This window comes from Streptomyces solicamelliae, from assembly GCF_045348655.1.
GTDB classification, from domain to species: Bacteria; Actinomycetota; Actinomycetes; order Streptomycetales; family Streptomycetaceae; genus Streptomyces; species Streptomyces solicamelliae.
Genome location: NZ_CP160404.1, coordinates 3,455,472 through 3,511,459, shown reverse-complemented (window position 1 = coordinate 3,511,459; position 55,988 = coordinate 3,455,472). Strand labels below are relative to the sequence as shown.

Genomic DNA, 55,988 nt, shown 5'->3' with positions numbered 1-55,988 from the left:
CGGACGCACACTTGTTGCAGGCCGGCGCTTGGGGGCGCCGCCGGGGCGGTCGCTTCGAGCGCGCGGTGCACACCGCGCGGACCGCCCTTCCGGAGGATTGGCCGAGTGGTAAGGCAGCGGCTTGCTAAGCCGTAGTCGGGGTCAGCCCCGCGCGCGTTCGATCCGCGCATCCTCCGCCGCGTGCCCGCGCTCCTAGAGCAGAGGCTCCAGGAAGACCGCGATGCCGTCGTCCTCGTTCGAGGCCGTGACGTCGTCCGCGACCGCCTTCAGGGCGTCGTGGGCGTTGGCCATCGCCACGCCGCGCGCCGCCCAGCCGAACATCGGGATGTCGTTCGGCATGTCGCCGAAGGCGATCGTCTCCGCCGCCTTCACGCCCAGCCGACGCGCCGCCAGCGACAGACCCGTCGCCTTGCTCAGGCCCAGCGGCAGGATCTCCACTATCCCCGGGCCCGCCACGACGACGTCGACCAGACCGCCTACGGTCCGGCGCGCGGCCGCGGCCAGCTCGTCGTCGGAGAGCGCGGCGTGCTGCACGTACACCTTGTTGAGCGGGGCGGCCCACAGGTCCGCCGCGTCCTTCATCGGCACGTACGGCAGGGGTCCCTCCTGCACCCGGTAGTCCGGGCTGATCAGGACCTCGCCGTCGAGCCCGTCCCGGCTCGCGGCGAGCGCCAGCGGGCCGACCTCGGCCTCCAGCTTCGACAGCGCCAGGCCGGCCAGCTGCCGGTCGAGCGTCAGCGAGGTCAGCAGCCGGTGTTCGCCCGCGTGGTACACCTGCGCGCCCTGCCCGCACACCGCGAGTCCCTCGTAGCCGAGGTCGTCGAGGATGTGCCGGGTCCAGGGCACGGACCGGCCGGTCACCACGATGTGGGCCGCCCCGGCCGCCGTGGCGGCGGTCAGAGCGTCACGCGTACGGTCCGAGACGGACTCGTCGGCGCGCAGCAGCGTGCCGTCGAGGTCCGTCGCGACCAGGCGGTACGGGAAGGCGCCGGCGCTCACTTGGAGATCGGCTCCAGGACCTCACGGCCGCCCAGGTACGGCCGGAGGACCTCCGGCACGCGCACCGAGCCGTCGGCCAGCTGGTGGTTCTCCAGGATCGCGACGATCGTCCGCGGAACGGCGCACAGCGTGCCGTTCAGCGTCGCGAGCGGCTGCACCTTCTTGCCCTCGCGCATGCGGACGGACAGGCGGCGGGCCTGGAAGCCGTCGCAGTTCGAGGCGGAGGTCAGCTCGCGGTACTTGCCCTGGGTCGGGATCCAGGCCTCGCAGTCGAACTTGCGCGAGGCGGAGGCGCCCAGGTCACCGGTGGCGACGTCGATGACCTGGAACGGCAGCTCCAGGCTCGTGAGCCACTGCTTCTCCCAGTCCAGGAGGCGCTTGTGCTCGGCCTCGGCGTCCTCAGGCGCGACGTACGAGAACATCTCGACCTTGTCGAACTGGTGGACGCGGAAGATGCCGCGGGTGTCCTTGCCGTAGGTGCCGGCCTCGCGGCGGAAGCAGGGCGAGAAGCCCGCGTACCGCAGCGGCAGCTTGTCCGCGTCGACGATCTCGTCCATGTGGTACGCCGCGAGCGGGACCTCGGACGTGCCGACGAGGTAGTAGTCGTCCTTCTCCAGGTGGTACACGTTCTCCGCGGCCTGGCCGAGGAAGCCGGTGCCCTCCATAGCGCGCGGGCGGACCAGCGCGGGCGTGAGCATCGGGATGAAGCCGGCCTCGGTGGCCTGCGCGATCGCCGCGTTGACGAGGGCGAGCTCCAGCAGCGCGCCGACGCCGGTCAGGTAGTAGAAGCGCGAGCCGGAGACCTTCGCGCCGCGCTCGACGTCGATGGCGCCGAGCGCCTCGCCGAGCTCCAGGTGGTCCTTGGGCTCGAAGCCCTCGGCGGCGAAGTCGCGGACGGTGCCGTGGGTCTCGAGGACGACGAAGTCCTCCTCGCCGCCGACCGGGACGTCCGGGTGGACGAGGTTGCCCAGCTGGAGCAGCAGACGGCGGGTCTCGTCGTCGGCGTCGTTCTGCTCGGCCTCGGCGGCCTTGACGTCGGTCTTGAGCTGTTCGGCCTTCTGCAGGAGCTCGGCGCGCTCCTCCGGGGTGGCCTTGGGGATCAGCTTGCCGAGCGCCTTCTGCTCGGAACGGAGCTCGTCGAAGCGGACGCCGGACGACCTGCGCCGCTCGTCGGCGGAGAGCAGGGCGTCGACGAGGGCGACGTCCTCTCCACGGGCGCGCTGGGAGGCGCGAACACGGTCGGGGTCCTCACGGAGCAGGCGAAGGTCAATCACCCCACCAGGCTACCGGTGCGCGATCGGCCGACCCCACCCGATATGGCTTTGCGTGTCGCTTTGCCCTAATTGCAACTATTGGGAAACTCTCCGTATTCGCCGATAGCGGAGCGGCGGGGCGGTGATCAATTCACTTCTCCACAGGAAGCGGGGGCGCCGCTTCCTTATCCACAGGCTGTGCGGAACTTCTGTGGATCGTGGCGCAGATCTTGGAGATTCCTCGCCGAGACCCGGTAATTCGTAGATCAAACCCCATTTCGACACTCCTTCGAGTGGGAATTGCTCGCTCTAAAGAGTTGATCGACGGAATGGGGCTGACACGGGTGGAGTGCAGCGCTGTGGGCGGGTGTGGAGTGACTAGGGGGATTTGTCGACGATGACGGCTTCCCGTATCGACTTGTCCCCAGGTCGAGAGGCGAGCCTGTGGATAACTTGGTGTGCAGTGGAAAAGTATGCAGGTAGGACTAGTGGTCCGTACCTGTGGACGAAGGGAGGCGCCACCGCGGCCGGCGGGGCACGATCGGGTCAGGTCGACGCAGCGAGCGTCAGGCCCGCCCGTCCTGGACCCGAGCCAACCAGTCGGAGGCCACCATGAAGTCATCGTCGGACGTCCCGGTCCGCAGCGGTCGCACCTCGTCCACCGACACCCCCGCCCGGGGGTACGAGCCGAGGAAGCGCACCTTCGGGCAGATCCGCTTCAGGCCCATGAGCGCCTCGCCGACCCGCCGGTCCGCGATATGCCCCTCGGCGTCCACCGCGAAGCAGTAGTTGCCGATGCCCGCGCCCGTCGGGCGGGACTGGATCAGCATCAGGTTCACGCCCCGTACCGCGAACTCCTGCAGGAGTTCGAGCAGCGCGCCCGGGTGGTCGTCGCCCAGCCACAGCACCACCGAGGTCTTGTCCGCACCCGTCGGCGCCGCCGGCCGGGCGGGCCGGCCCACCAGGACGAACCGGGTCTCGGCGTTCTCCGCGTCGTGGATCTCGGTGACCAGGGCCTCGAGCCCGTACGTCGCCGCCGCGAACTCGCCCGCGAACGCGGCGTCGAACCGGCCCTCCTGGACCAGCCGCGCCCCGTCCGCGTTGGACGCCGCCGACTCCCACACGGCCTCCGGCAGGTTCGCCCGCAGCCACTTGCGGACCTGCGGCTGCGCCACCGGGTGCCCGGTCACGGTCTTGATCTCGGAGATCTTGGTCCCGGGCCGGACGAGCAGGGCGAAGGCGATCGGCAGCACGACCTCGCGGTAGATCATCAACGGTCGGCCGGAGGCGAGTTCGTCGAGGGTGGCGGTCACCCCGCCCTCCACCGAGTTCTCGATCGGCACGAGAGCCGCGGCGGCCTCCCCGTTGCGCACGGCGTCCAGTGCGGCGGGCACGGAGACCATCGGGACGAGCTCCCGGGTCGCCGCCTCGGGCAGCGTCCGCAGCGCGGCCTCCGTGAAGGTGCCTTCGGGACCGAGATACGTGTACCGGGTGGCTGACATACCGGTCACCCTAATGGGCCCGGGGAGGCGACGGAGGCAGAGGCCGCTACGACTCCAGAAGCCGCTGGCCCACGTACTCGCCCCGGTCCGGCCCGCCGGGGACGGCGAACAGACCGCTGGACTCGTGACGGATGAAAGGAGACAGAGCGTCGCCCCGGTCGAGCTTGCGCTGGACCGGCACGAAACCGCGCAGCGGGTCGGCCTGCCAGCAGATGAACAGGAGCCCGGCATCGGGGGTCCCGTCCGCGGCGATCCCGTCGTGGAAGGAGAACGGACGCCGCAGCATCGCCGCACCGCCGTTCTGTTCGGGGGCGGAGATCCGGGCATGGGCGTTGTCCGGGATCACCAGCTTGCCGTCGGGCCCGAACTTGTCCAGATCGAGGTCGGTGGTCTCGGTGCCGCCGGTGAGCGGGGCGCCGTCCGCCTTGCGGCGGCCGATGACCTGCTCCTGCTTCTTCAGCGGCAGCTGCTCCCAGTCGTCGAGCAGCATCCGGATCCGGCGGACGACCGCGTACGAGCCGCCGGCCATCCAGGGCTGGGCTCCGCCGGCGGGCACGAAGATCCGCCGGTCGAAGTCGGGCTCGGAGGGCTTGGGGTTGTTGGTGCCGTCGACCTGACCCATCAGGTTGCGCGCGGTCATCGGGCCGGCGGTGGCGCCGGGCGAGCGGTTGAAGCCGTTCATCTGCCAGCGGACCCGGGCCGCCGATCCGGCGTCCTTCTGGAGCGCGCGCAGGGCGTGGAAGGCGACGAGGGCGTCGTCGGCGCCGATCTGGACCCACAGATCGCCCTCGGAGCGCTTGGGGTCGAGGGCATCGGACGAGAAAGGGGGGAGCGGGTCGAGTTCGACGGGCCGGCGGGCGGTGAGGCCCGTGCGGTCGAAGAAGGTAGGGCCGAAGCCGAAGGTGACGGTCAGGGAGGAGGGGCCGGCGTCGAGCGCGACACCGGTGTCGGCGGCGGGGGCACGGCCCGCCATCAGCTCGGCGGCGGTGGCGGACCAGCGGCGCAGCAGGGCGGCGGCCTCCTTGCGGCCCGCGCCGGGGGCGAGGTCGAAGGCGATCAGATGACCGCGGGACTGGAGAGGAGTGGTGATGCCCGCCTGATGTTTCCCGTGAAACACGACCTCGGTCGAGCCGACCGTGGAGAGCGCGGGTGAGGAGCCGGAGTCCGGGCCGGCGACGGCCGCGTACACCCCGGTGGCGCCGGCCGCGCCGAGGGCGAGACCGGCCGCTCCGGCGGCGCCGGCGGTGCCGAGCAGCCGGCGGCGGGTGAGCTCGGGCTTGTCGGGGGTGGCCTGGGCCTCGGTGTCGGGTTGTGCAGTCACGGATCAGCCGATCTTCACGGTCTTGTCGATGGTGGTCTGGTCGATGTCGGAGGTGCGGACCGTCACCTGGATCAGCCACTCGCCGGGCATCGGGATCTGGACGTTGCCGGCGCTCCAGTGTCCGGTCTGGATCCGGTCCGGGGCGACGGGCAGGGGGCCGATCTCCTTGTCCTTCAGGGTGAAGGCGACCTTGACCTCGGGGACGTCGAGCGGTCGCCCGTTGGGGCGGTCGACGTAGACATGGAGGGTGTTGGCCCCGGAGCGGCCGGGGTCGAGGGTGAGCCGGACGGTGCCCTTGCCTTCGGCGCCGCCGGTGTCGAACGGCAGCCGGACGTCGAGGGGACGGTCGGGCACGGCGGTGGAGCCCGAGGCGGCCTGGGTGCGGCCGGCCTCCTGTTCGGTGCGGGCCGGCTCGGTGGAGGTGAGCACGGTGGTGACGGCGAGGAGCACGACGGCGACGGCGGCTTCGGTGAGCACGGAGCGGCGCAGCCCGCTGCGTACGGGATCGGCGTCCCGGAGCCGCTTCTTGCGGGCGGTGGCCACGGCCGCCCGCTGCCGGGCGAGCTGCGCGGCCCGCTCGGGGTCGGCGGTCTCGGCGGCGGCTTCGGCGGACTGTTCGGACGGCTCGGGCTCCTCGGACTCGGACTCGCCCTCGGCCGTGGGGTCTTCGGACGGCTCAGACGACTCGGGCTCCTCCGGCCCGTTTGTGTCCGGCTCGTCCGTCGCCTCCGGAGGCGACGACGGCTCGGGGAGTTTGGCGGTCCAGGTGCGGGAGAGCCAGGCGACGGCGACGAGGAGGGCGACCAGGCCGATCTTGAGCAGCAGCAGCCGGCCGTAGGAGGTGCCGGTCAGGGCGGACCAGGAGCCGACCTGGCGCCAGGACTGGTAGAGCCCGGTGGCGGCGAGGACGACGACGGAGCCGAACGCGACGCGGGAGAAGCGCCGGACGGAGGTGGGTTCGATGTCGGGGGAGCGGTACAGGGCGACGAGGAGGGCGGTGAGTCCGCCGAGCCAGGCGGCGACGGCGAGGAGGTGCAGGATGTCGACGGGCATGGCGATGCCCGGCTGGATCCCGGTGGAGGCGTGTTCGGCGAGGGCCCAGGTGCCCGCGATGCCGGCGGCGACGACGGTGCCGCCGAGGGCCAGCCCGAAGGTGAGGTCCTTGCGTTCCTGCTCGTCGGTGCGCTTGGTGTACGCGCCGAACAGCACGGCGACGAAGAGCGCGGCGGCGCCGAGCAGCATCAGCCGGGAGATCAGGGCGGCGCCGGTCTTGGTCTCCAGGACGGCCTTGAGACCGGCGAGGTCGAAGACGTCGGCGAGTTCGCCGGAGCCGGTGTAGGGCCCGCGCAGCAGCAGCATCGCCAGCGTGGCCGCGGTCAGGGTCAGCCAGCCCCGGACGACGAGGCGCTGGACGGGGCGGACGCTCGCGCCGCGGGGCCAGCAGGCCAGGACGAAGGCCGCGCCGCCGGCCAGGACGACGAAGCCGGCGTACGCGAGATAGCGGGCGATGCCGTAGAGGACGCCGACGGGGCCGCCGCCGGCCTCGCGGTCGGGAAGGGAGACGGATGTCTGGGAGGGGGCGCCGATGGAGAAGGTGAACGCGCCGGAGATGGGATGGCTGTCGGCGGAGACGGTCTGCCAGGCGACGGTGTACGTGCCGTCGGGCAGACCGGCGCGCAGGCCGACGCCGTACCGGACGAGGGCGCCGCTGCACAGGTCGCGGATCTCGCCGGTGTCGATCCGCTTGCCCGAGGGGTCGAGGACCCGGATGGAGTCGTCGCCCATGGCGACCTGCTCGGAGAAGGTGAGGTTGACCTCCTTGGGGGCGGTGGCGACCACCGCCCCGTCCTGGGGGTCGCTGCCGGTCAGCGCGGCGTGGGCGCTCGCCGGCGCGGCGCCGGCGAGCAGTGCGCCGATCAGGGCGGCGGCGACGAGGAGCAGCCGGGCGAGGGCGGCTCCGAGGCGCGGGGCGGTGGTCGTCATGGGGTGACCCCTCAGTCAGCTCAGTGCTTCTGCGGGTTGTGGTTGGGCGCTTCGACGGGAAGCTCGACCGTGATCGGCTCGGACTTCTCGAAGTGGAGCTGGATGCTCACCTTGTCGCCCTGCTTCGGCTTCTGCTTGATCTTCATGAACATGATGTGGTTGCCGCCGCGTTCGAGATTCAGCTCGCCGTTCGCAGGGATGTCGAAGGACTCCACCTGCTGCATCTTCTGGTTCTTCGTCTCGTGGATCTGGACGTCGTCGGAGAGCGGGCTGGTGACCGAGGTGAGCTTGTCGGCGGCGCCGCCGGTGTTCTTGACGGTCAGGAAGCCGCCGGCCATGTCCATCACGGGCTGGGGCATGAACGCGCCGCTGACCTCGAGCTTCGGCTTGTCGTCGGTGGACGCGGACGACGAGGTCGAGCAGCCGGTCAGGGCGAGCGCGGCGGCGAGGGCGACGACGGACAGGGCGGTGGTGCGGCGGGTCACGGGTTCTCCCCCTTGATGAGCTTCGGCAGGTCGGCGGCGTACTGGTCCGCCGTGGTGTCCTCGCCGTACAGGACGTAGCCCTGGTCGGTCGTCGGCGAGAAGGCGATGACCTGCGCCCCGTGCATGGAGACGACCGAGCCGTCCTTCTCCTTCTTCGGCGGGTCGATGCCGATGCCGAGCTGGCGGGCGCCGGCCTGGATGGTGGCGAAGTCGCCGGTGAGGCCGGTGAAGGAGGGGTCGCCGGCGGCGGGCAGCCACTTGGCGAGCTCGGCGGAGGTGTCCCGCTCGGGGTCGGTGGTGACGAAGACGACCTGGAGCTTGTCCTGGTCGGCCTGGGGGAGCTTCTTCTTGGCGATGGCGATGTTGCTCATCGTCAGGGGGCAGACGTCGGGGCAGTGCGTGTAGCCGAAGTAGATGAGCGTCGGCTTGCCCTTGGTCACGGCCTTGAGGTCGTACGGCTTGCCCTTGGTGTCGGTGAGGACGAGGTCGGGCTTGGCGAACGGCCGGTCGAGGACGGTGGCCGCCTTGGCGCTGTCCGCGGTGCCGGAGACCTCGGCGACGGAGCTGTGTTCGTGCTTGTCGTCCCCGCCGCCGCAGGCGGTGAGGGTGAGCGCGGCCACCGCCGCGAGGGCGGCGGCGGCCAAGGTGGTGCGACGACGGCGGCCCGGGCGGGCGCCGGCGGCGGTGCGGTGGTGCTGGTTCATGAAAGGGGTTCTCTTTCGGATGGCTCGGCGAGAGGTCCGGTCGTCAGGCGGTCGGGCGGCGGCGGGCCAGGACCCCGAACGCGACACCAGCGACGCCGACGAGGATGCCGACGACGCCGAGCACACGGGCGGTGGTGTCGGTGGAGTCCGCGGCGGCCTCGGCGTGGGCGGTGGCGCCCGCCTTGCCGGTGGTCTCGGTGTGGCCGGCCTTGTCGTCGCCCTTCGCGGCGCCGCCGTGGTGGTCCTCGGCGGGGGCGCTCAGCTTCAGCACCGGCGCCGGGTTCTGCGGCTCGGCGGCGCCCTCCTTGGGCTCCTCGATCCAGCGCACGACCTCGTTGTTGTCGTAGGTCTGCAGGGCCTTGATGACGAGCCGGTCGGTGTTCTCGGGCAGCCGCCCGAGCGACAGCGGGAACTGCTGGAACTGGCCGGGGCCGATCTTCGCGTCGCCGGAGGCGGTCCAGGTGACCTTGGAGACGGCCTCGGTGATCTTCTTGCCGTGCAGGTCCAGCGGCTTGGCGAGCTTGGTCCGGGTGACCTCGGCCTTCCAGCCGGGCACCGGCTGCGGCATCACGGAGGCCAGCGGGTGGTCGGCGGGGAAGTTCACCTCGACCTTGACCGTGGGGGCGTTGTCCCGCTCGTTGGGGACCTTCACGTTGACGGTCGCGTAGCCGCCCTTGGCGGCCTCGCCCTGCGGCTGCACGCCGATGTGCGCGAAGGCGGTGCCGGAGAGCAGCACGCAGGAGGCGACGGCGAGCCCGCCGGCGAGGGCGGCGCGCGAGGCGTACGAGGAGAGCGGGGAACGTGAGGAAAGCGGGGAACGCGAGGAACGCTTCATGGCTGTGACACTCCACAGTTCGACAGTCGGAGAGGAGGTCCGGCGCGCGGCCGTGAGGGCAGCGCGCGGACACCGCGGCCCCCCTCGTGTCGGGTGGACCGCTTCAGGCCGCGAGTACGCAGTCGCCGGCCGGCGGGCCGCGCCGGACGACGGTGTGCTGGAGTGCCTCGGCCGTCGTCGGCGGCGAGGAGTCGTCGGTGGTGCGCGCGAGGCCGCGCGGCCCGGAGGCCGGCAGTGCGGGCAGGCCGGCGAGGAGGGACTGTACGAGGGTCAGCGCGGCCCGCAGGTGACGGACGAGCGCGGCCTCGGCGAGCCCGGTCGCGCCCTCCGCGGAGAGCCGGCCGAGGCGGCCGAGCGCCAGGTCGCCGTGGCGCAGCAGCCAGCCCGTGGCCAGTGCGGCGAGCAGGTGGCCCAGCAGCATCGGCAGGGACGGCACGAGTTCGGCGCCCGTCAGCGCGCCGACGAGTCCGTCCGTACCCGGGGCGCCGGACGCGCCGGTCCCGTGGTGCGGATGTCCCGCGCCGGCCGTGGTCCCGCCGGCCGCCACGCGGGCCGGGTCGAGGCCGGCCGCGGTGACGATACGGGCCGCGTCGGCGGGGCTGAGGGCCGCGGACGCGCCCGCCCCGCAGACCAGCCGCGCCGCCATGCGGATCAGCGCCGCGTCGGACTCCGCCCCGGCGGCCAGCCGCTGCTGCAGCAGCTGGCCGAGCCCGAACAGGGCGTGCAGCGCCAGCTGTCCGGTCGCCAGCGCGCCCGCGACCGCGGGCAGCGAGCGCTCCCGGCCGGCGAACGGCAGGATCAGCACGAAGACGCCGAGCATCCCGCCGGCGACGGTCCACAGCGCGATGCCCGCGCAGGCGGCCAGCGCATGGCCCAGCGCGGACAGCACGACGCAGACCGCGGTGAACACCGCGGCCCTCAGGAGCCGCGGGGCGGCTCCGGTCTGTGCGGCCGGTGGGGAGGCAGACATGGCGGGGCTCATCATTCCACCCCCCTCCCCCGGTTCTCGCAGCAGGTCCGGAAGATCATGTTTTGCCGCCGCCGGCCCGACATACACCCGTGTGCGGGGGACTGGGTATCCGCCGTATGAGCGCTCTCACGGACCGGTGGGGCTTACGAAGCGTGGCGGGGGGCAATACGTAGGGGTACGTCGAGCCGTGGCCGGGAGGGTGGAGCATGAGCATCTGGTGGTCTCTCCATCTGCGGCGCGAGGCTGCGAGCGTGCCGCTGGCCAGGAGACTCCTGCTCGGCACGATGGAGACGGCGGGCGTCGACCCGGACGTGTCGTACGAACTGTCGGTCGCGCTGACCGAGGCGTGCGCCAATGCGGTGGAGCACGGCGGCGCCGAGGGGCGGGGCCGTGCCTCGGAGGCGTACCGCGTCACCGCGTACCTCGACGGGGAGACCTGCCGCATCGAAGTGGCCGATTCCGGTCCCGGTTTCTCCTCGGACGCGCCGCCGGAGCGGCTCGCCCCCGCGGACGCCGAGCACGGCCGGGGGCTCCGGCTGATCGAGGAGCTCGCCGACCACGTCCACTTCGGCCGTACGGGCCGGGGCGGGGCGCTGGTCAGCTTCGACAAGATCGTGAAGTGGCGCTCGGACGCCCCGCTGGCCCTGACGTAAGGCCCCGCGAACGCGCCGGGACGTACGACAGGGCCCCCGCCGAGCGCAGTCGGCAGGGGCCCCGTGACCGGAGGAAGGGTCAGCCCTTCAGCTCCGCCATCCACGCCTCGACCTCGTCCGACCGGCGCGGCAGCGCGGCGGACAGGTTCCGGTTGCCGTCCTCCGTCACGAGGATGTCGTCCTCGATCCGGACGCCGATGCCCCGGTACTCCTCCGGCACCGTCAGGTCGTCGGCCTGGAAGTACAGGCCCGGCTCGACGGTCAGGCACATGCCCGGCTCCAGCGTCGTGTCGACGTACGCCTCGACGCGCGCGGCGGCGCAGTCGTGGACGTCCATGCCGAGCATGTGGCCGGTGCCGTGCAGGGTCCAGCGGCGCTGCAGACCGAGCTCCAGGACGCGCTCGGCCGGGCCCTCGACGAGGCCCCACTCGACGAGCTTCTCGGCGAGCACGCGCTGCGCGGCGTCGTGGAAGTCGCGGTAGGCGGCGCCCGGCTTCACCGCGGCGATGCCGGCCTCCTGCGCCTCGTACACGGCGTCGTAGATCTTGCGCTGGATCTCCGAGTACCGGCCGTTGATCGGCAGGGTGCGGGTGACGTCGGCGGTGTAGAGCTCGGTGGTCTCCACACCGGCGTCGAGCAGCAGCAGCTCGCCGGAGCGGACCGCGCCGTCGTTGCGGACCCAGTGCAGGGTGCAGGCGTGCGGGCCGGCGGCGCAGATGGAGCCGTAGCCGACGTCGTTGCCCTCGACGCGGGCGCGCAGGAAGAACGTGCCCTCGATGTAGCGCTCGCTGGTGGCCTCGGCCTTGTCGAGGACCTTGACGACGTCCTCGAAGCCGCGGGCGGTGGAGTCGCACGCCTTCTGCAGCTCGGCGATCTCGAACGCGTCCTTGACGAGGCGGGCCTCGGACAGGAAGACGCGCAGCTCCTCGTCGCGCTCGGCGGTGACCTTGTCGGTCAGCGCCGCCTCGATGCCGGCGTCGTGGCCGCGCACGGCGCGGACCGGGCCGGTGGCCTCCTTGAGCGCCTCGGGCAGCTCGCGGACGTCCTTCGCCGGGAGGCCGAGCAGCTGCTCGGCCTCGGCGAGGGAGTGCCGGCGGCCGACCCACAGCTCACCCATGCCGTCGAGCCAGAACTCGCCGTTCTCGCGGTCGGAGCGCGGCAGCAGGTAGATCGTCGCCTCGTGGCCGTCGGCCGTGGGCTCCAGGACGAGGACGCCGTCGTGCGTCTGGTCGCCGGTGAGGTAGGCGTACTCGGTGGAGGCGCGGAAGCTGTACTCGGTGTCGTTCGAGCGGGTCTTCAGGTTGCCCGCCGGGACGACCAGGCGCTCGCCGGGGAAGCGCGCGGAGAGCGCGGCGCGGCGGGCGGCGGTGTGCGCGGCCTGCGCGATCGGCTCCAAGCCGTGCAGCTCCGTGTCGGCCCAGCCGGACTTCATGTTCTCGGCCAGCTCGTCGGACACGCCCTGGTACAGACCGTTCTTGCGCTGCTTGATCGGCTTCTCGCCCTCTTCCGGGGTCTCCGGGATGAGCTCTTCGGCCACGGGGGTCCGCCTCCTTTGGTACGACACTGGACCATCCCCATCGTACGGTCGTACGGAAGGGGTCCCAGGGCCGTAGGACCTGTTACCGATGAGTCACCGGTCCCGCCTGGCCGAGAACGGCTCACGCGAAGGGGACCGCGTCGCTCACGCGAGGGGGACCACGGCGCTCACGCGGACGGGCCACGACGCTCACTCGAAGCGGGCCGCCAGGATCACCACGTCCTCGCCCTCCGCCGGCCGGTCGAGCTCCTCCGGCAGCATCGTGCGCAGCACGTGGTCGGCGATCGCCCCGGGGTCCGCGCGGTCGGCCTTCGGCACGCTCGCGGCGGCGGCGTGCAGCCGGGCGAAGGCCCGGTCCATGGGGTCGCCGGTACGGCGCAGCAGCCCGTCGGTGTACAGCAGCACCGTTTCTCCGGGCTCGGGAGAGAACTCCACGCTCGGCGCCTCCCAGCAGGAGAGCATCCCCAGCGGCGCGGACAGCGAGGTCTCGACGTACTCGGTGCGGCGCTCGCCGACGATCAGCGGCGGGGTGTGCCCGGCCCCGGCCAGGACCAGTTTGCGCAGGCCCGGCTCGGCGTACGCGAAGAGCGCGGTGGCGGTGCGGGCCGGCTCGGTGAGCCGGAGCAGCAGCTCCAGGTCGGACAGGACGGCGACCGGGTCCTCGCCCTCCATGACGGCGTACGCCCGGAGGGAGGCACGCAGCCGGCCCATGGCGGCCAGCGCGCTGGGGCCGCCGCCGGAGACGGAGCCGACGGCCAGGCCGAGCGCGCCCTCGGGCAGCGGCAGCGCGTCGTACCAGTCGCCGCCGCCGCGCGGATGGGTGCGGTGCCGGGCGGCCAGCTGGACGCCGGGTACCCGGGGGAGGCGGCTGGGCAGCAGCTCCTCGGCGACGGTGGCGATCTGGGTGCGGGCGCGCTGCAGCTCGACGAGGCGGGCGAGGTGGGCGGCGGCGTAGGTGACGTAGTGGCCGATGAGGTGGCGCTGGCGTTCGTTCGGCTCGGCGGGCTCGTCGTACAGCCAGACGACCGCGCCGAGCCGGTCGGCCGTACCGGACTCCCCCGCCGTACCGAACGCCGTACCGGACTCCCCAGCCGTACCGGAACCCTGCCCGTGCACCTGCCCGTCCAGCGGCAGGGCGTAGCTGGCGGCGTAGCCCAGCCGGGCGGCGACCTCGCGGTGCCGCGGGTCGAGTCCGGCCTCGGCGAGCAGATCGGGGTGGGCGCCGGGGTCCGGCAGTCCGTCGAGGAGGCGCCCGTACGAGGTGGCGCTGCGCGGCACCGTCTCGATGCTGCCGAGATCGGCGTGGGCGAGGCCGAGGCCGACGGTGGTGGCGGGGCCGAGTCCGTCCGCGGGTTCGAGGACGGCCATGCCGCGGCGGGCGCCGACGAGCGCGGAGCCGGCGCGCAGCAGCTCGGCGAGGCCGTCGTCGAGCGTGGCGGTCCTGACCAGGCGTTCGATGAGTTCGTGGAGGGTGGTGAGGTCGGAGACCCAGCCGGCGAGACGGTCCTGGATCAGGGCCCCGGGAGCGGGGGCGACCTCGGCCAGGGGGCCCGCAGTGTGAGCGGGCGCAGGGACTGTGGAGTCGATTCCGGCCACTTTCGGCAGGCGGGGGGCGCTCATGGTCGTCGGCTTTCCGACGGGTGCGTTTCGTGCCTGAGCATCGCAAACCCCCATGTCAATCTGCGCCGCCAGCAATGCATCCACATCTACACGCACCCGAGGAGGGATGTCCAGCATTGTCCGCGCGAGACTTGTGGTGTCCGTGAGTGTTGATCTCGGGCCTAACTTGGCTGAAAATTACCCCCGCTGTGCACCTTTTGCGGTCGACTGGCGTCGTTTGAAAGAGCGTTGAGTCGAAGGCCGTGTCGGGTACGTACACGGTGATGGCCCTTGCCGCCACAGGCGACAGCGGGCGCAGATCCTGCGCCGCCTCGCCACGCGTCAGACGAACGACGAGCCCGACTCGGCCCCGGATTCCAGGGGCGGCGAAGCGCTGATACGCACAGTGAACAGATCCGCACGTGGTGTGATGTGGACCTCGGCGTTCAACGGAAAGGAACGAGCGCTCATGCGCGAGATCCTCGGAATGCGACGCAGGCTCCGGTTCCGGCGCACGGGAAGGACCGAGCAGCTTCGGACGGCGCTGACCTGCGCCGTCGACTGGCAGTGGCCCGTGCTTCCCGGCGTGGGACTCAAGGCGGCCGGAGGCCGCGGTGACCGCGGGCGCGGCTGCGCCTGCCCCGACCCCGAGTGCGTCGTCCCCGGCGCACACCCCTTCGACCCCGGGCTGCTCGCGGCCACCACCGACGAGCGCATGGTGCGCTGGTGGTGGACCAACCGCCCGGACGCCCCGGTGGTGCTCGCCACCGGTGGCCGCGCGCCCTGCGCGGTGAGTCTGCCGGCGGTCGCGGGCGCACGGGCGCTGAGCGTGCTCGACGACTGGGGCATGCGGCTCGGCCCCGTGGTCGCCACGCCGACCCGGCTGGCGCTGCTGGTCGCGCCGTACGGCCTGGAGCAGCTGGGGGAGCTGCTGTACACGAAGGACTCCGTGCCCAGCTCGCTGCGGTTCCACGGCGAGGGCGGCTATCTGATGCTGCCGCCGTCGGTGGTCGGGACCGGGCAGGTGCGCTGGGAGCGGCCGCCGCTGCCGGGCTCGGCCAAGCCGTGGCTGCCGGACGTGGAGGCGGTCGTCGACGCGCTGGTCGACGCCAGCGCGAGCGCGCCGGGCGGCGGGAGCCGGCTGGCCTACTGAGCGGCGCGGTACGCACGGCCCGGCTCCGCACCGGGGCGGGGCCGGCGTATGTGTGCGGACCCGTCACCCGTACGGGTGTGAGCGGGGCCGAGTTGTACGGGAATCGGGCGCACGGCGGCCCGGCGCCGCGCCGCCCGTCGCTATCGTCGGTGCGTCATCGTCGCGACGGCACAGGTGGGGCCATGAATCTGCGGGTGATCGGGCTCGGAGCCGCCGTCGTGTGCGCGGTGCTGGTGCCGCTGGCGGCGTTCGCCGGGGAGGGCGGGGGCGAGAAGCGCGGCCTGCTGTCCGTGGTGAGAACGCCGGCGTCCGAGAACCGGACCGAGCCCCGGACCCGGGCCGAGAAAAACGGGACCCGGGCCGAGAACGGGACCGAGTCCCGGACCGCGCGCGAGACCACGTCCCCCACCCCCGCCGCGGCTCCCCCGCCCCGCTCCTCCGTCTGCGGACCCGAGCTCACCTCCCCCGACGGGATCGAGGCGCAGACCTGCGTCCTGACGGAGGGCACGGAGACCTGGGGGCGTACGTACTACCGCAACGCCTCCGGCCGGGAGCTGGCCGCGGTGCTCACTTTGATGTCTCCCGGAGGACGGACCGTGCAGATGCATTGCGCGGTTTCCGCGGCGGACGAACCGGGCGCCTGTGAAACTCCGCGGGAACGCACGAGAGAGCCGGTTTCGGAGTACAGCGCGGTGGCGGAGTTCGCCGGCGCGGGCGAAGGGGACTCGACTCCGCTGCTGTTGCGGTCGGGAAGCAACGCGCTTGCGTCAAAGGGGAGTTGACGGCCCGGGGGCCGTGGGCGCCGACGGCGGGCATGAGAAGGCCCGATCGCTGGCGACGGGGGATGCACCAGCGACCGGGCTTCCAGAACCGTAACAAGAGATCTGCCGTTCGCAAATTCGATCTCGGTAATTCAGTCAGGTATTCGCCGGGGCGGGGCGGCGTGTTGTGGCGGACGTCACCGACTGGCCGGTCTGTCAGTCACCCACGCCGCCCCGCGGCTCAGCTCAGCGTGACCTGACGGTTCGTGAGACCCCCGCGGGCGCGCCGCTGCTCGGGGGTGAGCGGGGCGTCCTCGGCGAGCGCCGAGGCCAGCCGCTCGGCGAGTTCGGCCGCCGGCTTCTCGCACTCCTCCGCGCCCATCTCGCTGGGCAGGTCCCAGACCGGGACCATCAGGCCGTGCGCCCGGAAGGAGCCGACGAGGCGGGTGCCCTCGCCCAGCGAGGAGGTCCCGGCCGCGTGCAGCCTGGCCAGCGCGTCGAGCAGCTTCTCCTCGGGGTGCGGCATGACCCAGCGCAGGTGGTTCTTGTCGGGGGTCTCGCACCAGTACGCGGCGTCGACGCCGTTCAGCCGGACCGTCGGGATCGCGGCGGCGTTGGCGCGCTCCAGCGAGGCGGTGACCTCGGGGGAGGCGTTCTCGCCGGACTCCGGGACCCAGAATTCGAAGCCCTCGTGCACCTCCGGCGCAAAATCGACGTCCGCGTCGAACAGATCCTGCAGGCGCGGGCCCTCGGCGGGCACCCGGCGGGCGGGCACCGGGGTGCCGGGCTCCGCCTCCAGGGCGCGCTGGAGGGTGTCGGCCAGGTCGCGGGCGAGGTCGCCGGAGGAGGACTCGTTCTGCAGCGCGAGGAGGATCGAGCCGTCGTCGCGGCGGAGCGCCGGCCAGGCCATGGGCAGTACGGTCGCGAGCGTCACGGACGGCACGCCGTCGGGCAGGCCGCCCTTCAGGGCGAGCGACGCGGTGGCGGCGGGCACCAGTTCGCGCAGGGCGACCCAGTCGCACTCGCCGTTCAGCCCCTCGAAGGGGCGCTGGACGTGCTGGGTGGTGGCGGCGTGCGCGGCCGCCCGCCCGTGACACGCCTTGTAGCGGCGACCCGAACCGCACGGGCAGGGCTCGCGGGCCCCGACGACCGGGATCTCTCCGTCGGTCAGCTGCGGTGTGACGGCCTTCGTCTGGGGGCGCTTCTTGGCCATGGTGTGGCTTTCTCCCGTTAGCGGCGGTGCGTTCTCCGCCGCGAGCCTAGCCGCCCGGGGCCCGCGCGGGGGCGACGTCGGCGGTGGCGGACGCGGTGCGGGATCTCGTACGGGCGCGGAGGCCGCGTCGTCGCCCACCCCGCCCGCACCGCTCCCCGCCCGAGGCCCCGCCGCGTACAGGCCCTCCGGGAAGCCGCACGGTCCCGCGGCTCGTCGGCCCCGCGGCCCCGGAGTACCGCGGTTCCTCGCCCCGTGGCTCGTACGGTCAGTCCAGGTCCTCGTACACGTCGAGGAGTTCGTAGCCCGGGCCGGCGACGCTCGACGCGAAGTCCTCGCGGCGGTGGCCGGCGGCGACGAGGACCCAGACGGTGACCTCGCCGGTCGCGCTGTCCCGTACGCCCCAGTCCTGGGCCAGCGCGCTGATGATGTTCAGCCCGCGGCCGCCGCGTGCGGTGACCGAGGGCGTGGCCGGAACCGGGCGGGTCGGACCACCGCCGTCCGTCACCTCGACCGTCAGCCCGCCCGCGCCGTCCAGTCGCCAGGCCGCGCGCACATCGCCGTCGCCGATCTCGGCGCGCCCCAGCGGTCTGCCGTGCCGGCAGGCATTGCTGAGCAGTTCGGAAAGGATCAGTACCGCGTCGTCGACGACCGACTGGGCCACTCCGCTGCGGTGCAACTGCTCCCGCATCCGGTGTCGCGCTTCCCCCACGCCCGCAGGGCCATGGGGTACGGCCATGCTCGACGACGTGGGCACTTCCTGTGCCACCACCAACGCCACCCCCGAGACCTCCTTCACCCCACGCCACGGTGTCAATGCCCCTGCGACCAGTTCCGGAAACCGGTCAGTAAGGCTCCGGTGACGCACTCGTGACGAATGATCACGCTCCGAACGCGCCGGAGCACTCCTTGTGAAGGGTGGGGCGGGTGAGGTGACTGTGACTCAGGTGCGGCCGAGGTGCGCGAGCACCTGCTTCGGCCGGTTCGTGATGATCGCCTCGACGCCGAGCCGGGCGCAGAGTTCGACGTCCTCGGGCTCGTCCACGGTCCACACGTGCACCTGGTGGCCGGCCTGCTGGAGCCGGAGCACCACGGTGGGGTGGTGGCGCACGATGCGGATGGAGGGGCCGGCGATGCGGGTGGTGCCGGGCAGCCGGCCCTCCTTGAGGCGCGGGGTGAGGAACTGCGTGAGATGGACGGTGGGGAGGGTCGGTGCGGCGCGCTCGATCCGCTGCAGGGACCGCGCGGAGAAGCTCATGACCCGGACGGGCGAGTCGTCCGGCTCGGGGTCGGCGAGGCCGAACCGCCGCAGGAGCTCGAGGAGCTTCTCCTCCACCTGGCCGGCGTAGCGGGTGGGGTGTTTGGTCTCGATGGCCAGCTCGATGTGGCGGCCGGCGTCCGCGACGAGTTCGAGCAGCCGCTCCAGGGTGAGGACGGAGGTGTACTCGCGGTCTCCCCAGTCGGGGCCCTCGGTCGCGTCCTCGCGGCCCTTCCAGGTGCCGAAGTCGAGGGCGGCGAGATCGGCGAGCTCGAGCGCGGAGACGGCGCCGCGGCCGTTGGAGGTGCGGTCGACGCGGCGGTCGTGGACGCAGACGAGGTGGCCGTCGGCGGTGAGCCGGACATCGCATTCGAGCGCGTCGGCGCCGTCCTCGATGGCCTTCACATAGGCCGCGAGGGTGTGTTCGGGGGCGTCCTCGGAGGCGCCGCGGTGGGCGACGACCTGGATCGTGTGCTGCCGTGCGTGGGTCACCGCGACATGGTGTCATCCGCGGGGCGGCAGGCCCATGGGGGAAAGGGGGAGCACCCTCCCCGGGCGGGCAGGCCCACCTTCCGGCTGTCCGTTATGTCCGGCATAAAGGATCCTGGGGGAACCCACAGGTCCCGCTTACAGTGGCCTGACGGCCGGTGGGAAAAGCTTGCCCCTGGAACAGACGACGACCTGCGCAGTGACTGAGGAGAGAGCTGTGAGCACCGAGAACGAGGGCGCCAAGGTATCGGCGGATTCGAGCGCCCCGTCCGCACCTCCTGCACCTCCCGTTCCACCGACGCCGGACGCCGCTGCTCCGTCGGCGGCGGCGCCGTCGGAGGAGCCCGGGCACTCCCCCCGGCCCGAGCCCGCCACCGCGCCGCTGCCGCAGATCCCGCCCGCACCGACGGAGGCTCCGGCCCCGGCGGGGGCACCGGCCTCCGCTCCCGCCGCGGCCGCGGGCTCCGGGTACCAGGAGTCGGGGTGGCCGCCGCCTCCGCCGGCCACCCCCGTGTACGGGGCGGCCGGCGGCGGTGGCCCGGTCTGGGGCGCGCCCACGCCTGCGGCCCCCGGGCCGCAGCCGCCGCGCCGGCGGACGGGCGGTCTGGTGGCCGCGGTGCTCGCGGCGGCGCTGGTGGCCGGTGGCGTCGGCGGCGGCATCGGGTACTGGGCGGCCGAGCGCAACGACGACACGGTCAGCTCGACGACGGTCTCCTCGGGCAACTCCCCGGCGGACTTCAAGCGCGCGCCGGGCACGGTCGCGGCGGTGGCGGGCAAGGCGCTGCCGAGCGTGGTCACGATCCAGGCGAAGGCCGGGGGCCCGGAGGGCGAGGGTGGCACGGGCACGGGCTTCGTCTACGACAAGGAAGGCCACATCCTCACGAACAACCACGTGGTGGCGTCCGCGGCGGACGGCGGCACGCTCTCGGCGACGTTCTCGGACGGCAAGACGTACGACGCCGAGGTCGTCGGCCGGGCGCAGGGCTACGACGTGGCGGTCCTGAAGCTGAAGAACGCGCCGGACGGCCTGGAGCCCCTCCCCCTGGGCAACTCGGACAAGGTCGCCGTGGGCGACTCGACGATCGCGATCGGCGCGCCGTTCGGCCTGTCGAACACGGTCACCACGGGCATCATCAGCGCGAAGAACCGCCCGGTGGCCTCGGGCGACGGTTCGGGCGGCGGCAACTCGTACATGAGCGCGCTGCAGACCGACGCGTCGATCAACCCGGGCAACTCCGGCGGTCCGCTGCTCGACGCGAGCGGCGCGGTGATCGGCATCAACTCGGCGATCCAGTCGGCCGGGAACGGCATGGGCCAGTCGCAGGCGGGCTCGATCGGTCTCGGCTTCGCGATCCCGGTCAACCAGGCGAAGAACGTCGCGGAGCAGCTGATCAAGACCGGCAAGCCGGTGTACCCGGTGATCGGCGCGACGGTGAACATGACGGACAAGGGCGAGGGCGCGGCCATCGCCGAGGAGGGCGCGGGCGGCACGCCGGCGGTCACCGCGAACGGCCCGGCGGCGAAGGCGGGGCTGCGACCGGGCGACGTGATCACGGAGTTCGGCGGCAAGCAGATCGACAGCGGCCCGACGCTGATCTCCGAGATCTGGACCCACAAGCCGGGCGACCAGGTGAAGCTCACCTACGAACGCGACGGCAAGCCCACGACGGTCACCCTCACCCTCGGCCAGCGCACGGGCGACAACTGACCGGCTAGGCTGTCCCCCACGCCCCGCGAGGGCGCGGGTGGGTTGCCCGAGCGGCCTAAGGGAACGGTCTTGAAAACCGTCGTGGCGCGAGTCACCGTGGGTTCAAATCCCACACCCACCGCTTGCAGTTCAGAGAAGTAGCAGGTCAGAGGGCGGACACCCGATCAGGGTGCCCGCCCTCCGGCGCTAGACCTGCACGCTCGTGGCTTCGCGCCGGCGCGCCACGTAGCGGAGCACGGCCCAGATCGCCGCGGCGTTGACCAGGGCGCTGACCAGGACCGCGGCGTAGAGGCCGAGTCCGTCCCACATCGAGGGCTCGGCGGCCACGGAAGTGTCCGGTGCCCAGTCCGCGGGGCGCGGGTCCGACTCCGAGGGGTAGTCCGTGGGCAGCTTCGTGGGCGGCTGGGAGCCGTACTGGGGATGGGGGTCCATGGGCGGGGCCGAGTCCAGGGCGTCCGCCGCGGGTCCGAAGAACGTCAACAGCAGGATGCTGACCGGCGCCGTGGCCAGGATCGGCCAGACTCCGAAGAACCCGCTGTCCCCGTTCTCCTGGCCGACCGCGAGGTAGACCAGCATCGCGACCACCAGTGCCAGGTACGCGCCGGGCGCCCACATCTCAGCCTTCGACCAGCGCCGCACCATGTCGTTCCCCGTTTCCTGTTCCGCTTCGTTCGACCTGCACCCAGTCTCGAAGCTGCCGAGGACCGCCACCTGAGTACGCCTACTCATCCTGCTCGGCCCTGCGTACCTGGTCAGAGTCGTCCACGGTGAGCACGCCGGGGACACCGCGCAACCATCCCCATGACCGGCGCCGGTGCGAACGAACGCGTCGCGGCTACCGCTTGCGATCTCGGAGCGGGGCGGAGCGGGGCGGCGGGAGGCTTGTCGGACAAGCGTTTGGGGGTGGTGGGGGGTGTCATTCGTTCGGGGGGTTTTGTCACCCGGATGCCGTACAACCCTTCTTGCGATCAGGGTCGTTATGGGGGCGTGACTGAGTCGAACGACTGCGGAGAAAGGATTCTTCCGACGAACGGCACCGCGTACAGGTTGACCGGCTGAGGGCGTACCTCGCGTGTTCTGGACGGAAGAATCGGATGGACTGGTACAGCAACCGACCGAGCTATTACATCCCGCCCCACCCCATGAGGCCGGGGCCCGAGACGCTGGATCCCTACGGCACACCCATCCCGGCGCAGCAGACCTGGGACGACCGGGGGGTCCGGGAGAGCACTCTGACGCACCAGAACTTCGAGGAGGAGTTGGCGCAGATGCTGGCGGCCACGGCCACGGTCCCGCCCGCGCCCGCTGTCACGCCCACTGCCGCGCCCCCTGTCGCTGAATCGTTCCCGCCCCCCTATTCCTCGAACGAACCGCCGCCCTCGCGGATCGACCGGCGGCGGTCGCGGCCCAAGCCGCACGTCGAGCGGTTCCTGAAGGTCTATCAGCGCGTCACGCAGGTGAGTCTTCTCTTCGCCGTCATCGCGCTGTGCGCGGCCTGTCTCCTTGCCTGGTCCGTCAGTTACACGTACGGGCAGCTCCGCATCACGTCCGAGTCCGTGCTGCCCGGCCACCTCGCGCAGTGGTGGCCGCTCACGGTGTACGGGCCGTGGTTCGTGGCCGCGCTGTCGATTCTGCGGGCGACCGTCCAGCACCAGCCCGCGAGCCGTTCCTGGGGCGTGCTCCTGGTGACCTCGGGCATGGCGGTCGCCCTCTGCGTCAGTCACTCCTCCCACTCCGTGCTGGCGTACGTGACGCTCGGGATTCCGCCGATCACCTCCCTGGTGTGCTTCTGGGAGCTCGTCGGGCAGTTCTCCTCGAAGCGCCAGGGGCGGCGGGGCGCCCACTCCGGCCCGCAGCCGTCAGGCGCGGGTCGTCAGCCGGGCCGCTGACGCCACCGTCGCACGGGCCTCCTCCTCCGTGAGGCCCGTGCGGACGGCCGCGCCGATCAGCTGCTCGGCCAGGGTGTCTCCCAGGCCGTTCTCGTAGGCGCGGCAGGCCGCCCAGAACAGACGGGTGTTGCGCTGGCCCTCGTGGGCTGCCAGGACGAAGTGGATCAGGCCCGCGCCGCGGGGCGGAGGGCCGTTCGGGGCCGTGCGGTGGCGGGCCTGCTGCGGCGGCGCGATCAGGGCCAGCAGCGCCCGCGGGCACGGCGCCGGGTCCCGGCCTGCGGAGCCCTCCGCGAGGCGGTAGGCACCGTGGGCGGTGACCGAGCCCGGGCCGACCAGGTAGCCGCCCGTACCGCGGATGTCGATGCCCGGCGCCAGCCGGCTCGCCGAGTTCGGGACCACCACGTCCGGCGGGCCCGTCAGCCACAGATGCCGGCCGCCGCTCGGCGTGACGACCGTGACCGTGGGCGGCAGCGTGAACAGATGGCGCAGCGCGAGCTCGCGCAGCGCCGCCACCGCGTCCGTCTCGCCCTTCGTGTCCAGGTCGACGCCGATCAGGTGGTGCGGGGGCCGGCCGCAGGCGATGCCGTACCCCGTCGCCCACGGCGCCGCCGCGAACAGGGCCCGGACGCCCGCCGGGTCCGTCGTCGCGTCGTGCACGCCGTGACCGAGCAGGCCGCACTCGCCGCGGCAGCGTGCCGCGCCGGGGGCCGGGGCGTCGTCGTGGTGCGGGGAGCGCAGCGCGGGGAGCTTCGTGGGGGACAGGGGGATGACGGGGAGCCCTCGCTCCGCCGCGGAGAGGGCGTGGGCGAGGGCCAGGGTGGCGGTCTGCCGGTCCGAGAAGGCCATGGGTTCATTTTCGTACATGCGTTCGAAGATCGGTAGTCGCCAGGGCCGCGCATGTCGATTTGTCGGGGAGGCGAGGGAAGGGTTCCCGAGCGTGGTGGAACCTTTTCTCCCTTGCGGCGGCCCGGCTCCGGGGTCGTGTCGCGCCCTCGTCTCCCCCTCCACCTGCGGCTTCTTTCATCAAGGACGTTTATCGACTTGTCCTCACGCTTGAGGGGGAATCGACCGGCCTGCGGTGGTTCGCCGGGGATTCGCTGGGCAACTCTGGAGTCGCGACGTCGTGATCAGCGAGAACGACCGAGGCGGACGGCCGACTGCCCGGTGACAAGCTGCACTTATAGCCGTACTTCTGGAGGAAACACACATGGCAAGCATCCGTACCGCCCGCGTCATCGCCGCTGTCGCCGCCCTGCCCCTCGCCGTCGCGCTCCTCGGCGGTGTGGCCCAGGCCGACAACGGCGGCTTCGCGGACGACGGATCGAACACGAGCGTGGCCTCGATCGCCGGCAGCGGCGTGGGCGGCGACAACTTCGGCAACTCGACCACCAGCCAGCAGGTGGCCACCGGCTCCGGCGCCTCCAACCAGAGCAACAACGCCAGTGTGAACGGCTCCGCGTTCACCGCGATCGACCAGGACAACACCTCGGTGACCTTCTATCCGCTCTGGTGGTGACCCCGGCCTCCGCGCGACGGGATCCGGCCCGACGGGGGGAACGATGACGGGGGAGCGACGAGGGGGCGTGACGACGGGGGCGTGACGGCGGGGGCGTGAGGACGGGGTGAACGGCGGCCCGTACGGCGGTACTTCGGTACCGGCGTACGGGCCGCCGCCGTGTGCCGGTCCGGGTGTCTTGACATCCGAACCGTTTCTGACGGACAGTCAGGAACCCTGATCGGAGAGCGCACCCCGGGAGGCCCTCGCCGTGCACCTCGCCCCGACCGCACCGCAGCTCCGGCTGCGCGCCGAGCTCCGCGCGTACTTCGCCGCGCTCATGCCCGACGGCCCCCCGGACCCCCGCGACCCCGACGCCCCCGAGACCCAGCGCCGGCTGCTGCGCCGCATCGGTGCCGACGGGCTGCTCGGGCTCGGCTGGCCGGAGGAGTACGGCGGGCGGGGCCGCGGGCCCGACGAGCAGTTCGTCTTCTTCGACGAGGCGTACCGCGCCGGCGCGCCCGTCTCGATGGTCACGCTCAACACCGTCGGGCCGACGCTGATGAAGTACGGCAGCGAGCGGCAGAAGGAGTTCTTCCTCCCCCGCATCCTGCGCGGCGAGCTCGTCTTCGCCATCGGCTACAGCGAGCCCGAGGCCGGCACCGACCTCGCCTCCCTCCGGACCAGGGCCGTCCGCGACGGCGACGGCGACCGTGACGACTGGCTGATCGACGGGCAGAAGATCTTCACCTCCAACGCCCAGCACGCCGACTGGATCTGGCTCGCCTGCCGCACCGACCCCGACGCCGCCCCGCACCGCGGCATCTCGATCGTCCTCGTCCCCACCGACGCCCCCGGCTTCTCCTGGACGCCGATCGACACCGTCGGCGGACAGACGACGACCGCCACGTACTACGACGCCGTCCGCGTCCCCGCCGGCAACCTCGTCGGACCGGAGAACGGCGGCTGGACGCTCATCACCAACCAGCTCAACCACGAGCGCGTCGCCCTCGCCGCCATCGGCATGCAGGCCGAGGACTTCTACGCCGCCGCCCTCGCCGCCGCCCGCACCCCCGACCCCGTCACCGGCCGCCGCCGCATCGACGAGCCCTGGGTGCGGGCCCGGGCCGCCGAGGCGCACGCCCGGCTCGCCGCCACCCGGCTGCTCAACTGGCGGCTCGTCGGCGAGGTCGGCGCGGGCCGGCTGCTGCCGGGGGACGCGAGCGGGGTGAAGTTCGCGGGCACCGAGTCCGCGGTGGAGGTGTACCGGATCTGCCAGGAGATCGCCGACGACGCCGGACTCGTCCGCGCCGGCTCCCCCGGCACGTTCGGCGACGGCGCGCTGGAGCGGATGAACCGCGCCGCCCAGATCAACACCTTCGGCGGCGGCGTCAGCGAGGTCCAGCGCGAGCTGGTCGCCACCATGCGGCTGGGGATGCGGACGAGGGGGCGGCGATGAGCGGGACGACGACGAGCGACCACGGCAGCCACGACCACGGCAGCCACAACCACGGCAGCCACAACCACCACGAAGACCCGCTCCACGACCGGCTCAAGAGCTACGAAGGCCGGGCCAACACCACCGCCGGGCGCGGCAAGGACCCCGTCAACGAGCCCATGATCCGGCACTGGTGCGAGGCCATGGGCGACGCCCACCCCGCGTACACCGGTCCGGACGCCGTCGCGCCGCCGACCATGCTGCAGGCGTGGACGATGGGCGGCCTGTCCGGGCACGCCGACGGCCCGGCCTCCGCGTACGACGAGATGTCCGCCCTGCTCGACGCGGCGGGCTGCACCTCGATCGTCGCGACCGACTGCGAGCAGGAGTACCTGCGCCCGCTGCGCCCCGGGGACGTGATCACCTTCGACTCGGTGATCGAGTCCGTGTCGCCGCGCAAGACGACCAGGCTCGGCACCGGGTACTTCGTCACGACCCGCATGGACGTCCGGGCCGGCGGCGAACTCGCCGGCACCCACCGCTTCCGGGTGCTCAAGTACGCCCCCGCGGCCCGGAAGCCGAAGGAGGAGCAGAAGCCCCCACTCCGCCCGCGGCCCGTGATCAACCGCGACAACGCCGGCTTCTGGGAGGGCGTCGCCGCCCACCGGCTCCTGATCCAGCGCTGCACCGCCTGCGCCACCCTCCGTTTCCCCTGGCTGCCCGGCTGCAACGCCTGCGGCGGCCAGGAGTGGGACACCGTCGAGGCGAGCGGCGACGGCTTCGTCCACTCGTACGTCGTCATGCACCACCCCCCGTTCCCCGCCTTCGACCCGCCCTACGCGGTCGGGCTGATCGAGCTGGCGGAGGGCGTGCGGATGATCAGCAACGTGGTCGGGGTGCCGTACGACAAGGTGCGGATCGGGATGCCGGTGCGGCTGGAATTCCGCCGGTGCGACGAGGAGTTGGAGCTCCCGGTGTTCCGGGCGCTGCCGGGGACCGAGGGGTGACCATGGACTTCACGCCCAGCGAGGAGCAGACCGCGGCCCGCGAGCTGGCCGCGCGGATCTTCGGCGACCTCGCCACGCACGAACGGCTCGCCGCCGCCGGCACCGGCACGGACGCCGAGCTGTGGAAAGCGCTGTGCGCGGCCGGACTGCCCGCCGCGGTCGAGGAGTTGGGGCTGCTGGGCCTCGTGCTGATGCTGGAGGAGCAGGGCCGGACCACCGCGCAGACGCCGTTCGCGGCGAGTGCCGTGTACGGCATCCTCGCCGTCGCCCGGCACGGCACCGACGAACAGCGCGCCCGGCTGCTGCCCGCGCTGCGCGACGGTTCGGCGATCGCGACCGGCGCCTTCCCCGTACCCGTGGACTTCCGGGGCGCCCGGCTCACCGGGGAGGTCCCGTGGGCGCCGTGGCTGCGGGACGCCACCCACGTCCTCGTACCCGACGAGGAGCGCCGTCTGTGGCTCGTCCGCACCTCCGACGCCGTCGTCGAGCCCGTCGAGCTCACCGCCCCCTGGTCGGCCGGCCGGCTGCTCCTGGACAGCGCGCCCGGCGAACGGCTCGGCGAGGGGCCGGGGGCGTACGAGGACATGCTCGCCGTGGCCCGTGTCGCCTTCGCCGGACTCCAGGCGGGCGTCTGCGCGGGCGCCCTCGCCCGGGCGGTCGACCACGTCAACCGGCGCGAGCAGTTCGGGCGGCCGCTGGCCACCCGGCAGGGCGTCCAACTCCGGGCCGCCGACGCGTACATGGACACGGAGGCGATCCGGGTCACCGCGTACGAGGCGGCCTGGCGGTACGACGAGGGGCTGCCGTGCGCCGAGCAGGCGCTGACGGCGGCGTGGTGGGCGTCCGAGGCGGGCACGCGGGTCGTGCACGCCGGTCAGCACCTCCACGGCGGCGCGGGCGCGGACCTCGACCACCCCGTGCACCGGCACTTCCTGTGGGGCCGGCAGCTCGACGCGTACCTCGGCCGCGGGGCCGAACTGCTCCAGGAACTGGGTGAGTTGCTGGCGAATGACGACCGTCCCACGACCGCGATCGGAGAGTCCGCATGAAGCCCGGCGACGAGTCGAAGCCCGGAGACGAGTTGAAGCCAGGAGACGAGTTGAAGCCAGGAGACGAGCTGCCGCCCCTCGTCCTCCCCGTCACCCGCACCCTGATCGTCGCCGGTGCGATCGCCTCCCGCGACTACCAGGACGTGCACCACGACGCCGAACTGGCCCGCGAGAAGGGCTCCCCGGACATCTTCATGAACATCCTGACCACCAACGGCCTGGTCGGCCGGTACGTCACCGACTGCCTCGGCCCCCGCGCCGTGCTCCTCAAGGTGGCGATCCGGCTCGGCGCGCCCAACCACCCCGGCGACACGATGACGCTGACCGGCACGGTCACCGAGGCCGACGGGGACACCCTCCGGGTACGGGTCGTCGGCGCGAACCGGCTCGGGAACCACGTCACCGGCACCGTCACCGTGGAGGTCCCGCGATGAGCCTGCGGCGCGGGGACACCCTCGGCGGGCGGGCGGCGATCGCCGGCATCGGCGCCACCGAGTTCTCCAAGGACTCCGGGCGCAGCGAGCTCAAGCTCGCCGTGGAGGCCGTGCACGCGGCCCTGGACGACGCCGGGCTCACCCCCGCCGACGTCGACGGCCTGGTCACCTTCACCATGGACACCAGCCCCGAGATCACCGTCGCGCAGGCGGCCGGCATCGGCGAGCTGTCCTTCTTCTCCCGCATCCACTACGGCGGTGGCGCCGCCTGCGCCACGGTCCAGCAGGCCGCCCTCGCCGTGGCGACCGGGATCGCGGACGTCGTCGTCTGTTACCGGGCCTTCAACGAGCGCTCCGGGCGCCGCTTCGGCTCCGGCGTGCAGCGGCGGGAGCCGTCCGCCGAGGGCGCGGCGCTCGGCTGGCAGCTGCCGTACGGGCTGCTGACGCCCGCGTCGTGGGTGGCGATGGCCGCGCAGCGGTACCTGCACGCGTACGGGCTGACGCCGGAGGCGTTCGGGCACGTGGCGGTGACGGACCGGCGGCACGCGGCGACCAACCCGGCCGCGTACTTCCACGGCAAGCCGATCACGCTCGCCGACCACGCGGCCTCGCGCTGGATCGTCGAACCGCTGCGGCTGCTCGACTGCTGCCAGGAGACCGACGGCGGCCAGGCGCTGGTCGTCACCTCCGTCGAGCGGGCCCGCGACCTGCCGCAGCCGCCGGCCGTCGTGGTGGCGGCGGCGCAAGGGGCCGGGCGCAACCAGGAGGCGATGACCAGCTTCTACCGCGACGGGCTGACCGGGCTGCCGGAGACGGCCGTGGTGGCGCGGCAGCTGTGGCGGACGTCGGGGCTGGCGCCCTCCGACATCGACGTCGGCATCCTGTACGACCACTTCACGCCGTTCGTGCTGATGCAGCTGGAGGAGTTCGGCTTCTGCGGCCCGGGCGAGGCGGCGGACTTCGTCGCGGCGGACGCACTGCCGCTGAACACGCACGGCGGGCAGCTGGGGGAGGCGTACCTGCACGGCATGAACGGCATCGCGGAGGCGGTCCGCCAGGTGCGCGGCACCTCGGTGAACCAGGTCCCGGGCGCGGCCCGCACCCTGGTGACGGCGGGAACCGGAGTCCCGACGTCCGGGCTCGTCCTGGGGGCGGACGGGACGTGACGCGGCGGGGCGGCGGGAGCCTCGTACGGCGGCGGGTCCGGCGTCCGCCGCGGCGGCGGATCCGGGTCCGACCCCGACGACCCTGATCCGGCCCTCCACCTTCAGGAGGTCCGGCCGTCCCCACCCCTACAACCTGAGGCGGATCAGGGTTCGGGACCTGGGGCCGATCCCCGGGTACGGCACCCGCTCCTAGCGTGGAGGCATGACTCCGCGACCCGGTCCCGTCTGCGCCGGGGCCTCCAAGCCGAAGCCCACGCCCGCCGCCGGACCCTCGGCCTACGCCTCGTTCTCGTCGTACGTACGGGCCCGGGGACCCGTGCTGCTGCGCACCGCCCGCTCGCTCACCGCGAACCCGAGCGACGCGGAGGACCTGCTGCAGACCGCGCTCGCCAAGACGTTCGTGGCCTGGGAGCGCATCGAGGACCACCGCGCCCTGGACGGCTACGTCCGCCGCGCCCTGGTGAACACCCGCACCTCGCAGTGGCGCAAGCGCAAGGTCGACGAGTTCGCCTGCGACGACCTGCCGGAGCCGCTCGGGCTGCCCCAGCCGGACCCGGCCGAGCAGCAGGTGCTGCACGACGCGATGTGGCGCGCGGTGATGAAGCTCCCCGACCGGCAGCGGGCGATGGTCGTCCTCAGGTACTACGAGGATCTCAGCGAGGCGCAGACGGCCGAGGTGCTCGGGGTGTCCGTCGGCACGGTGAAGAGCGCCGTCTCGCGGGCGCTGGGCAAGCTCCGCGAGGACCCGGAGCTGACGCCGGTCCGCTGACGCGCCCCGCGGCCGCCGCAGCGCACTCGGCCAGCGATCACTGGCACTTTCTTATTTTCCCTACTCCCGGGTAGTGACATACCGCGCGGTATGTGCGCAGAATCTGCACACCGTTCCAGGCCACGTAGCGCCCACCGGGAGGACGCCGTGCTGAGCACCATGCAGGACATACCGCTGACCGTGACCCGTATCCTCCATCACGGGATGACGATCCACGGGAAGTCCACGATCACCACGTGGACCGGCGAGCCCGAGCCGCAGCGCCGCACCTTCGCCGAGGCCGGCACCCGCGCCACGCAGCTGGCGAACGCCCTGCGCGACGAGCTCGGGGTCCAGGACGACGACCGCGTGGCGACCCTGATGTGGAACAACGCCGAGCACGTGGAGGCGTACTTCGCCATCCCGTCGATGGGCGCGGTCCTGCACACCCTGAACCTCCGCCTCCCCGTCGAGCAGCTGGTCTTCATCGTCAACCACGCCGCCGACAAGGTCGTCCTCGTCAACGGCTCCCTGCTGCCGCTGCTCGCGCCGCTCCTGCCGCACCTGCCGACCGTCGAGCACATCGTCGTCTCCGGCCCCGGCGACCGCTCCGTCCTCGACGGCGCGACGGCCCGCGTGCACGAGTACGAGGAACTGATCGCCGGCCGCCCGACCACGTACGACTGGCCGGAGCTGGACGAACGCCGCGCCGCGGCCATGTGTTACACCTCCGGCACCACCGGCGACCCCAAGGGCGTCGTCTACTCGCACCGCTCGATCTACCTGCACTCGATGCAGGTCAACATGACCGAGTCGATGGGCCTGACGGACAAGGACACGACCCTCGTCGTCGTCCCGCAGTTCCACGTCAACGCCTGGGGCCTGCCGCACGCCACCTTCATGACCGGCATCAGCATGCTGATGCCCGACCGCTTCCTGCAGCCCGCCCCGCTCGCCGAGATGATCGAGCGCGAGCAGCCCAGCCACGCCGCCGCCGTGCCCACCATCTGGCAGGGCCTGCTCGCCGAGGTCACCGCCCACGGCCGCGACATCTCCTGCATGAAGACCGTCACCATCGGCGGCGCGGCCTGCCCGCCGTCCCTGATGGAGGCGTACGACAAGCTCGGCGTCCGGGTCGTCCACGCCTGGGGCATGACGGAGACCTCCCCGCTCGGCTCCGTCGGCCACCCGCCGGCCGGCCTCACCCCCGAGGAGGAATGGCCGTACCGCGTCTCGCAGGGCCGCTTCCCGGCCGGTGTCGAGCCCCGGCTCGTCGGCCCCGACGGCTCCGTGCTGCCCTGGGACGGCACGTCCGCCGGCGAGCTGGAGGTGCGCGGCAACTGGATCGCGGGCGCGTACTACGGCGGCATCACCGGCGAACCGCTCGTCCCGGACGACAAGTTCAGCCCCGACGGCTGGCTGCGCACCGGTGACGTCGGCGTGATCAGCCCGGACGGCTACCTCACGCTCACCGACCGGGCCAAGGACGTCATCAAGTCCGGCGGGGAGTGGATCTCCAGCGTCGAGCTGGAGAACGCGCTGATGGCCCACCCGGAGGTCGCCGAGGCGGCGGTCGTCGCGGTCCCGGACGACAAGTGGGGCGAGCGCCCCCTGGCGACCGTCGTGCTCAAGGAGGGGGCGACGGCCGACTACCAGACGCTGCGGACGTTCCTCGGCGAGAGCATCGCCAAGTGGCAGCTGCCGGAGCGCTGGGCGCTGATCCCGGCGGTGCCGAAGACGAGCGTCGGCAAGTTCGACAAGAAGGTGATCCGGAAGCAGTACGCCGACGGGGAGCTGGACGTCACGACGCTGTAAGGCGGGCGTACGGAAGGGGGGTTCACCGCGCGATGCGGTGAACCCCCCTTCTCGTTGCGCTCAGTTCGTGCTTGCGCTCGGTTCGTCGCGCTCAGTTCGTGCCGATCTTCGCCAGCAGGTCGACGATCCGGGCCTGGACCTCGTCGCTGGTGGAGCGCTCCGCCAGGAAGAGCACGGTCTCGCCGGAGGACAGCTTCGGCAGCTCCTCCTCGTCGAGCCCGGCGGAGGTGTAGACGACCAGCGGGGTGCGGTTCAACTGGCCGTTGGCGCGCAGCCAGTCGATGATCCCGGCGCGCCGCCGGCGCACCTGCATCAGGTCCATGACCACGAGGTTCGGCCGGGTCTGCGTCGCCAGCGCGACCGCGTCGGTGTCCGCGGCGGCCCGCGCCACCTGCATCCCGCGCCGTTCGAGCGTCGCGGTCAGCGCGTTCGCGATGTCGTCCTGCTCCTCGATGAGCAGCACGCGCGACGGGTGCTGCTCGCTGTCGCGCGGCGCCAGCGCCTTGAGCAGGACGGCGGGGTCGGCGCCGTACGCGGCCTCCCGCGTCGCCTGCCCGAGCCCGGCCGCCAGCAGCACCGGGACCTCGGCCGCGACGGCCGCCTGACGCAGCGACTGGAGCGCGGTACGCGTGATGGGGCCGGTCAGCGGGTCGACGAACAGCGCGGCCGGGAAGGCGGCGATCTGTGCGTCGACCTCCTCGCGGGAGTGCACGATCACCGGCCGGTAGCCGCGGTCGCTCAGCGCCTGCTGGGTGGCCACGTCCGGCGCGGGCCAGACGAGCAGTCGGCGCGGGTTGTCGAGCGGCTCCGGCGGCAGCTCGTCGTCGACGGGCAGCGGGGCCGGCTGGTTGGCGATCTCGACCGCGCCGCCGGGGCCGTCGAGCGGCTCGGGGCCCTCGTCGGCGTCCTGGTCGGGCGCCCCTATGGCGTACGAGCGGCCCTCCCCGGGCGCGGCCGGCTTCGGCGGCGGCACGGGCTGCGGGGCGGCCGGGGTCTGCGGCTGGGGCTGTGCCTTGGCCTTTGCGGCGGGGGCCGGGGGCTCGGCGGCGGGCAGCGGCAGGGGACGGTCGTCCGCGGGCGGCGTCGCCAGCTTGCGGCGGCGGCCGGAACCGTTCTGCTGCGTGGCGATCTGCTGCGCGAACGGCACGCCCTGGCCGAGGGTGCGCACGCTGAACGCCCGCCCCTGGGTGGTCTCGCCGGTCGGCGCCTCCGCGGGGAGCGGCTGCGCGGCGCGGGAGGCCGGGGTCGGAGTCGGGGCCTGGGCCGGCATGGGCAGCGCGGGCGGCAGCGGTACGGAACCGGTGCCGCTTTCTTGCGCGGCGGCCGCGCGGCGTCGGCCGGTGGGCAGCGGGTGCGGCTGCGGCGGGGTGTGGTCCTCGTCGGGCTCGTCGCGCGCGGCGTCGTGCCGCCCCTCGTCGCCGGCGTCCTGCTGCCGGTCCGCGTCGGCGGGCGGCAGCGCGAACGGCGCCCGCGGCTCCTCGCCTTCGGCCGCCGCCGCCCCGCCGAGCGCCCGGCGCCGCCGACCGCCGGGGCGGGCGGGGTCGGTGCCGTGGGGCGGGGTGGTGTCGACGGGGGCGGGACCGGCTTCGGGGGCCGCGGGAGCCTGAGCGGCCGCGGGCACGAGGCCGACGGGGGTCATGGCCGCGCCCTCGGGGACGCCGTTGGCGCCGGCCGGTGCCGGTGCGCCGTCGGCGCCCATGGGCACGAGGCCGGGAGGCATCCCCGCGGCGGGCGGGTTCGGCACGCCGGCGGCGGGCGTCGCGGGTCCGCCCTGGGACGTCGTACCGGGGGCGACGGGGGCAACGGGGGTCGGGGCGGCCTGGATGCCCGGGGGCACCGGGCCCGTGGGTGCCGACGGGGCGGCCGGGGCCGGGAGGGCCATGGCCTCGGGGCCGCCCTGCGGACCCGCAGGCGTCAGCCGGACGCCCCGGCTCGGTACGCCGGTTGCCGGCGTCACGACGGCCGGTCCGCCCGGCATCCCGGGAGCGGCCGCGACCGGCATGCCGGTCGCCGGGGTCGCGGGAACCGGCATGCCGGTCGCCGGGGTCGCGGGAACCGGCATGTCGGGCGCCGGGGTCGCGGGAACCGGCATGCCGGCCGCCGGCGTGGCGTCCGCACTCTCCGGTCCGCTCGCGGCGTTCCCGGTGTTCATGCCGCTCGCCGCGGGCAGGGCGGCGGGGCCGGGCTCGTTCGACGGGCCGGCGGGCGGGAGGGCCGGCATGGCTTCCGGGGCCGCGCGGCGGGCGCGACGGCCGGAACGCGTCGCGGGGACCGCCGCGGCGTCCGCCGGGACGCCCTGCGGCGGTACGGCAGCGCCGAGCGCGGGCCGCCCCTGGGCGCCCTCCGCCGCCGTCACCACGGCGCCCTCGGCCGGCCGGCCGCGCCGACGGCCCGTGGGCTCGACCGCGCCCGCGTTCTGGGCCGGGATCAGTTCGGCGGCCGCGGGCGCCTCCTCCGTACGGCCACGGCGACGCCCGCTCGGCTCGGCGGCGGGACCGTCCTCCGGGGCCATCGGGCTCTCCAGGAACGCGTCGGTGGACGACCGCCGGGCGCGCCGCCGTCCGCCACCGGTGGTCTCGCCGTTCTGCTGCGCGGGCAGCGCGGGAGCGGCGACGGGCTCCTCGACGGAGGCGGGCGCGGGCTCGGGCGTCACCGTGCCGCGCCCGGCGCCGATCGGCACCTCGAGCACGTACGCGCTGCCGCTCATCCCCGGCAGCTCGTGGGTCTGCAGCACACCGCCGTGGGCGGCCACGATCCCGCGGACGACGGGCTGGTGCACGGCGTCGCCCCCGGCGGACGGGCCGCGCACCTCGATGCGTACGACGTCGCCGCGCTGCGCCGCCGCGACCACGAGGGTCGAGTCGACGTAGCCGCCGCCCGGGGCCGGGGTGACGGTGGACTTGCCGGTCGCGTCGACGCCGGCGACGTCCGCGACGAGATGCGCGAGCGCGGTGATCAGACGCGGCGCGTCCACCTCCGCCTCGATCGGAGGCGCGTGCACGGCGAACTGGGCCCGGCCGGGGCCGATCAGCTCGACCGCGCCGTCGATGCCGGCGGTCACGACGCCGTCGAGCATGACCGGCGCCTTGGCCAGCGCGTCGGAGCCGCCGGCCAGCCGCTGGTACCCGAGGACGTTGTCGACGAGGGTGGTCATCCGCCCGTAGCCCGCGGCGAGATGGTGCAGCAGCTGGTTGGCCTCGGGCCAGAGCTGACCGGCGTCGTCCGCGGCCAGCCCGGAGAGCTCGGCGCGCAGTTCGTCCAGCGGGCCGCGCAGCGACCGGTCGAGGAGGGCGGCGAGCTGTTCGTGCCGGGCGGCCAGCTCCGTGTGCCGCTGCTCCAGCTCGTCCAGCCGCTCCTGCCGCTCGGCCAGCTCCCCGGCCGCCCGCTCCTCGCGCTCGGCGAGCTCGGCGGCGTGCCGCTCGTCCCGCTCGCTCAGCTCGGCGGCGTGCCGCTCCTCGCGCGCGGTGAGTTCGGCGGCGCGCTCTTCCTCCATCTGCTCGTACGGGCGCCGGTCGGTGAAGGTCATGACCGCGCCGACGAGCTGGTCGCCGTCGCGGACGGGCGCGGTGGTGAGGTCGACGGGGACCTTCGAGCCGTCCTTCGCCCACAGCACCTGGCCGCGGACCCGGTGCTTGCGGCCGGACCGGAGCGTGTCGGCGAGCGGCGACTCGGCGTACGGGAACGGTTCGCCGTCCGGCCGCGAGTGCAGGATCAGCGGGTGCAGCTCCTTGCCGCCGAGGTCGCCGGCGCGGAAGCCGAGTATCTGGGCGGCGGCCGGGTTGACGAGGACGACCCGGCCGTCGGTGTCGGTGCCGACGACGCCCTCGGACGCGGCGCGCAGGATCATCTCGGTCTGCCGCTGCGAGCGGGCCAGTTCGGCCTCGGTGTCGACGGTGCCGGTGAGATCGCGGACGACGAGCATCAGCAGCTCGTCGCCGGTGTAGGAGGAGTGCGAGTCGTACGCCTCGCGGCCGTCCTCCAGGCTCGCGCTGGTCACCTCGACGGGGAACTCGCTGCCGTCGGTGCGGCGCGCGATCATCCGGGCGGGCTTGGTCCGGCCGCGGTCGTCGGCGGCGTCGGGGCGGCGCATGGAGCCGGGGATGAGCCGCGAGTCGAACTCGGGCAGCAGATCGAGCAGGCCGCGGCCGACGAGGGCGGTGCCGGGGGACTCGAAGAGGCCGAGCGCGATGGTGTTGGCGTTGACGACCGTGCCGTTGCAGTTGACCAGCACGAGGCCGTCGGGGAGGGCGTCGAGTATGGCTGCGAGGCGAGCAGCGCCTCGGGATGGCCTGCTGCTCACGACGACGGTTCCTCCCTGACCACTGCCTTGCCCTTGGCGACGGGCGGGGCCTCATCTTGCCCCGCGGACCTCAACCTGTCACTGCAGGAGTCTAAAGGCTGAGACGAAGGCCGCGGCGGCGGATGCGGGGGAGCACTGTGCAGGATTGTGTGCGACGGCGTACGGCACGGTCACACGACGCGCAGGTGGGGACGGGCGCGGGGCCCGTGGGGGCTCACCGGCGCACGCTGGGCAGCACGGGCTCCAGGTTCCGCCACCGCTCGATCTCGCAGCCGTTCGTCCGGTCGAAGCGCGCGTCGACGCTGCGGCCCTGCCAGGTGCCGGTGACCCGGGCGACGGCCGGGCCGCCGTGCTGCATGGTGCACATGCGGTCGGAGGCGGTCGCGGCGAACGGGTCCTTCCCGGCGCGGGCGAGCTGCCCGAGGCGGGTGCAGGCGTGCTCGGCGGCGGGGTGGTTGCCGCCGGTCGGCCCGGCGGTACCGCACTCCAGCTCGAAGGTCCCGTTGGCGGCGCGCTCGGCGCTGCCGTTGACGACGACGGTGAGGCGGTCGGGGGCGGAGGACAGCAGCGGCAGCGGCGGCAGGCCGTCCAGCACGGGAAGCGCGCCGGCGGCGGGCGCGGCGGAGAGGGCGAGGGCGGCGGTGGCCGTGGTGAGGGCGAGACGGCGCAGCATGCGAACTCCCGAAAGGTACGAAGGGTGGAGCGAGGCGGTACGAGAGGGGCGAGAGGGGGAGGACCGACGGAGGACCGACCCCCCCTGCTCTAACGCTCCGCACGCCCGTTCGTTGCGCAAGCGCAGGGCTTTGCCCTGCGGCCGGGCGGCCTAGTACGGTGGGAACCGATTGGTGACACCCGGCTCGGCTGTGTCATCATCTGCACGCACCACCCGCGCCCGCGCGGGGCGTGAAGGAGGCGTCGCCTAGTCCGGTCTATGGCGCCGCACTGCTAATGCGGTTTGGGCCTTAAAGCCCATCGAGGGTTCAAATCCCTCCGCCTCCGCTCTCCGACTCAGGGAGTTCGGCCCCACAGGGCCGAACTCCCTGAGTCGTTTCCGGAGGATCGAGGAGACGATGGCGAGCGAGTCCTGGGCAGGGCTTCACCGTGACCTGTCGGAGGCGAAGGCACGGGTGTACGACCCGAGCGGCTTCACCTGCTCACGACCGGTACCGGAACCGGAGAGCACCGAGTACGCGGCGCACGGCTTCACGCTCGACGGGCTCTCGGTCCGGTTCCGTGTCGCGAAGACCACCCCGAGGAAGGCCGGCCAGTTCGTCACCCTGTGGCAGCGGTCGGAGGAAGGGCCGATCCGGCCCTTCGACGCCGATGACGGGCTGGACCTCTGCGTCGTCAGCAGCCGCGACGGCGGCCGCTTCGGGCAGTTCGTCCTCCCGCGCGAGGAGCTGTGCGAGCGCGGGATCGTCTCCCGGCACGGCTCCGGCGGCAAGCGGGGGTTCCGCGTCTACCCGCCGTGGGCGACCACGACGAGCCGCCAGGCGCACAGCACCCAGGCGTGGCAGCTGAACTGGTTCCTGGACCTCGGGGAGGACGGCCCCGCCGACCTGGCGCGAGCCCGGGCCCTCCACCACCCGCAAGCCCCATGCTGAGCACGTTTGAGCAGGTCACAAGGGGTGCGCCTAATGGATTTCACATGGCGGCGGCAGTCATGTAATGTTCTTCCTGTCGCCGCGAGCGGGCCGAAAGGCCGGGGAGCGAAGACAACAACAGAACAAGCACTCGTAGCTTAACGGATAGAGCATCTGACTACGGATCAGAAGGTTGCAGGTTCGAATCCTGCCGAGTGCACACAGACGAGAGGCCCGGACGAGAGTCCGGGCCTCTCGCGTTTCCCGGGGCCACGTGCCGGTGATGCCACATCACCGGCCTGGCACGATGCCGGGCATGGATCACGCCTTGAAGACGCTGGAGCAGGAGTTCCGCTCGGAACCCGGGAGTTTCCTGCTGGGGCTGCGGAGTGACCTCGTCTGGGACCGGGAGGGGTTCTCCAGGCTGGAGAAGGCCATGCGCGCCGTGTGCGAACGGATGCAGGACACGGAGCAGCTTCCGCGGTGGCTGGCGGAGGGGTACTACCACGTGGCGACCGACGTTCCCTCGTTCACGGCCCATCCGCGCTTTCCGAGGCCGGAGCCCGAGGACTACTACGTTGCGTGCATCGAGCGGTTGACGGACCTGGCGGACTGGTTCTTCCGGGGCGAGCACCTGTACCTGGAGCCGCACGTCTGGACGGATCTGTAGGGCGTACGGCAGGGAGGTGAGTTCGGGTGTGGCGGTGTGTCGGGGTGCGGTGGGCGGACGCCGGGGCTCTGTTGCGGTGGGAAGGGGGCGCCGTTTCGGGGTTGCAGTACGGGCGGGAGCTCGGGTTTCGGGCCGTGGGCGTGCGGGGGTGTGTCGGGGCTCGCGGGAATCGGTGTCCCGTCGGGGCCGTCGTCCCCGGGGCCTCCACCGGCGGGCGGTGCCCCGAGTGCGCGCGGCTCGACCGGGCGCGTTCCGTGGCCGCGGACACCCTCGTCGACGATCCGCGGATCTATCGGGTGTACCTCGCCTGGTTCGGGCCCGGACTGGTCAAGGTGGGGATCACCGCGGAGGAGCGGGGGGACGCCCGGCTGCTCGAGCAGGGGGCCGTGGTCTTCTGCTGGCTGGGGCGGGGGGCGCTCATGGCCGCGCGGCGGACCGAGGAGGTCCTGCGGCGTGCCCTTGCCGTGCCGGATCGCGTGCCGTACGCGCGCAAGCGCGCCGTGCGGCACGCGCTGCCGCCGGCCGAGGCGCGCGCACGCGAGGTCGAGGAGCTGTACCGGCGGGTCGTCGCCGTGCCCCGGTGGGCCGAGACGCTCGAGGTGGTGGAGTTCGCCGCGTACGACCAGGGGGATGTCTTCGGGCTCGACGGGTTGCCCGCCCCGTCCGGGAGCGTTGCCGAGCTCGTCGACGGGGGTGTCGTCGCCGGGCGGCTGATCGCCGCGGCCGGGCCCGATCTGCATCTGCTCGGCGTCGACGGGCGGTGTCTCGTACTGGACACCCGGCTGCTCAGCGGATGGGAACTCGTCGCCGCTCCTGCCGGTGCCGCCGTCACCGTGCCCGTGCTGCGGGCCGCCGTGGGGGAGCAGGACGGGTTGTTCTGAGGGCCGGCGCCGGGGGGTGGGTAAAGGCTTGGATCCCTTTGGCCCGCTTCCCTGGACACCTTCGAATCCCGGCGCGCATCGTGATCCACATGACCCACACCCTTGTCTCCGGTCTCGAACCGCCCTACTACACCGCTGTCTTCACCTCCGTCCGGCCCGACGACCCCGAGGGGTACGGCGAGACCGTGCAGCGGATGCACGAGCGCGTCCAGGACGTGCCCGGGTTCCTCGGCTACGAGTCCGCCCGGACCCCCGGCGGGATCGGGATCACCGTCGCCTACTTCCGGGACCTGGAGTCCCTCACCGCCTGGCGGGACGACGCCGAGCACGAGGCCGCCAAGCGGCACGGGCGGGAGCACTGGTACGAGCGGTACAGCGTCCACATCGGGCGCGTCGAGCAGAGCTACCACTATGAGCGCTAGCGCCGACGCCGATCCCCTGGCCTTCGCCCGGGAGCTCCGGCTCCCGGGGCTCATCGACGTGCACACGCACTTCATGCCGCAGAACGTGCTCGACAAGGTCTGGGCGTACTTCGACTCCGTCGGGCCGCTCACCGGCGTCGCCTGGCCCATCGCCTACCGCGAGGAGGAGGACCGCCGGGTCGAGATCCTGCGCGGGTTCGGGGTGCTCGCGTTCACCGCGATGCTCTATCCGCACAAGGCGGGGATGGCCCGGTGGCTCAATGAGTGGGCCGTCCGTTTCGCCGGCCGGACGGACGGCTGCCTGCACACCGCGACCTTCTATCCCGAGGACGGTGCGCTCGACTACGTCTCCCGGGCCGTCGAGGGCGGGGCACGGGTGTTCAAGGTGCACCTTCAGGTGGGGGACTTCGATCCCGACCACGATGAGCTGCGCGACGTCTGGGGGCTGCTCTCCGACACCGGGGTGCCCGCCGTCGTCCACTGCGGGTCCGGGCCCGCGCCCGGGCGGTTCACCGGGCCGGAGCCCATGCGGCGGCTGCTCGCGCGGCATCCGCGGCTCAAGGTGATCGTCGCGCACATGGGGATGCCGGAGTACGGGGACTTCCTCGACCTCGCCGAGCGGTACGAGGGGGTCTTCCTCGACACGACCATGGCGTTCACCGACTTCGCCGAGCGGCTCTCGCCCTTCCCCTTGGACGCGCGCAAGCGGCTGCTCGATCTCGGGGACCGTGTGCTGCTCGGTTCCGACTTTCCCAATATCCCGTATCCCTACGGGCATCAGCTCCACGCCCTCGCCCGGCTCGACCTGGGGGACGACTGGCTGCGGGGCGTCTGTCACGACAATGCCGCGCGGCTCTTCGGGCTTCCGCTCGCGTCGGTTTCTCAGGGAATTCACAGATAGCGCCAAGGACGCTCTCAGCACCCCCGCCGAGCGTGGTCCCATGACCACCACGACGCCCCGGGGGCGAACCGAGATGCTCAGACCGGACGGCACCGCCGTACGCGTGCTCGTCGTCGACGACGAGGCGTCGCTCACCGAACTGCTCTCCATGGCCCTGCGGTACGAGGGCTGGGAGGTCCACAGCGTCGGCGACGGCGCCTCGGCGCTCCGCGCCGCGCGCGAGTTCCGGCCGGACGCCGTGCTGCTCGACGTGATGCTGCCGGACATGGACGGGCTCGCCGTCCTCGGCCGGCTGCGCCGCGAACTGCCCGACGTGCCCGTGCTGTTCCTCACCGCGAAGGACGCCGTCGAGGACCGGATCGCCGGGCTCACGGCCGGCGGCGACGACTACGTCACCAAGCCGTTCAGCCTGGAGGAGGTCGTCGCCCGGCTGCGCGGCCTGATCCGCCGTTCCGGCGCGGCCGCGGCCGCCCGCGACGACTCCGTGCTCGTCGTGGGCGACCTGCGGCTCGACGAGGACAGCCACGACGTGTCCCGGGGCGGCGACCCCATTCACCTCACCGCCACCGAGTTCGAGCTGCTGCGGTACCTGATGCGCAACCCGCGGCGGGTGCTCAGCAAGGCGCAGATCCTGGACCGGGTCTGGTCGTACGACTTCGGCGGGCAGGCCAATGTCGTCGAGCTGTACATCTCCTACCTGCGGCGGAAGATCGATGCCGGGCGGGCGCCGATGATCCACACCCGGCGCGGGGCCGGGTATCTCATCAAGCCCGCGGAGTAGGGGCGGTGAGGGTGCTCGCCGGGCGTCGCCGCGGGCGGCGTCTTCCGGGGTGGCTGGCCGGGCGTTTCCCCGAACGTCCTCCCGGGCGCTTCCCCGGGCGTCTTCGTGGGCGCTTCCCCGGGCGTCTTCGCGCGCCTCTGTCCCTCCGTACGCGGCTCGTCGTCTCCGCCGTCGTCCTCATCGCCGTGGTCGCCGCGGTGATCGGCACGGTGACCACGATCGCGTTCCGGTCGTACCTGTACGACCAGGCCGACGGCCGGCTGCGCGAGGTCGCCGGGCGGGCCGCAGGGCCGCAGCCCACCACGCTGCTGCCGGACCCGGACCGCGGCGGGCCCGCGTCGTTCGACGGGCTGCGGCTCAAGGACCCGATGGGCTTCCTGGTCGGACCCGGCGCCCCCCTCGGCACCGTCGGCGCGGTGCTTCTGGACGGGGAACTGCAGACCGCCGCGGTCTCCACCGAGGTCGCGGACGACACCGAGGGCCCCCGCTACAAGCTGCGCACCCTGGACGAGCAGCAGCGCGCCGCCCTCGCCGCCGTCCCCCGCGACGACGCGCCGCACACCGCCGAGCTCCCCGGCCTCGGCTCCTACCGTGTCGCGTACGCGGTCGGGGTGAACGGCACGTACCTCGTGGGCACCCCGCTCGCCGAGGTCGACGACGCGCTGTCCACGCTGATCGTGGTCGAGCTGAGCGTCACCGGCGCGGGCCTGGTCGCCGCCTCGCTCGCCGGCACCGTCCTCGTACGCATCGCCCTGCGGCCGCTCAGAAGGGTCGCCGCCACCGCCACCCAGGTCGCCGAACTCCCCCTGCACAGCGGCGAACCGGTCCTGCACCAGCGGGTGCCGGAAGCCGATCCGCGCACCGAGGTCGGGCAGGTCGGTGCGGCCATCAACCGGATGCTGGACCACGTCCACGCGGCGCTGAACGCGCGGCAGCAGAGCGAGACCCGGGTCCGGCGGTTCGTCGCCGACGCCAGCCACGAGCTGCGCACCCCGCTCGCCTCGATCCGCGGGTACGCCGAGCTGACCCGGCGCGGGCCCGAGGAGTGCGGGCCCGACACCCGGCACGCGTTGGGGCGGATCGAGTCCGAGGCGGTCCGGATGACCGGGCTGGTGGAGGACCTGCTGCTGCTGGCCCGGCTGGACGCCGGGCGGCCGCTCGACGTCGTCGAGACGGATCTGTCGGCCCTCGTCGTGGACGCCGTGAGCGACGCGCGCGCCGCCGGGCCCGGTCACGGGTGGCGGGTCGAGCTGCCGGCCGAGCCCGTCTGCGTACGCGGCGACTCCGCCCGCCTCCACCAAGTCCTCCTCAACCTGCTCGGCAACGCCCGCGCCCACACCCCGCCCGGCACCAAGGTGACCGCGCGGCTGCGGATCGAAGGGGCGGACGCCGCGGTCGTCGACGTCGAGGACGAGGGGCCGGGGATCCCGGCCGAGCTGCTGCCGCACGTCTTCGAGCGGTTCGCGCGCGGCGACGCCTCCCGCTCCCGGCACGCCGGGTCCACCGGGCTCGGGCTGTCGATCGTGCGGGCCGTCGTCGCCGCGCACGGCGGCGCGGCGAGCGTCGACTCCGTGCCGGGGCGCACGACGTTCTCCGTGCGGCTGCCCCGGACCCAGGACACCTCACAGCCGGACCACAGGCTCATCACACAGGCGTGACAGCCCGCCCCGGAACCGTCTGGGGCATGCGAACCGACACCCTGGCGGGGGCGTTCCCCGCCCTCCCGGCCCTCCCCGCCCGCGAGCATCTGCCCGTGGGCGGCGCCGGCCGGCCGCCCGTACTCGATGTCGTGATCCCCGTGTTCAACGAGGAGAAGGACCTCGAACCCTGCGTCCGGCGGCTGCACACGCACCTCGCCGCCACGTTCCCGTACGCCTTCCGGATCACCGTCGCCGACAACGCCTCGACCGACCGCACGCCCGAGATCGCGGCCGGGCTGGCCACGACCGTGCCCGAGGTCCGGTCGGTGCGGCTGGAGCAGAAGGGGCGGGGGCGGGCCCTGCGGACCGTGTGGTCGGCGTCGGACGCGCCGGTCCTCGCGTACATGGACGTGGACCTGTCCACCGACCTGAACGCGCTGCTCCCGCTGGTCGCCCCGCTGATCTCGGGCCACTCCGACCTCGCGATCGGCTCCCGGCTCGCCCGCTCCTCGCGGGTGGTGCGCGGGCCGAAGCGGGAGCTGATCTCCCGGGCGTACAACCTGATCCTGCGCGGCTCGCTGGCCGCGCGGTTCTCCGACGCGCAGTGCGGGTTCAAGGCGATCCGGCGGGAGGTCGCAGAGCGGCTGCTGCCGATGGTCGAGGACACCGGCTGGTTCTTCGACACGGAGATGCTGGTGCTGGCGGAGCGGGCCGGGCTGCGGATCCACGAGGTGCCGGTCGACTGGGTCGACGACCCCGACTCGACCGTGCACATCGTGCGGACGGCGACCGAGGACCTGAAGGGCGTCTGGCGGGTGGGGCGGGCCCTCGCGACCGGCTCGTTGCCGCTGGAGCGGCTGGCCCGGCCGTTCGGGGACGACCCGCGGGACCGTGAACTGCCGGGCGTGCCGGGTGGGTTGACCCGGCAGGTGGTGGGGTTCTGCGCGGTGGGGGTGCTGTCCACCGTGCTGCATCTGGCGCTGTACTCCGGGTTCCGGCTCGGGGTCGGACCCCAACTCGCCAATGCGGCAGCTCTGTTGCTCTCCGCCGTCGCCAACACCGCCGCCAACCGGCGGCTCACCTTCGGCGTACGGGGACGGGCCCGCGCACTGCGCCACCAGGCGCAGGGGCTGGTGATCTTCGGTATCGGCCTGGCCCTGACCAGCGGCTCGCTCGCCGCGCTCGGCGTGGCGACCGGCGCCCCGGCGCACTCCGCCGAACTCGCGGTGCTGATCACCGCCAACCTCGCGGCGACCGTGCTGCGGTTCCTTCTCTTCCGGCTCTGGGTGTTCCCGGAGCGAGCGGCTTCCAAGGATGTGCGATGACGACGACCGTTTTCCGAAAGCTGTGGCGGGGGCGGGCCGACGACGCGCCCTGGGTGCGGCCCGTGTTCCTCCTGCTGCTGCTCGCCACCGGGCTGCTCTATCTGTGGAATCTCGGTGCCTCCGGCTACGCCAACTCCTTCTACTCCGCCGCGGCGCAGGCCGGCGGCCAGAGCTGGAAGGCATTCTTCTTCGGCTCGCTCGACGCGGGCAACGCCATCACCGTGGACAAGCCGCCGGCCGCGCTGTGGCCGATGGCGCTGTCCGTGCGGCTGTTCGGGCTCGGGTCGTGGCAGATCCTCGTGCCCGAGGTGCTGATGGGCGTGGCGACGGTCGCCGTGCTGTACGCCGCGGTGCGGCGGCGGTTCGGGGCCGGGGCGGGGCTGCTCGCGGGCGCGGTGCTCGCGCTCACGCCGGTGGCGGCCCTGATGTTCCGGTTCAACAACCCGGACGCGCTGCTGGCGCTGCTGACGACGGTCGCCGTGTACTGCGTGCTGCGGGCGCTGGAGCAGGGCGCGACGAAGTGGCTGGTCTGGGCGGGGGTGGCGCTCGGCTTCGCGTTCCTCGCGAAGACGCTGCAGGCGTTCCTGGTGCTGCCGGCGCTGGCCCTGGTGTACGCGGTGTGCGCGCCGGTCGGGTTCGGGCGTCGGCTCGGACAGCTCGCGGGCGCAGGGCTCGCGCTGGTGGTCTCCGGCGGCTGGTGGGTGGCGGCGGTCGAGCTGTGGCCCAAGTCCTCGCGCCCGTACGTCGGCGGCTCTCAGACCAACAGCTTCCTGGAGCTGACCTTCGGCTACAACGGCCTCGGCCGGCTCAACGGCAACGAGGTCGGGAGCGTGGGGGGCGGCAGGACGATGCGTCTCCCGGAGGGCGTCGAGCAGCTGCCCGGCGGAGGAGCCGCAGGCGCAGGGGGCGGCGGCTGGGGCGAGACCGGTCTGCTGCGGATGTTCAACGACTCCGTCGGCGGGCAGATCTCCTGGCTGCTGCCGGCCGCGCTGTTCCTGCTGGTCGCGGGTCTGGTGATCACCCGGCGGGCGCCGCGCACCGACACGGCTCGGGCCGCGTTCCTGGTGTGGGGCGGGTCGCTGCTGACGACGGTGGCCGTGTTCAGTTTCATGGCGGGGATCTTCCACGAGTACTACACGGTGGGCCTGGCCCCCTCTGTCGCGGCGCTGACCGGCATGGGCGCGGCGGTGCTGTGGGAGGAGCGGGGCCGCTGGGCCGCGTCGGCGGCGCTGGCGGCGACGGTCGCCGGGACGGCCGTGTGGGCGTATGTGCTGCTCGGCCGCACGCCCGACTGGCTGCCGTGGCTGCGCACGACGGTGCTGGTGGCGGGCCTCGCGGCCGCCGCGGGGCTGCTGTTCGCCGGCCGGGCGGACCGGCGGCTCGGCCTGGCGCTCGCGGGCCTGGGGCTCGCGGCGGGCCTCGCGGGACCGGTCGCGTACACGCTGGCGACGGTGGACGCGGGACACCAGGGCTCGATCGTGACGGCCGGCCCGTCGGGTGCGGCCATGGGCGGCCGGGGCCGCATGATGATCATGTACGGGCCTGACGGCCGGGCCGTCCCCCCGGGCACGGCGCCCGGCAACCGAGCCGCCCCCGGCAACCCCGGCGGCATGCCCCCCACCCAGGGCACGGCACCCGGCAACGCCCCCGGCGGCCCGGGAGGCTTCGGCCGCGACGGCAACCGGGGCTCGTCGTCCATGGGTCCCGGCGGCCGCGGTGGTCCCGGCGGACTCCTCAACGGTGCGAGCGTCGGCGCCGAGGCGAAGGCGGCGCTCTCCGCGGACGCCGACGCGTACACGTGGGTCGCCGCCGCGGTCGGCGCGCAGAACGCGGCCAGTTACCAACTCGCCACCGAGCAGCCGGTCATGGCGATCGGCGGCTTCAACGGCAGCGACCCGTCGCCGACGCTCGCGCAGTTCAAGCAGTACGTCGCCCAGGGGCGGATCCACTGGTTCGTCGGCAGCGGCGAAGGCGGTGAGGGCGCCGGGATGCGGATGGGCGGTCCCGGTGGCGGGACCAGCAGCGACATCGCCGCGTGGGTCGCGGACACCTTCGAGAAGACCACTCTCGACGGGGCCGTTCTCTACGACCTGACCAAGCGGAAGTAGGGCGTCCACAACTCGCCGAGAAATCGCTATACAGCGTACGAGGATCCCTTGTACGGTGTACGACGTCACGTCTCGTACACCGTACAAGGGGGAACCATGACGGCGACGACCACCGCCGGCACACCGGCCGCCACAAGCGGCCGTCATCCGCAGCGCTGGCTGATCCTCGGCGTGATCTGTCTCGCCCAGCTCACCGTGCTGCTCGACAACACCGTCCTGAGCGTGGCGATCCCCTCGCTCACCACCGAACTGCACGCCTCCACCAGCGACATCCAGTGGATGATCAACGCCTACTCGCTGGTCCAGTCGGGTCTGCTGCTCACCGCCGGTAACGCGGCCGACCGCTACGGCCGCAAGAAGCTGCTCGCCGTCGGTCTCGCGCTGTTCGGCCTCGGCTCGCTCGCCGCCGGACTGGCCGACTCCACCGCGCAGCTGATCGCCGCCCGCGCGGGCATGGGCGTCGGCGGCGCGCTGCTGATGACCACCACCCTCGCCGTCGTCATGCAGATCTTCGACGACTCCGAGCGGGTCAAGGCCATCGCGCTGTGGGCCACGGTCGGTTCCCTCGGCTTCGCCGCGGGCCCGCTGATCGGCGGCGCGATCCTCAACCACTTCTGGTGGGGAATGATCTTCCTCATCAACATCCCGGTGGCCGTCGTCGGCCTGGTCGCGGTGCTGAAGCTGGTGCCGGAGTCCAAGAACCCGCAGGGCGACCGCCCCGACCTGCTCGGCGCGCTGCTCTCCACCGTCGGCATGACCGCCGCCGTCTACGCGATCATCACCGGGCCCGAGCACGGCTGGACCTCCACCGAGGTGCTGGTGCCGGCCGCGATCGGCCTCGTCGTGCTCGCCGCCTTCGCGGTGTGGGAGCTGAAGATCCCGTACCCGATGCTCGACATGCACTTCTTCCGCAACCAGAAGTTCGTCGGTGCGGTGGCCGGCGCCATCCTGGTCATGTTCGGCATGGGCGGCTCGCTCTTCCTGCTCACCCAGCACCTGCAGTTCGTCCTCGGCTACGAGCCGCTCGAGGCCGGTCTGCGGATGGCGCCGCTCGCGCTGACCGTGGTCGCGCTCAACCTCACCGGCGTCGGCCCGCGGATCGTCATGAAGCTCGGCACCCCGCTCACCGTCACCGTCGGCATGACCCTGGTCGCCGCCGGGCTCGGCTCGATCGCCCTGATCGGCGGCGGCTCCGACGGCACCTACTGGGGCATGCTGCTCGGCCTGGTCCTGATGGGCGTCGGCCTCGCCGTCTCCAACCCGGCCATGGCCAACGCCATCATGAGCGCCATCCCGCCGGAGAAGGCCGGCGTCGGCGCGGGCGTCAACGGCACCCTCGCGGAGTTCGGCAACGGCCTCGGCGTCGCCGTCCTCGGCGCGGTCCTCAACGCCCGGTTCGCCGCGCTGGTCACCGTCACCGCCACCTCGCTCCCGGCGGCCCTGGCCGCGGCCGGCGACGAGGCGGAGCGGGCGCAGATCTCGGACGCCTTCGCGCGAGGCCTGCAGACCAGCCAGCTGGTCGGCGCGGTCGCGGTGTTCGCCGGCGGTCTGCTGGCGGCGGCGCTGCTGAAGCGGGCCGAGCGGTCCGAGCAGGCCGCCGGTGAGGCCGCGGAGGGCGAGCAGTCGGCCGTGGCTGCCTAGCATGGTCACGGACCACTGACTGACGGAGGAACGCGATGGTCAAGGCAGCCGATCGGGCCAAGAACCCGGCGCGTTCCAGCGTCTGGCTGGAGAAGAGGGCCGCCCGCAGCGGGGGCGGCCCGGCCGGGCTCGACCGGGACCGGATCGTGGCCGCCTCGGTCCGGATGCTCGACGAGGAGGGCCTGGCCAAGCTGTCGATGCGCAAGCTGGCCACCGAACTCGGCGTCACGGCGATGTCCCTGTACTGGTACGTGGACACCAAGGACGACATCATCGAGTACGCCCTCGACACCTGCTACGGCGAGATCGACCTCGCCGCGGTGGACGCGGCCGGCGACTGGCGGCAGCGGATCAGGACACTCGCCCTGGCCTACCGCCGGATGCTGGTCCGGCACCCGTGGATGTCGCCGTGCGCGGGCCAGTACCTGAACATCGGCCCGCACGCGATCGCCGTCGGCTCCGAGATCCAGGCGGCGATCCGGGACACCGGTCTGCCGATCGGCCGTCAGCCGAGCGCGATGTCGGCGGTCTTCCAGTTCGTGTACGGCTACGGCACCATCGAGGCCCAGTTCGGCCGCAGCGCCGCGGACGCCGGGATGTCGCAGGACGACTTCTACACCGACTCGATCAAGGCGTTCCGCGAGGACGAGCAGTTCCTGGACGCCCTGGAGGGCATGGGCGACATCCTCGACGAGCGGCAGTCGCACGGCAGTGTCAGCGCCATCTGGGACCGTGACTTCGACTACGCGCTGGACGTGCTGGTGGCGGGCATCGAGGTCATGGTCGAACGCCAGCGCGACGAGGAATGACGAAGTGGCAGGCCGTCCCCTGCCTGCCACTTCGTGAACCCGGCCGCGCCTTCGCTCGGAGCGCGGCCGGGGGCTTTTTCCGCCTGCCCGCGCCCCGCTACTTCGCCTCCGCCGCCGCGCTGTTGCTCTTCAGCGCGACCTCCTTGATGAACAGCGTCACCAGGAAGGCGAGCAGGGCGAACGGCGCCGAGTAGAGGAAGATGTCGCCGATCCCGTGCCCGTACGCGTCCTCCATGACCGTGCGGATCGGGGCCGGCAGCTTGTCCATGTCAGGGATCCCGCCGCCCGTGCCGCCCTGGCCCATGGCCGCCGCGGCCTTCGGGCCCAGCTCGGCGAGGCCCTCCTTGACGTAGTCGGTGACCCGGTGGGCCATGATCGCGCCGAGCGCCGAGACGCCGATCGCGCCGCCGAGGGAGCGGAAGAAGGTGACGACGGAAGAGGCCGCGCCGAGGTCGGAGGGGTCGACCTGGTTCTGGGTGCAGAGCACGAGGTTCTGCATCATCATGCCGAGGCCGAGACCCAGGACCGCCATGAACAGGGCGATGTGCCAGTACTCGGTGTCATACCGGACCGTGCCGAGCAGGCCGAGGCCGCCGGTGGCGAGCGCGCCGCCGCTGATCAGCCAGGCCTTCCAGCGGCCGGTCTTGGTGATGATCATGCCGGAGGCCGTGGACGAGACGAACAGGCCCGCGATCATCGGGATGGTGAGGACGCCGGACATCGTCGGCGACTCGTTCCGGGCCAGCTGGAAGTACTGGCTGAAGAACACCGTGCCGGCGAACATCGCGACGCCCACGAAGAGCGAGGCCAGCGAGGCGAGGGTGATCGTGCGGTTGCGGAAGAGGCGCAGCGGGATGATCGGCTCGCTCGCCCGCGACTCGACGAACAGGAAGACCGCGCCGAGCAGGACCGAGCCGCCGACCATGACGGCCGTCTGCCAGGACATCCAGTCGTACTTGTCGCCGGCGAAGGTGACCCAGATCAGCAGCAGCGAGACCGCGGCGCTGATGAAGAACGCGCCCGCCCAGTCGACCTTCGCGTCCCGCTTCACGACCGGGAGCTTCAGGGTCTTCTGCAGCACGACCAGGGCAATCAGCGCGAACGGCACGCCGACGTAGAAGCACCAGCGCCAGCCGAGCCACTCGGTGTCGGTGATCACGCCGCCGAGCAGCGGGCCGCCGACGGTGGCGACGGCGAAGACCGCGCCGAGGTAGCCGCTGTACCGGCCGCGCTCGCGGGGGGCGATCATCGCGGCCAGGATGATCTGGGAGAGCGCGGTGAGACCGCCGACGCCTATGCCCTGGACGACGCGGCAGGCGATCAGCATGCCGGTGCTCTGGGCGAGGCCGGCCACGAGCGAACCGGCCACGTAGATGAGCAGGGCGACCTGGACGAGCAGCTTCTTGGAGAAGAGGTCGGCCAGCTTGCCCCACAGCGGCGTGGTCGCCGTCATCGACAGCAGGGCCGCGGTGACGACCCAGGTGTACGCGGACTGCCCGCCGCCGAGGTCGGTGATGATCTGGGGCAGCGCGTTGGAGACGATCGTCGACGACAGGATCGCGACGAACATGCCGAGAAGCAGCCCGGAGAGCGCCTCCATGATCTGCCGGTGGGACATGGGCGCCCCGGAGGCGGGTCCGCCCGCTTGTGTCGCGGGGGCGGCGGTGGTCGTGGCCATGAACTTCCTTCGTCGTCAGGCGTGGTGGGCGCGGCAGTCCCCGAAGGCGTCGCGGAACCGGGAGAGCATCGCGGTCAGCTGCTCGATGTCGTCGTCGGACCAGTCCGCCAGCTTCTGTGCGAGCATCGCGGTGAGCCGGCGGTCCAGCTCGGCGAGCTTGTCGCTCCCCTCGGCGGTGAGGCGGAGGATGCGCGAGCGCCGGTCGTCCGGGTCGGGCAGCCGCTCGACCCAGCCGCGCTCGACGGCATGGGCGACGTGCCGGCTGCTGACCGACATGTCGACGCCCATCAGCTCGGAGATCCGGCCGATGCGCAGGTCGCCGTGGCGCTGGACCAGGGCGATCACCCCGGCGGTGCCGGGCGGGCAGTCGGCGGGCAGGGAGCGCGCCATGCCGCGTCTGACCGCGCTGATGGCGCTGACCTGGCGGGTGAGGTTCTCGTACCGGTTCGGCTCGTCCACGGCTACCCCAGACATCTTGTTGCTTAGGGCAACCATAGAGATAGATGGTTGCTTCAGGCAAACTAAAACGGTCAAACGGCGCTAAAGAAACGGCAAAGGGGGAGGTGATGGGGTAGGCGATGTGCGGGACCGGTGCCGGAGCCCGGGGCGGGGGTTGGGGCCGCAACCCCCGGTTCGCTAGGGTCCCTTCCCATGGCACACAACCCCCATGCCCCGCAGGGCCAGGGCCCCGAGGGCTCTTACGACCCGGCCGGCAGCACCCAGATGTTCCGCGCCTTCGTCGACGAGGCCGGCCCGCAGCGCCAGGCCCAGCCCGCCGCCCAGTCCTCCGGCCCCCGGGTGGGCCTGATCGTCGGCATCGTCGCTGCGATCGCCGTCGTCGCCGCGGTCGCCTGGCTCGCGCTGGGCTGATCGCCCGCGCTCGTCATTTCCAGGTCGCCGTGACCTTCTGCGTGTCGACGTGCATGCCGAGGGGGACGCGCCAGGATTCCACACACACCGTGTAGGTGTGCCGCTTCGACGTGCCCGCGGCGATCGGCGCCGGCAGGGGCTGGGTGGAGGCGATGGTCGCCCAGTCGACGCCCAGGGCGCCGATGATGTGCGTCTCGAAGGCGACCGTGCCCGAGCCGGCGGCCGTGCCGCCGGTGTTGCGGAAGGTGAGGGTGACTCGCTCGCACCAGCGGCGGTCGGCGTCGGCGAGCTCCGGGACGGAGAGCGTCAGCAGGGCGGGGCCCGGGGGCGGCGGTGTCGTACCGGACGGGCGAGGCGTGCTCGGGGTGCCGGGGGCGCTCGGCGGGGTTCCGGAGGTGCCCGGGGCCGGGAGCGGCGGAGTCGTCGCGCCGGGGAGCGTGGGGCCGGTGGCTCCGGCGCCCGGCAGCGTCACCGTCGCCGAGCCCGTCGGCGTACCGGGGCCGGCCTCCGTGTCCGTACCCGCATCCGCGCCCGTCGCCTCCGGCTTCGGGGACGAGGTGCTCGACGTCGTCCCGCTCGCCGAGGGGCTGTCCAGGGGGACCAGGCGCACCGGGCCCGAGGGCGTGGCCGCGCCGCCCGGCGAGGCCACACCGCGGGCGCCCACCGCCGCGTAGCCCTCGCCGTCGTTCCCGCCGCCGCACGCGGTCAGCGCCCCGCCGAGGCAGAGCGCCGCCGCCAGAAACCCCAGCCGCCTCCGTCGCATCGCGCCAGTGTGGCTGACGGTCCGTCAAGAAGGAAGCGAAAGGGTGGACTTCCTGCGCGGGTGCGGCCGGTGTGGTAGGCCGCTCAGTCCGCGATCAGGCCCTCGCGCAGCTGTGCCAGCGTGCGCGTGAGCAGCCGCGAGACGTGCATCTGCGAGATGCCGACCTCCTCGCCGATCTGCGACTGCGTCATGTTGGCGAAGAACCGCAGCATGATGATCTGCCGTTCCCTGGGCGGGAGTTTGGCCAGCAGCGGCTTCAGCGACTCGCGGTACTCCACGCCCTCGAGCGCGGTGTCCTCGTAGCCGAGCCGGTCCGCGAGCGAGCCCTCGCCGCCGTCGTCCTCGGGCGACGGGGAGTCGAGCGAGGAGGCGGTGTACGCGTTGCCGACCGCGAGGCCGTCGACGACGTCCTCCTCCGACACCCCCAGTACCGCGGCGAGTTCGGGGACTGTGGGGGAGCGGTCCAGCTTCTGCGACAGCTCGTCACTGGCCTTCGTCAGCGCCAGGCGCAGCTCCTGCAGCCGGCGCGGCACCCGCACCGACCACGAGGTGTCGCGGAAGAAGCGCTTGATCTCGCCGACCACCGTCGGCATCGCGAACGTCGGGAATTCCACGCCCCGTTCGCAGTCGAAACGGTCGATGGCCTTGATCAGACCGATCGTGCCGACCTGGACGATGTCCTCCATCGGCTCGTTGCGCGAGCGGAACCGGGCCGCCGCGTACCGCACCAGCGGGAGGTTGAGTTCGATGAGGGTGTCGCGGACGTAGGTCCGCTCCGGGCTGTCCGCCGCCACGCCGTCGGCGTCGAGGGCGCGCAGCCTGAGGAACAGGGAGCGGGACAGCGTGCGGGTGTCGATGGCTCCCGAAGGCACGGGAAGCTGCTCGGCGGGCTCGTTCACGGGGAGCGTGAGCACCTTCGAGCTGCCCTGTTCTGCGGACATGCCACCCCCTTGAGGTCGCGGGACGGTCGCGGCGGCCACGACCATCGGAGGAACGCAGCCTCCACCTGAATACCGGAGGCGGGGCTGCGCCAAACGCGGTTCCAGCAGAATGTCACATGTCGGCAACACGCTGTAGTGACTTGTCGACAAGGCGGGGGCGGATATCCGCAGGAAACAAGGGGTGTACGGCATTTGGGGAGCGTCGGAACTGCTCCGAACCGGTCTACCCGTTCCGGCTATGCCTCGATCCGATTTGCGGATCTCAACCGGGCGAAGCTGCGGGCGAGGAGCCTTGACACGTGCATCTGCGAAACCCCGAGTTCCTGGCTGATCTGAGACTGGGTCAGATTGCTGTAGTAACGGAGCATCAGGATGCGCTGCTCCCGCTCGGGGAGTTGGACGAGCAGGTGCCGGACGAGGTCGCGGTGTTCGACGCCGGCGAGCGCGGGGTCCTCGTAGCCGAGCCGGTCGAGCAGTCCGGGCAGCCCGTCGCCCTCCTGGGCCGCCTCGAGGGAGGTGGCGTGGTACGAGCGGCCGGCCTCGATGCAGGCCAGCACCTCGTCCTCGCCGATCTTCAGGCGCTCGGCGATCTCGGCGGTGGTGGGGGAGCGCCCGTGGGCGGTGGTCAGGTCCTCCGTGGCGCCGTTGACCTGGACCCAGAGCTCGTGGAGGCGCCGCGGTACGTGGACGGTGCGCACGTTGTCGCGGAAGTACCGCTTGATCTCGCCGACGACGGTCGGCATGGCGAAGGTCGGGAACTGCACGCCCCGGTCCGGGTCGAACCGGTCGATGGCGTTGATCAGGCCGATGGTGCCGACCTGGACGACGTCCTCCATCGGCTCGTTGCGGGAGCGGAAGCGGGCCGCCGCGTACCGCACCAGGGGCAGGTTGGCCTCGATCAGCGCGCCGCGGATCCGGTCGTGCTCGGGGGTGCCCGGCTCCAGGTTCTTCAGCTGCCCGAAGAGCACCTGGGTGAGCGCCCGGGTGTCGGCCCCACGGCTGCTGCGCTCGCGCTCCCGCGGTCGGGGGGCGTCGGGCTCCTGCTCGCCCGAGGACTCGGGCTGGGGCGGCACCTGAGGCGCAGTACTGGCCGGCACGTTCACGCCACCCCTCTGGCTGGTCTTGCTGGTCAACTACGGTCAACTCATCCGTCAAAAGCGGTCATAGCATCACAAGACATGTCCACTGTGTGCAAGCACCGTATAAGCACGTGTTGAGGGCAAGTTGGACGGGTAGGGGGTGGGTGGAGAAGCAGCAAGGCCCCCCGCCGCGAAGGCGAGGGGCCATGATCCGGGGCCGTGCTCCCGGCCTGCGGGTCGGTCAGAACTCGTAGTCCGCGATCACCCACGTGGCGAACTCACGCCACTGGGCGGCGGCCGCCTGGTGGTCGGGGTGCTCGATGTACCGCTTCAGCGCGTCCGTGTCCTCGACCGCCGAGTTGATGGCGAAGTCGTAGGCGATGGGGCGGTCGGTGATGTTCCAGGCGCACTCCCAGTGCGTCAGCTCCGGAATCACCCCGCCCAGGGCCTTGAAGGCCTCGGCGCCGGCCACGACGCGCGGCTCGTCGCGCTCCACCCCGTCGTTGAGCTTGAACAGGACCAGATGGCGGATCACAGCAGGACTCCTCGTCGGTGCTCTAGTTGACGAGCTCGGTCATGAACTCGCCGACGCCCTGTGCGGCGGACGATATGCCCTCGAACCCTACCCCGACGAGCTCAGCGGCCCTCTTGGGCGAGACGACGATCGTGTACAGCACAAAGACGATGACGATCCACAGTGCGATCTTCTTCGCCTCGACCATCAGTTCTGCCCTCCCCGGCGCGGTCGCGTGAGTCTAACCGAGCCCTTACCCCGTTCTTAAGGACCAATGGCCCGGCTTTCGAGGCCCTTTGCCGGGCTTCAGGGGCCGGGCGAAGGGCGCACGATGGAACAGAGCCCGACGGATCTGGCAGGAATCCGGCGGCTCGTGGAACCGGCCTCCACTGCGGGGCCCGCCCGCGCACTCCCCCGAGCGCGGCGCGGACTTGCGGGTCCGGTTCCGATACGACGAAGGGCCCGGTGCGATGCACCGGGCCCTTCGTACAGAAGCGGTAGCGGAGGGATTTGAACCCTCGGTGACTTGCGCCACACTCGCTTTCGAGGCGAGCTCCTTCGGCCGCTCGGACACGCTACCGAGAGAGAGCTTAGCCCAAAGGTGCCCCTGCGATGAAATCCATATCCCCGGAGGCGTCGTCCGCAGGTCAGCGGGCCCGGAAGAAGGCCGTCAGCTGAGCCGAGCACTCCTCCGCCAGCACACCGGCGATCACCTCGGGGCGGTGGTTCAGCCGGCGGTCGCGCACGAGGTCCCAGAGCGAGCCGGCCGCGCCCGCCTTCTCGTCCACCGCGCCGTACACGACCCGGTCGACCCGCGCCTGGACCAGCGCGCCCGCGCACATCACGCACGGTTCGAGGGTGACGACGAGCGTGCAGCCGGTCAGCCGCCACTCCCCGCGGATCTCCGCCGCCCGGCGCAGGGCGAGGACCTCCGCGTGCGCGGTCGGGTCGTGGGTCGCCTCGCGCTCGTTGTGCCCGGCGGCGAGGACCGCGCCGTCCGGGCCCAGCAGGACCGCGCCGACCGGCACGTCGCCGCCCAGGGCGGCCGCGTCGGCCTCCGCCATCGCGAGCCGCATCGCGGCGCGCCAGGGGTCGCGTACGGGGTCGTGGACGACGGGGGTGTGGGTGACAGGGTCGGGAACGGAATCGGGACCGGCGGCGGCCGGTCCCGATCCGGGTGGTACGGACTGCATCACTAGCGGACGGTCTCCAGCACTTCCGCGGCGCCGAGGACGTCCGCGATCTCGTTGAGTGCCTCGCCCGGCTCCAGCGACCGCAGCGCGCGCTCCGACACGCCCAGGTCGTCGAGGACCAGCCGGTCGCCGACCGGACCCGAGGGCGCCGCGTCGGCGGCCGCGCCGCCGTCGTCGTCCCCGTCGTCCTCGGCCTCCGGCTCGCCGTCCTCGGTGCCGTCGAGGTCCAGCGCGTCCAGGTCGTCGGCGTCGTCGTCCCGGTCCGTGCCCAGGATCTCCTTGGTCAGGATCTCCCCGTAGGACGAGCGGGCGGCGGCGGCCCCGTCCGAGACGTAGATGCGAGGGTCGTCCTCACCCTCGACACGGACGATGGCGAACCACGCGTCCTCCTGCTCCATGTAGACGACCACCGTGTCCTCGTCGACCGA

General features: G+C 72.7%; 52 protein-coding genes and 5 tRNA genes (1 of these 57 only partly in view). 29 read left to right on the top strand and 28 right to left on the bottom strand.

Features of this window, described 5'->3' with window-relative positions; all coding sequences use genetic code 11:
* Nucleotides 1-91: 91 nt before the first annotated feature.
* Nucleotides 92-176: transfer RNA gene (locus tag ABZO31_RS16295), tRNA-Ser, on the top strand.
* A gap of 16 nt (nucleotides 177-192) precedes the next feature.
* Here the strand turns inward: ABZO31_RS16295 and ABZO31_RS16290 are convergent.
* From ABZO31_RS16290 to ABZO31_RS16250, 9 genes are all read right to left on the bottom strand, one after another.
* Nucleotides 193-999 (bottom strand): HAD family hydrolase, encoded by an 807-nt coding sequence (locus ABZO31_RS16290; protein WP_406861948.1) that lies wholly within the window; start codon nucleotides 997-999, stop codon nucleotides 193-195.
* Nucleotides 996-2,273 carry a serine--tRNA ligase gene (serS, locus tag ABZO31_RS16285; protein ID WP_406861947.1) on the bottom strand — a complete coding sequence of 426 codons (1,278 nt, stop codon included), beginning with the start codon at nucleotides 2,271-2,273 and terminating at the stop codon, nucleotides 996-998. The genes ABZO31_RS16290 and serS overlap by 4 nt, the downstream gene beginning before the upstream one ends.
* A gap of 545 nt (nucleotides 2,274-2,818) precedes the next feature.
* On the bottom strand, nucleotides 2,819-3,754 hold the full coding sequence (pheA, locus tag ABZO31_RS16280; protein ID WP_406861946.1) for a prephenate dehydratase: 936 nt from the start codon (nucleotides 3,752-3,754) through the stop codon (nucleotides 2,819-2,821).
* Between the two features lie 46 nt (nucleotides 3,755-3,800).
* Complete coding sequence (gene efeB / locus ABZO31_RS16275; protein WP_406861945.1) at nucleotides 3,801-5,075, bottom strand: iron uptake transporter deferrochelatase/peroxidase subunit; 1,275 nt, start codon at nucleotides 5,073-5,075, stop codon at nucleotides 3,801-3,803.
* 3 nt (nucleotides 5,076-5,078) lie between these two features.
* A complete protein-coding gene (locus ABZO31_RS16270) occupies nucleotides 5,079-7,058 on the bottom strand; it encodes a copper resistance protein CopC (RefSeq protein ID WP_406861944.1) in 1,980 nt (659 codons plus the stop codon).
* Nucleotides 7,059-7,078: 20 nt separating this feature from the next.
* Nucleotides 7,079-7,543 (bottom strand): copper chaperone PCu(A)C, encoded by a 465-nt coding sequence (locus tag ABZO31_RS16265; RefSeq protein WP_406861943.1) that lies wholly within the window; start codon nucleotides 7,541-7,543, stop codon nucleotides 7,079-7,081.
* Nucleotides 7,540-8,247, bottom strand: coding sequence for an SCO family protein (locus ABZO31_RS16260; protein WP_406861942.1), 708 nt, complete (start codon nucleotides 8,245-8,247; stop codon nucleotides 7,540-7,542). The genes ABZO31_RS16265 and ABZO31_RS16260 overlap by 4 nt, the downstream gene beginning before the upstream one ends.
* 43 nt (nucleotides 8,248-8,290) lie before the next feature.
* Nucleotides 8,291-9,082, bottom strand: a complete 792-nt coding sequence (locus tag ABZO31_RS16255) for a YcnI family protein (RefSeq protein ID WP_406861941.1) — start codon at nucleotides 9,080-9,082, stop codon at nucleotides 8,291-8,293.
* 103 nt (nucleotides 9,083-9,185) lie between these two features.
* Entirely contained in the window at nucleotides 9,186-10,052 is an 867-nt protein-coding gene (locus tag ABZO31_RS16250; RefSeq protein ID WP_406861940.1) for a hypothetical protein, read from the bottom strand.
* Nucleotides 10,053-10,258: 206 nt separating this feature from the next.
* Here ABZO31_RS16250 and ABZO31_RS16245 point away from each other — a divergent pair, with 206 nt between their 5' ends.
* Nucleotides 10,259-10,705 carry an ATP-binding protein gene (locus ABZO31_RS16245; RefSeq protein WP_406861939.1) on the top strand — a complete coding sequence of 149 codons (447 nt, stop codon included), beginning with the start codon at nucleotides 10,259-10,261 and terminating at the stop codon, nucleotides 10,703-10,705.
* A 79-nt stretch (nucleotides 10,706-10,784) separates the two neighbouring features.
* Here the strand turns inward: ABZO31_RS16245 and ABZO31_RS16240 are convergent, their stop codons facing one another.
* Nucleotides 10,785-12,242, bottom strand: coding sequence for an aminopeptidase P family protein (locus ABZO31_RS16240; protein ID WP_406861938.1), 1,458 nt, complete (start codon nucleotides 12,240-12,242; stop codon nucleotides 10,785-10,787).
* A 189-nt stretch (nucleotides 12,243-12,431) separates the two neighbouring features.
* On the bottom strand, nucleotides 12,432-13,979 hold the full coding sequence (locus ABZO31_RS16235; protein ID WP_406861937.1) for a PP2C family protein-serine/threonine phosphatase: 1,548 nt from the start codon (nucleotides 13,977-13,979) through the stop codon (nucleotides 12,432-12,434).
* Nucleotides 13,980-14,310: 331 nt separating this feature from the next.
* Between ABZO31_RS16235 and ABZO31_RS16230 the strand changes: the two genes are divergently transcribed.
* Both ABZO31_RS16230 and ABZO31_RS16225 read left to right on the top strand, forming a co-directional pair.
* A complete protein-coding gene (locus tag ABZO31_RS16230) occupies nucleotides 14,311-14,994 on the top strand; it encodes a bifunctional DNA primase/polymerase (protein WP_406861936.1) in 684 nt (227 codons plus the stop codon).
* A 182-nt stretch (nucleotides 14,995-15,176) separates the two neighbouring features.
* Nucleotides 15,177-15,776, top strand: coding sequence for a hypothetical protein (locus tag ABZO31_RS16225; protein ID WP_406861935.1), 600 nt, complete (start codon nucleotides 15,177-15,179; stop codon nucleotides 15,774-15,776).
* Between the two features lie 220 nt (nucleotides 15,777-15,996).
* On the opposite strand, the gene ABZO31_RS16220 is transcribed toward ABZO31_RS16225, so the two are convergent.
* The 3 genes from ABZO31_RS16220 to ABZO31_RS16210 all read right to left on the bottom strand — a co-directional run bounded on the left by ABZO31_RS16220 (nucleotide 15,997) and on the right by ABZO31_RS16210 (nucleotide 18,715).
* Nucleotides 15,997-16,968, bottom strand: a complete 972-nt coding sequence (locus tag ABZO31_RS16220) for a DUF5926 family protein (protein WP_406861934.1) — start codon at nucleotides 16,966-16,968, stop codon at nucleotides 15,997-15,999.
* A gap of 265 nt (nucleotides 16,969-17,233) precedes the next feature.
* On the bottom strand, nucleotides 17,234-17,833 hold the full coding sequence (locus ABZO31_RS16215; RefSeq protein WP_406861933.1) for an ATP-binding protein: 600 nt from the start codon (nucleotides 17,831-17,833) through the stop codon (nucleotides 17,234-17,236).
* Nucleotides 17,834-17,908: 75 nt separating this feature from the next.
* Nucleotides 17,909-18,715: a glycerophosphodiester phosphodiesterase gene (locus ABZO31_RS16210; protein WP_406861932.1), complete on the bottom strand. Its 807-nt coding sequence runs from the start codon at nucleotides 18,713-18,715 to the stop codon at nucleotides 17,909-17,911.
* 214 nt (nucleotides 18,716-18,929) lie between these two features.
* On the opposite strand from ABZO31_RS16210, the gene ABZO31_RS16205 reads away from it, so the two are divergent.
* Nucleotides 18,930-20,420, top strand: coding sequence for a S1C family serine protease (locus ABZO31_RS16205; RefSeq protein WP_406861931.1), 1,491 nt, complete (start codon nucleotides 18,930-18,932; stop codon nucleotides 20,418-20,420).
* 36 nt (nucleotides 20,421-20,456) lie between these two features.
* A tRNA-Ser gene (locus ABZO31_RS16200) sits at nucleotides 20,457-20,541 on the top strand.
* A 65-nt stretch (nucleotides 20,542-20,606) separates the two neighbouring features.
* Here ABZO31_RS16200 and ABZO31_RS16195 read toward each other — a convergent pair.
* Nucleotides 20,607-21,062 (bottom strand): SCO4225 family membrane protein, encoded by a 456-nt coding sequence (locus ABZO31_RS16195; protein ID WP_406861930.1) that lies wholly within the window; start codon nucleotides 21,060-21,062, stop codon nucleotides 20,607-20,609.
* A 452-nt stretch (nucleotides 21,063-21,514) separates the two neighbouring features.
* Between ABZO31_RS16195 and ABZO31_RS16190 the strand changes: the two genes are divergently transcribed.
* Nucleotides 21,515-22,309, top strand: a complete 795-nt coding sequence (locus tag ABZO31_RS16190) for a DUF2637 domain-containing protein (protein WP_406861929.1) — start codon at nucleotides 21,515-21,517, stop codon at nucleotides 22,307-22,309.
* On the opposite strand, the gene ABZO31_RS16185 is transcribed toward ABZO31_RS16190, so the two are convergent.
* Complete coding sequence (locus tag ABZO31_RS16185) at nucleotides 22,280-23,155, bottom strand: bifunctional DNA primase/polymerase (protein WP_406861928.1); 876 nt, start codon at nucleotides 23,153-23,155, stop codon at nucleotides 22,280-22,282. The two genes, ABZO31_RS16190 and ABZO31_RS16185, sit on opposite strands and share 30 nt — an antisense overlap.
* A 361-nt stretch (nucleotides 23,156-23,516) precedes the next feature.
* Here ABZO31_RS16185 and ABZO31_RS16180 point away from each other — a divergent pair, with 361 nt between their 5' ends.
* From ABZO31_RS16180 to ABZO31_RS16145, 8 genes are all read left to right on the top strand, one after another.
* The gene (locus ABZO31_RS16180) at nucleotides 23,517-23,825 is read left to right on the top strand and encodes a hypothetical protein (protein WP_406861927.1); all 309 of its coding nucleotides are present in this window, start codon (nucleotides 23,517-23,519) and stop codon (nucleotides 23,823-23,825) included.
* Between the two features lie 250 nt (nucleotides 23,826-24,075).
* Nucleotides 24,076-25,263, top strand: a complete 1,188-nt coding sequence (locus ABZO31_RS16175; RefSeq protein WP_406861926.1) for an acyl-CoA dehydrogenase family protein — start codon at nucleotides 24,076-24,078, stop codon at nucleotides 25,261-25,263.
* Entirely contained in the window at nucleotides 25,260-26,249 is a 990-nt protein-coding gene (locus ABZO31_RS16170; RefSeq protein ID WP_406861925.1) for a bifunctional MaoC family dehydratase N-terminal/OB-fold nucleic acid binding domain-containing protein, read from the top strand. Before ABZO31_RS16175 ends, ABZO31_RS16170 begins: the two co-directional genes overlap by 4 nt.
* 2 nt (nucleotides 26,250-26,251) lie before the next feature.
* Nucleotides 26,252-27,298: an acyl-CoA dehydrogenase family protein gene (locus ABZO31_RS16165; RefSeq protein WP_406861924.1), complete on the top strand. Its 1,047-nt coding sequence runs from the start codon at nucleotides 26,252-26,254 to the stop codon at nucleotides 27,296-27,298.
* 50 nt (nucleotides 27,299-27,348) lie between these two features.
* On the top strand, nucleotides 27,349-27,732 hold the full coding sequence (locus ABZO31_RS16160; protein ID WP_406861923.1) for a MaoC family dehydratase: 384 nt from the start codon (nucleotides 27,349-27,351) through the stop codon (nucleotides 27,730-27,732).
* A complete protein-coding gene (locus ABZO31_RS16155) occupies nucleotides 27,729-28,898 on the top strand; it encodes a lipid-transfer protein (protein ID WP_406861922.1) in 1,170 nt (389 codons plus the stop codon). The genes ABZO31_RS16160 and ABZO31_RS16155 overlap by 4 nt, the downstream gene beginning before the upstream one ends.
* A gap of 202 nt (nucleotides 28,899-29,100) precedes the next feature.
* A complete protein-coding gene (locus tag ABZO31_RS16150; protein ID WP_406861921.1) occupies nucleotides 29,101-29,667 on the top strand; it encodes a SigE family RNA polymerase sigma factor in 567 nt (188 codons plus the stop codon).
* 147 nt (nucleotides 29,668-29,814) lie between these two features.
* A complete protein-coding gene (locus tag ABZO31_RS16145; protein ID WP_406861920.1) occupies nucleotides 29,815-31,461 on the top strand; it encodes a long-chain fatty acid--CoA ligase in 1,647 nt (548 codons plus the stop codon).
* Nucleotides 31,462-31,552: 91 nt separating this feature from the next.
* Here ABZO31_RS16145 and ABZO31_RS16140 read toward each other — a convergent pair whose 3' ends face one another.
* Entirely contained in the window at nucleotides 31,553-35,761 is a 4,209-nt protein-coding gene (locus ABZO31_RS16140; RefSeq protein WP_406861919.1) for a PAS domain-containing protein, read from the bottom strand.
* Between the two features lie 214 nt (nucleotides 35,762-35,975).
* Complete coding sequence (locus tag ABZO31_RS16135; protein WP_406861918.1) at nucleotides 35,976-36,434, bottom strand: SSI family serine proteinase inhibitor; 459 nt, start codon at nucleotides 36,432-36,434, stop codon at nucleotides 35,976-35,978.
* Nucleotides 36,435-36,669: 235 nt separating this feature from the next.
* On the opposite strand from ABZO31_RS16135, the gene ABZO31_RS16130 reads away from it, so the two are divergent.
* From ABZO31_RS16130 to ABZO31_RS16070, 13 genes are all read left to right on the top strand, one after another.
* Nucleotides 36,670-36,760: transfer RNA gene (locus ABZO31_RS16130), tRNA-Ser, on the top strand.
* A gap of 71 nt (nucleotides 36,761-36,831) precedes the next feature.
* A complete protein-coding gene (locus tag ABZO31_RS16125) occupies nucleotides 36,832-37,365 on the top strand; it encodes a MepB family protein (RefSeq protein ID WP_406861917.1) in 534 nt (177 codons plus the stop codon).
* Nucleotides 37,366-37,491: 126 nt separating this feature from the next.
* Nucleotides 37,492-37,564, top strand: a tRNA-Arg gene (locus ABZO31_RS16120).
* A gap of 96 nt (nucleotides 37,565-37,660) precedes the next feature.
* Complete coding sequence (locus tag ABZO31_RS16115; RefSeq protein WP_406861916.1) at nucleotides 37,661-38,014, top strand: hypothetical protein; 354 nt, start codon at nucleotides 37,661-37,663, stop codon at nucleotides 38,012-38,014.
* Between the two features lie 26 nt (nucleotides 38,015-38,040).
* A complete protein-coding gene (locus ABZO31_RS16110) occupies nucleotides 38,041-38,895 on the top strand; it encodes a DUF2797 domain-containing protein (RefSeq protein ID WP_406861915.1) in 855 nt (284 codons plus the stop codon).
* Between the two features lie 89 nt (nucleotides 38,896-38,984).
* Nucleotides 38,985-39,317 carry an antibiotic biosynthesis monooxygenase family protein gene (locus ABZO31_RS16105; protein ID WP_406861914.1) on the top strand — a complete coding sequence of 111 codons (333 nt, stop codon included), beginning with the start codon at nucleotides 38,985-38,987 and terminating at the stop codon, nucleotides 39,315-39,317.
* A complete protein-coding gene (locus ABZO31_RS16100; protein WP_406861913.1) occupies nucleotides 39,307-40,218 on the top strand; it encodes an amidohydrolase family protein in 912 nt (303 codons plus the stop codon). The genes ABZO31_RS16105 and ABZO31_RS16100 overlap by 11 nt, the downstream gene beginning before the upstream one ends.
* 40 nt (nucleotides 40,219-40,258) lie before the next feature.
* On the top strand, nucleotides 40,259-40,999 hold the full coding sequence (locus tag ABZO31_RS16095) for a response regulator transcription factor (protein ID WP_406861912.1): 741 nt from the start codon (nucleotides 40,259-40,261) through the stop codon (nucleotides 40,997-40,999).
* 137 nt (nucleotides 41,000-41,136) lie between these two features.
* Nucleotides 41,137-42,657, top strand: coding sequence for a sensor histidine kinase (locus ABZO31_RS16090; RefSeq protein ID WP_406865370.1), 1,521 nt, complete (start codon nucleotides 41,137-41,139; stop codon nucleotides 42,655-42,657).
* 26 nt (nucleotides 42,658-42,683) lie between these two features.
* Nucleotides 42,684-43,964, top strand: coding sequence for a glycosyltransferase (locus ABZO31_RS16085; protein WP_406861911.1), 1,281 nt, complete (start codon nucleotides 42,684-42,686; stop codon nucleotides 43,962-43,964).
* Entirely contained in the window at nucleotides 43,961-46,072 is a 2,112-nt protein-coding gene (locus tag ABZO31_RS16080) for an ArnT family glycosyltransferase (protein WP_406861910.1), read from the top strand. Before ABZO31_RS16085 ends, ABZO31_RS16080 begins: the two co-directional genes overlap by 4 nt.
* A gap of 96 nt (nucleotides 46,073-46,168) precedes the next feature.
* The gene (locus ABZO31_RS16075; RefSeq protein ID WP_406861909.1) at nucleotides 46,169-47,713 is read left to right on the top strand and encodes an MFS transporter; all 1,545 of its coding nucleotides are present in this window, start codon (nucleotides 46,169-46,171) and stop codon (nucleotides 47,711-47,713) included.
* A gap of 35 nt (nucleotides 47,714-47,748) precedes the next feature.
* On the top strand, nucleotides 47,749-48,522 hold the full coding sequence (locus tag ABZO31_RS16070) for a TetR/AcrR family transcriptional regulator (protein WP_406861908.1): 774 nt from the start codon (nucleotides 47,749-47,751) through the stop codon (nucleotides 48,520-48,522).
* 97 nt (nucleotides 48,523-48,619) lie between these two features.
* On the opposite strand, the gene ABZO31_RS16065 is transcribed toward ABZO31_RS16070, so the two are convergent.
* Both ABZO31_RS16065 and ABZO31_RS16060 read right to left on the bottom strand, forming a co-directional pair.
* Complete coding sequence (locus tag ABZO31_RS16065; RefSeq protein WP_406861907.1) at nucleotides 48,620-50,200, bottom strand: MDR family MFS transporter; 1,581 nt, start codon at nucleotides 50,198-50,200, stop codon at nucleotides 48,620-48,622.
* Nucleotides 50,201-50,215: 15 nt separating this feature from the next.
* Nucleotides 50,216-50,659, bottom strand: coding sequence for a MarR family winged helix-turn-helix transcriptional regulator (locus tag ABZO31_RS16060; RefSeq protein ID WP_406861906.1), 444 nt, complete (start codon nucleotides 50,657-50,659; stop codon nucleotides 50,216-50,218).
* A gap of 192 nt (nucleotides 50,660-50,851) precedes the next feature.
* Between ABZO31_RS16060 and ABZO31_RS16055 the strand changes: the two genes are divergently transcribed.
* Entirely contained in the window at nucleotides 50,852-51,070 is a 219-nt protein-coding gene (locus tag ABZO31_RS16055) for a hypothetical protein (protein ID WP_406861905.1), read from the top strand.
* 13 nt (nucleotides 51,071-51,083) lie between these two features.
* Here ABZO31_RS16055 and ABZO31_RS16050 read toward each other — a convergent pair whose 3' ends face one another.
* From ABZO31_RS16050 to ABZO31_RS16015, 8 genes are all read right to left on the bottom strand, one after another.
* Nucleotides 51,084-51,833 carry a hypothetical protein gene (locus ABZO31_RS16050; RefSeq protein ID WP_406861904.1) on the bottom strand — a complete coding sequence of 250 codons (750 nt, stop codon included), beginning with the start codon at nucleotides 51,831-51,833 and terminating at the stop codon, nucleotides 51,084-51,086.
* An 83-nt stretch (nucleotides 51,834-51,916) separates the two neighbouring features.
* Nucleotides 51,917-52,774, bottom strand: a complete 858-nt coding sequence (locus ABZO31_RS16045) for an RNA polymerase sigma factor SigF (protein WP_406861903.1) — start codon at nucleotides 52,772-52,774, stop codon at nucleotides 51,917-51,919.
* A 236-nt stretch (nucleotides 52,775-53,010) separates the two neighbouring features.
* Nucleotides 53,011-53,871 carry an RNA polymerase sigma factor SigF gene (locus ABZO31_RS16040; RefSeq protein ID WP_406861901.1) on the bottom strand — a complete coding sequence of 287 codons (861 nt, stop codon included), beginning with the start codon at nucleotides 53,869-53,871 and terminating at the stop codon, nucleotides 53,011-53,013.
* 223 nt (nucleotides 53,872-54,094) lie between these two features.
* Nucleotides 54,095-54,388, bottom strand: coding sequence for a Dabb family protein (locus tag ABZO31_RS16035; protein ID WP_406861900.1), 294 nt, complete (start codon nucleotides 54,386-54,388; stop codon nucleotides 54,095-54,097).
* A 22-nt stretch (nucleotides 54,389-54,410) separates the two neighbouring features.
* On the bottom strand, nucleotides 54,411-54,575 hold the full coding sequence (locus tag ABZO31_RS16030; RefSeq protein WP_406861899.1) for a hypothetical protein: 165 nt from the start codon (nucleotides 54,573-54,575) through the stop codon (nucleotides 54,411-54,413).
* A gap of 287 nt (nucleotides 54,576-54,862) precedes the next feature.
* Nucleotides 54,863-54,947 (bottom strand) — tRNA-Ser (locus ABZO31_RS16025).
* Between the two features lie 67 nt (nucleotides 54,948-55,014).
* Nucleotides 55,015-55,443: a tRNA adenosine(34) deaminase TadA gene (gene tadA / locus ABZO31_RS16020; protein ID WP_406865369.1), complete on the bottom strand. Its 429-nt coding sequence runs from the start codon at nucleotides 55,441-55,443 to the stop codon at nucleotides 55,015-55,017.
* A gap of 119 nt (nucleotides 55,444-55,562) precedes the next feature.
* On the bottom strand, nucleotides 55,563-55,988 hold the 3' portion of the coding sequence (locus ABZO31_RS16015; RefSeq protein WP_406861898.1) for a hypothetical protein. Its footprint extends 111 nt past the window's final position; the window shows 426 of its 537 coding nt (coding positions 112-537); its start codon lies off the right edge, out of view; it ends in the stop codon at nucleotides 55,563-55,565.

Coding starts and splice junctions, on each gene's coding strand:
- pheA (WP_406861946.1), bottom strand. CDS start 3,754: ATGTCAGCCACCCGGTACACGTATCTCGGTCCCGAAGGCACCTTCACG.
- ABZO31_RS16270 (WP_406861944.1), bottom strand. CDS start 7,058: ATGACGACCACCGCCCCGCGCCTCGGAGCCGCCCTCGCCCGGCTGCTC.
- ABZO31_RS16260 (WP_406861942.1), bottom strand. CDS start 8,247: ATGAACCAGCACCACCGCACCGCCGCCGGCGCCCGCCCGGGCCGCCGT.
- ABZO31_RS16255 (WP_406861941.1), bottom strand. CDS start 9,082: ATGAAGCGTTCCTCGCGTTCCCCGCTTTCCTCACGTTCCCCGCTCTCC.
- ABZO31_RS16250 (WP_406861940.1), bottom strand. CDS start 10,052: ATGTCTGCCTCCCCACCGGCCGCACAGACCGGAGCCGCCCCGCGGCTC.
- ABZO31_RS16245 (WP_406861939.1), top strand. CDS start 10,259: ATGAGCATCTGGTGGTCTCTCCATCTGCGGCGCGAGGCTGCGAGCGTG.
- ABZO31_RS16235 (WP_406861937.1), bottom strand. CDS start 13,979: ATGCTGGACATCCCTCCTCGGGTGCGTGTAGATGTGGATGCATTGCTG.
- ABZO31_RS16230 (WP_406861936.1), top strand. CDS start 14,311: ATGCGCGAGATCCTCGGAATGCGACGCAGGCTCCGGTTCCGGCGCACG.
- ABZO31_RS16225 (WP_406861935.1), top strand. CDS start 15,177: ATGAATCTGCGGGTGATCGGGCTCGGAGCCGCCGTCGTGTGCGCGGTG.
- ABZO31_RS16220 (WP_406861934.1), bottom strand. CDS start 16,968: ATGGCCAAGAAGCGCCCCCAGACGAAGGCCGTCACACCGCAGCTGACC.
- ABZO31_RS16195 (WP_406861930.1), bottom strand. CDS start 21,062: ATGGTGCGGCGCTGGTCGAAGGCTGAGATGTGGGCGCCCGGCGCGTAC.
- ABZO31_RS16190 (WP_406861929.1), top strand. CDS start 21,515: ATGGACTGGTACAGCAACCGACCGAGCTATTACATCCCGCCCCACCCC.
- ABZO31_RS16185 (WP_406861928.1), bottom strand. CDS start 23,155: ATGGCCTTCTCGGACCGGCAGACCGCCACCCTGGCCCTCGCCCACGCC.
- ABZO31_RS16180 (WP_406861927.1), top strand. CDS start 23,517: ATGGCAAGCATCCGTACCGCCCGCGTCATCGCCGCTGTCGCCGCCCTG.
- ABZO31_RS16170 (WP_406861925.1), top strand. CDS start 25,260: ATGAGCGGGACGACGACGAGCGACCACGGCAGCCACGACCACGGCAGC.
- ABZO31_RS16165 (WP_406861924.1), top strand. CDS start 26,252: ATGGACTTCACGCCCAGCGAGGAGCAGACCGCGGCCCGCGAGCTGGCC.
- ABZO31_RS16155 (WP_406861922.1), top strand. CDS start 27,729: ATGAGCCTGCGGCGCGGGGACACCCTCGGCGGGCGGGCGGCGATCGCC.
- ABZO31_RS16150 (WP_406861921.1), top strand. CDS start 29,101: ATGACTCCGCGACCCGGTCCCGTCTGCGCCGGGGCCTCCAAGCCGAAG.
- ABZO31_RS16135 (WP_406861918.1), bottom strand. CDS start 36,434: ATGCTGCGCCGTCTCGCCCTCACCACGGCCACCGCCGCCCTCGCCCTC.
- ABZO31_RS16125 (WP_406861917.1), top strand. CDS start 36,832: ATGGCGAGCGAGTCCTGGGCAGGGCTTCACCGTGACCTGTCGGAGGCG.
- ABZO31_RS16115 (WP_406861916.1), top strand. CDS start 37,661: ATGGATCACGCCTTGAAGACGCTGGAGCAGGAGTTCCGCTCGGAACCC.
- ABZO31_RS16105 (WP_406861914.1), top strand. CDS start 38,985: ATGACCCACACCCTTGTCTCCGGTCTCGAACCGCCCTACTACACCGCT.
- ABZO31_RS16100 (WP_406861913.1), top strand. CDS start 39,307: ATGAGCGCTAGCGCCGACGCCGATCCCCTGGCCTTCGCCCGGGAGCTC.
- ABZO31_RS16095 (WP_406861912.1), top strand. CDS start 40,259: ATGACCACCACGACGCCCCGGGGGCGAACCGAGATGCTCAGACCGGAC.
- ABZO31_RS16085 (WP_406861911.1), top strand. CDS start 42,684: ATGCGAACCGACACCCTGGCGGGGGCGTTCCCCGCCCTCCCGGCCCTC.
- ABZO31_RS16080 (WP_406861910.1), top strand. CDS start 43,961: ATGACGACGACCGTTTTCCGAAAGCTGTGGCGGGGGCGGGCCGACGAC.
- ABZO31_RS16075 (WP_406861909.1), top strand. CDS start 46,169: ATGACGGCGACGACCACCGCCGGCACACCGGCCGCCACAAGCGGCCGT.
- ABZO31_RS16070 (WP_406861908.1), top strand. CDS start 47,749: ATGGTCAAGGCAGCCGATCGGGCCAAGAACCCGGCGCGTTCCAGCGTC.
- ABZO31_RS16065 (WP_406861907.1), bottom strand. CDS start 50,200: ATGGCCACGACCACCGCCGCCCCCGCGACACAAGCGGGCGGACCCGCC.
- ABZO31_RS16055 (WP_406861905.1), top strand. CDS start 50,852: ATGGCACACAACCCCCATGCCCCGCAGGGCCAGGGCCCCGAGGGCTCT.
- ABZO31_RS16050 (WP_406861904.1), bottom strand. CDS start 51,833: ATGCGACGGAGGCGGCTGGGGTTTCTGGCGGCGGCGCTCTGCCTCGGC.
- ABZO31_RS16045 (WP_406861903.1), bottom strand. CDS start 52,774: ATGTCCGCAGAACAGGGCAGCTCGAAGGTGCTCACGCTCCCCGTGAAC.
- ABZO31_RS16030 (WP_406861899.1), bottom strand. CDS start 54,575: ATGGTCGAGGCGAAGAAGATCGCACTGTGGATCGTCATCGTCTTTGTG.
- tadA (WP_406865369.1), bottom strand. CDS start 55,443: ATGCGGCTCGCGATGGCGGAGGCCGACGCGGCCGCCCTGGGCGGCGAC.